Here is a 54,921-nt window from a genome sequence, read left to right on the forward strand (position 1 = left end):
TCCGCGGGTTCGACTTGCCACATCACGACACTAATGCGCCGTCGGAGACAATGGATGCGTGACGACCCTGGACGACACCGCCGCCGCTACCCGGCCGCAGCTGGTGATCTTCGACCTCGACGGCACCTTGACCGACTCGGCGCAGGGCATCGTGTCCAGCTTCCGCCATGCCCTCGACGAGGTCGGTGCCGAGATTCCGGACGGCGACCTGGCCGGCCGCCTCGTGGGGCCGCCTATGCATCAGACCCTGACGGCGATGGGCCTCAAAGACCCCGACGGCGCGATCGCCGCCTACCGCGCCGACTACTCGACCCGCGGCTGGGCGATGAATGCCCTGTTCGACGGCATTCCGCAACTGCTCACCGACCTGCGGGCGGCCGGGGTGCGGCTGGCGGTGGCCACATCGAAGGCCGAACCGACCGCACAGCGCATCCTCGAGCACTTCGGGCTGGACCAGCATTTCGAGGTCATCGCCGGTGCCAGCCTGGACGGTGTGCGAGCCACCAAGGCCGAGGTGGTGGCGCACGCACTCGCCGCGCTCGAACCGCTGCCTGATCGCGTCGTGATGGTCGGCGACCGCGCGCACGACGTGGAGGGTGCCGCTGCGCACGGCATCGCCACCGTCGTGGTCGACTGGGGCTACGGAGCGGCCGACTTCGCCGAGCCGACCGGCGTCGCCGCGGTTGCGCATGTGGCGACAGTCGACGACCTCCGCGAGGTGCTGGGTGTCTGAGCCCCTGCACATCACATTCATCTGTTCGGGCAACATCTGCCGCTCGCCGATGGCGGAGAAGATGTTCGCACATCAGATCAGCGAGCGCGGCCTGACCGACGAGGTGCGGGTCACCAGCGCGGGGACCGGCGACTGGCATGCGGGCGAGGGTGCCGACAATCGCGCGAACCGCGTGCTGCGCGAGCACGGCTATCCGACCGAACACCGGGCCCGGCGCATCAACGAGGACCACCTGTCCGCCGATCTTGTGGTGGCGCTCGGCCGGAACCACGAGCGGATACTGCGCGACATGGGTGTCTCGACCGACCGGCTGCGGATGCTGAGGTCTTTCGACCCGAAGTCGGGCGCCCACCCGCATGACGTGGAGGACCCGTACTACGGCACACATGACGACTTCGAAGACGTGTTCACCGTCATCGCAGCCTCGCTGCCCGGCCTGCACGAGTGGGTGGACGAGCAGCTCCGATGACCGAAGCCAAGAGCGAAGAATCCAAGTCGCGGTGGACGTTCCTGCTGCGCCCGGGTTGGCTCGCGCTGTTCGTCGTTGTGATCGCCTTCGCCTACCTGTGTTTCACCGTTCTCGCGCCGTGGCAACTCGGCAAGAACACCAAGACGTCGCGCGAGAACTCTCAGATCACGCGGTCACTGAAGGCAGAACCGGTCCCGCTGACAAGCGTTCTGCCACAGCAGGATTCCTCTGCACCCGATGAACAGTGGCAGCGGGTGACGGCCACCGGACACTATATGCCCGACCGGCAGGTGCTGGCGCGACTCCGGGTGATCGAAGGGGACCCAGCCTTCGAGGTCCTGGTGCCGTTCGCCGTCAACGGTGGCCCGACCGTGCTTGTCAACCGCGGTTATGTGAAACCCGAGCAGGGCTCCCGGGTGCCGCCCATCGCACCGGCGCCGAGTGGGACGGTGACGATCGTCGCGAGGCTGCGCGACTCCGAGCCCTCACCGCAGGGCAAGGCGCCGTTCCGGGCGGACGGAGCGCAGCAGGTGTACGCGATCAATACGCAGGAGATCTCCACGCTGCTGAACGTCCCGCTGACCGGCGCCTATCTGCAGCTTGTCGAGAATCAGCCGGGCGGCCTCGGTGCGATAGGGCTGCCGCACCTGGACGCGGGACCGTTCCTGTCCTACGGCATCCAGTGGATCGCGTTCGGCATCTTCGCGCCAATCGGGTTGGGTTACTTCATCACTTCGGAGATCCGGGCGCGCCGACGCGAGAGGGCCGCCGCGCAGAGTCGGCCTGCCAGTGCTGCGCTCACCACAGAGGAGAAACTCGCCGACCGCTACGGCAAGCGGCGCTGACCGCCAGCACCGCCGCAACGAGCTGAACCAGCCGCGACAGCCGTACCGCCCGAACGAGATCGGTGATCTGCGGGGCCGGCCCGTCGCCGAGGCTGGGCCGGATCTCCAGCTCGTGCGCGTATTGCGTCGGCCCGCCGAGTCGGACGCCGAGCGCACCGGCGAACGATGCTTCCACCACACCCGCATTCGGGCTCGGGTGTCGGGCAGCGTCGCGCCGCCACGCCCGCACCGCGCTGAGAGGCGACCCGCCCACAACTGGTGCGCAGATCGCCACCAGCGCCCCGGTGACGCGAGCGGCGACGAGGTTCAATGCGTCGTCGAGTCGCGCTGCGGCCCAGCCGAATCGGCGGTAACGCGGCGAGCGATGACCGATCATCGCGTCGAGGGTGTTGGCGCCGCGGTAGACCAGCAATGCGGGCACGCCACCGATGGCAGCCCACAGCAGCGGCGCCACCTGCGCGTCGGCCGTGTTCTCGGCGACCGATTCGACGGCTGCGCGCGTCAGGCCGTCGGCATCGAGCGCGGCGGGGTCCCGGCCGCACAGGGACGGCAGGAGGCGTCGGGCGGCATCGATGTCGCCCCGCGCCAAGAGGTCAGCCATCCGGGTGCCGGTGCGCGTCAACGACGTGCCCCCCAGCGCCACGAACGTCGTCGCGGCGGTCAGAGCGGCGATCCAGGCGGGTCCCCGCCGGTAGCCGAACCGCTCCCCCGTGACGCCCCCGAACCCGAGCACACCGAGCAGGGTGGCGGTGTGAACGACGCCCGCCCACCGGTCGTCGGCGTACGTGAGCCGCTCGAATCGGGCGGCGCCTCCGCCGAACAGCGCAACGGGGTGTCCGCGCCGGGGATCGCCGAACGCCAGATCCGCCAGGAAACCGGCCGCAATGCCGGTCGCCCGGCCGGGACACATCGGCGCAAACACGCTGCGAGCGTCTCACAAGGTGGTGTACTCGGCTCATGAGGCTGGGCCCACCGCGGCGGCCGACCAGGGTGGTCGATCTGATCAACCCTGCGGCGGTACTGGCGCCGGCGGCCAATGTCATCATGCAGTTGTCGCTGCCCGGCGTCGGCTACGGCGTGCTGGAAAGTCCCGTGGACAGCGGCAACGTGTACAAACACCCGTTCAAGCGGGCCAGGACAACCGGCACGTATCTCGCCGCCGCCACCCTCGGGACGGACGCCGATCGAGCGCTGATTCGCGACGAGGTCGACAGAGTCCATGCACTGGTGCGGTCGAAGAAGTCAAGCCCATTGTCATACAACGCATTCGATCCGAGGCTGCAACTGTGGGTGGCGGCATGCCTGTACCGGTACTTCATCGATCAGCACGAGTTCCTCTACGGGCCACTCGACGACGAGTCCGCCGATGCGATCTACCGCGACGCCAGCAAGCTGGGCACCACATTGCAGGTCCGAGAGGATATGTGGCCCGCTGACCGCGTCGCGTTCGACGAGTTCTGGAAACGGACCCTCGACGAGCTGAACATCGACCCGCCGGTGCGCAAGCACCTGCACGGTGTGGCCACGATGGCGTTCCTGCCCGCCCCTCTGCGGTTGCTGGCAGGCCGGTTCAACCTCTTCGCCACCAAAGGTTTTCTTCCCGAGGAGTTCAGGGCGCACATGTCGATGTCGTGGTCGGCGACCCAACAACGCCAATTCGACTGGCTGCTGGGAGCTCTACGGATTGCCGACCGCGTCATCCCGCGCGACGTGTGGATCTTGGGCTATCGAATGTACCTGTGGGACATGCGTGCTCGAGCACGGCGAGGAAAGCGTGTGGTCTAGCCGACACCGGTGAACCCGCCGCGAGTGCGGATCGTATAACTGGCAATCGATCGATTTCGAAAGTGAGTGTGGGACCAATGGCGGTACTCAATCACGTCGCAGTCACCGTGCGTGACGTCGACGCAAGCGCGCCCTTCTATCAAGCGCTGTTCGGCTCCGACCCGGTGCTCGACGAGCACACCGACGCCGGGTTCCGGCACGTGGTGTGGGCTTTCGAGGACGGCACCATCTTCGGTATCCACCAGCACGACAAACCACTGGAGGGTGGCCGGTTCACCGAATTCCAGGCGGGCCTCGACCACGTCGGTTTCGGCTGTGCGGACCGTTCGGAGCTGGAAACGTGGGTGAAGAAACTGGACGAGCTGGGCGTCGAGCACGGCGGCATCGTCGACGCCCACTACGGCTCGGGGCTGAGCTTCCGCGACCCCGACGGCATAGCACTGGAGTTTTTCGCCCCGCCCGCGGGATAGCGAGCCAGACTCGGGTGTTGGTGGGCGCGGACGGTATCGAACCGCCGACCGCTGGTGTGTAAAACCAGAGCTCTACCACTGAGCTACGCGCCCGTCGCTGGGAGGCTACCGGGTAAATCGCCGAACTTGGAAATCCAATAACCGGCCGCGAGCGTGCGCAGAATGCCGCTCAACACCGGCGTGTCGCGTGCAGACGCGCACGCTCGCGCTACGTGGTGAGCGCCGACAGCGCGTCGGCCCAGACCGCCTGATCGCGCGCCTCGCCGGGCTCTTTCATCTCGGCGAAGCGGATGATCCCGGACCGATCGACGACGAACGTGCCCCGGTTGGCGAAACCCGCGTCAGAGTTGAACACCCCGTAGGCCGCGGCAACCGCGCCGTGCGGCCAGAAGTCGGCCAGCACCGGAAACGTGAAACCGCTCTGAGTGGCCCAAACCTTATGTGTCGGTGGCGGTCCCACCGAGATAGCCAACGTGGCGGTGTCGTCGTTCTGGTAGGACGGAAGCTTATCGCGAATCTCGTCCAACTCGCCCTGGCAGATACCGGTGAACGCAAGGGGAAAGAACACCAGCAGCACGTCCTTGGCGCCGCGGAAGTCACTCAGGCTGACCGGCTGACCGTTCTGGTCCTTGAGGGTGAAGTCCGGGGCCTCGGTCCCGGGTTCCCGCATCAGTGCGGTCTGTTCTTTGCGCAAGCGCTCATCAGCGCCGCCCCGCCGCCTTGGATTTTGGTTGGACCAGCCGACTGGCGCTCCAGTCGCCGACGTTTGCCGACGACGTCTGCATCAGCCCCGCCGTAGGCGCCGACTCGGCGATCTCGGCGGGCATCACGTGCCCCGAATGACCCGTTTTAGGGGTAAGAACCCAGATCACGCCATCGTCGGCCAGCGGCGTGATCGCGTCCATCAGCCGGTCCACCAGGTCGCCGTCGTCATCGCGCCACCACAGCAGCACCACATCAACAACGTCGTCGGCGTCCTCGTCGAGCAGCTCGCCGCCGCAGGCATCTTCGATGTCGGCCCGGATGTCGTCGTCGACGTCGTCGTCCCAGCCCAGTTCCTGCACAACCTGATCTTTTTGGATGCCCAGCCGTTGGGCGTAGTTCGGGGCGTCTGCCGCCGCGACCACCGTCGGTCCTCCTTCAATCTTCAAATGCTCGTACGTTGGTCCTATCGTCGCACGACCCGCGCATTCGGCGACGCGCGGCGCTGAAAGCTTTACCGATACGCCGCATCGCAGAGGTCCAGCGCCGTCGTCTTGACGTCGTTCAACTTGGAGACCGAGGCGTTGAATTCGTCGGGTCCGTAATTGCCCGCGATGGCGTTCGCAACGCCCCGAGCAGCATCGACCCAGGCGTTGAGCGCGTCGCGCAGCTCGGGCGACAGCGGATCGGTCATGCTCTGGGCGACCAAATCGGCACTTTGGTTGAGCGAGTCGACGGCCGGTCCGGCCTTGGACGCCGCGTCCGGGGCACTCGAATTGAACGACGTCACGTAATTGTTGACCGCGGTGATCGAGTCCACACTGCTCGAGCTCAACGCCTCGCACGAGGCGTGCACGGCCTCTGTGGTCGCCGATTTCCGACGTTCCGACTCCTTGGAACTCGACGACAGTGACGACTCCTCCGCCGAAGCCGACACCGAGGCCTTGTAGACCGGTGCGTCGCCAGCGTTCACCGTCGGCGACCCTTGGATGACGGAGGAGCATCCGACGACGATCATGGCGAAACCGGCCACGACTCCGACCACCAGCGCGAGGATCCGCAGCCGCGGTGACCTGGTCAGTCCTCCCATCCGCACAGTCTGAAGAGGTTACCGGTTTGGAAGGTCGGTTGGCGGTTCATTCCACTAGCCACCACCGGCGGTGCAAGTGGGGCACGATGGGGGGATAGAGGTTGTCGCAGACCTAGACCTGAAGACCGAGGAGTGGAAGTTGACCACCGAGTTCGCGCGCCAGGATCTGGCGCAAAACTCCGGCACCGCAGCCGAACCCGACCGGGTACGCGTGATCCGCGAAGGCGTTGCGTCCTACCTGCCTGATATCGATCCCGATGAGACCACCGAGTGGCTGGAGTCGTTCGACCAGTTGCTGGAACGACAGGGCCCTGCGCGGGCCCGCTACCTGATGCTGCGGCTGCTCGAGCGTGCCGGCGAACAACGAGTGGCCATCCCGTCGCTGACGTCCACCGACTACGTCAACACCATCCCAACCGAGCTGGAGCCCTGGTTCCCCGGCGACGAGGAGATCGAGCGTCGCTACCGGGCCTGGATCCGATGGAATGCGGCCATCATGGTGCACCGCGCTCAGCGTCCGGGAGTTGGTGTGGGCGGCCATATTTCGACGTACGCCTCTTCGGCCGCGCTCTACGAGGTCGGTTTCAACCACTTCTTCCGCGGTAAGTCCCACGCCGGCGGCGGCGACCAGGTCTACATCCAGGGCCACGCATCTCCGGGCATTTACGCCCGGGCATTCCTGGAAGGTCGGCTGAGTGCGGACCAGCTCGACGGCTTCCGGCAGGAACACAGCCACCCCGGCGGCGGCATCCCGTCGTACCCCCATCCACGGCTGATGCCGGACTTCTGGGAATTCCCGACCGTGTCGATGGGCCTTGGCCCCATGAACGCGATCTTCCAGGCCCGGTTCAATCATTACCTGCACGACCGCGGCATCAAGGACACCTCTGACCAGCATGTCTGGGCTTTCCTCGGCGACGGCGAGATGGACGAACCGGAAAGCCGCGGTCTGATCCAGGTGGCCGCCAACGAGGCACTCGACAACCTCACCTTCGTGGTGAACTGCAACCTGCAGCGCCTCGACGGCCCGGTTCGCGGAAACGGCAAGATCATCCAGGAGCTGGAATCGTTCTTCCGCGGTGCGGGATGGAACGTCATCAAGGTGGTATGGGGCCGCGAATGGGATGCGCTGCTGCACGCCGACCGCGACGGCGCCTTGGTGAACCTGATGAACACCACGCCCGACGGGGACTATCAGACCTACAAAGCCAACGACGGCGCCTACGTCCGCGACCACTTCTTCGGTCGCGACCCGCGCACCAAAGCGCTTGTGGAGCCGATGAGCGACCAGGAGATCTGGAACCTCAAGCGGGGTGGGCACGACTACCGCAAGGTGTACGCCGCCTATCGTGCGGCGACCGAGCACAAGGGGCAGCCGACGGTCATTCTGGCCAAAACGATCAAGGGCTATTCGCTTGGCTCGCACTTCGAGGGCCGCAACGCCACCCACCAGATGAAAAAGCTTGCTGCAGAAGACCTCAAGCAGTTCCGGGACGCCATTCGCATTCCAGTCAGTGACGAGGAACTCGACAAGAATCCCTATCTGCCGCCGTACTACCACCCCGGCCCGGATGCACCCGAGATCCGGTACATGCTCGACCGACGACGGACGTTGGGCGGCTTCGTGCCTGAGCGGCGGACGAAGTCCAAGGCGATGACGCTGCCGGGTCGCGACACCTATAAGGCGCTCAAGAAGGGCTCGGGAAACCAAGAGGTTGCGACCACCATGGCGATGGTGCGCACGTTCAAGGAACTGCTGCGCGACAAGGAGATCGGCCCGCGAATCGTACCGATCATCCCGGACGAGGCGCGCACGTTCGGTATGGACTCGTGGTTCCCGAGCCTCAAGATCTACAACCGCAATGGGCAGCTGTACACGGCCGTCGACGCGGGATTGATGCTGGCGTACAAGGAAAGTGACATCGGCCAGATCCTGCACGAAGGCATCAACGAAGCAGGGTCGACTGCGTCGTTCACCGCGGCGGGCACGTCCTACGCCACCCACAACGAACCGATGATTCCGCTCTACATCTTCTATTCGATGTTCGGTTTTCAACGCACCGGCGACGGATTGTGGGCCGCCGCCGACCAGATGGCCCGCGGCTTCGTGTTGGGTGCGACGGCAGGCCGGACCACGCTCGTCGGCGAGGGACTCCAGCACGCCGACGGACACTCGCTGCTGTTGGCGGCCACCAATCCTGCTGTGGTGGCCTATGACCCTGCGTTCGCCTTCGAGATCGCCTACATCGTCGAAAGCGGGTTGGCTCGCATGTTCGGCGAGGATCCGGAGAACGTCTACTTCTACATCACCATCTACAACGAGCCCTACAAGCAGCCCGCCGAACCGGAAGGCCTCGACATCGAGGGCCTGCTGCGAGGCATCTACCGCTACCGGCCCGCGCCGGAGCAGAAGTCCAAGCAGGCGCACATCCTGGTGTCGGGGGTGGCGATGCCATCGGCGATCAAGGCGGCGGAGTTGCTGGCCGACGAATGGGACGTGGCGGCCGACGTCTGGTCGGTGACCAGTTGGGGTGAGCTCAACCGCGATGGCGTCGAGATCGAGAAGGAGAAGCTGCGCTACCCCGACCGCCCTGCACGCGTGCCGTACATCACCAAGGCCTTCGCCGATACCCGGGGGCCGGCCGTGGCCGTCTCGGACTGGATGCGCGCGGTTACCGAGCAGATCCGGCCCTGGATGCCGAACACCTACGTCACGTTGGGCACCGACGGTTTCGGGTTCTCCGATACCCGTCCCGCGGCGCGGCGTTACTACAACACCGACGCCGAATCGGTGGTGGTGGCGGTGCTGGAGGCGCTTGCCGTCGATGGGGAGATCGACCAGTCGCAGGCCATCGAGGCGGCCAACAAATACGAAATCGATGACGTGCTGGCAGCGCCGGAGCAGACCTCAGACCCCGGAGTGGCCTGACTCGCGGCAGTTGTTGGAGGAAACCGCCAGAAAACTGGCGTAGCTTTTAGGGATGACCGACAATCGGTTCGTCCCTCCCGCCTCCACGCTCGAGGTATTGGAGACCATCCCCGAGTCGGTGCTTCGCCGGTTGAGCCAATATTCGGGCCGGCTGGCCACCCAGGCGGTGCACGTCCTGGAGGAACGGCTGCCGTTCTTCGCCGACCTCGAAGCCTCGCAGCGCGCCAGCGTCCAGCTGGTGGTGCAGACCGCGGTGGTGAACTTCGCGGAGTGGATGCGCAACCCCAACGGCGACGTCAGCTACACGGCGCAGGCCTTCGAGGTAGTGCCGCAGGATCTTCGCAGGCGCATCGCGCTGCGGCAGTCCGTGGAGTTGGTGCGCGTCACCATGGAGTTCTTCGAGGAAGTGGTGCCGCTGCTGGCCCGATCCGAAAAGCAGCTGACCGCGTTAACGGCCGGCATCCTGCGGTACAGCCGCGACTTGGCGTTCGCTGCCGCCACCGCATACGCCGACCAGGCCGAGGCGCGGGGCGCCTGGGACACCAGGATGGAAGCCAACATCGTCGACGCGGTCGTACGCGGCGACACCGGGCCCGAACTTCAGTCCCAGGCCGCGGCGCTGAACTGGGACGCCACCGCACCCGCCACGGTCATCGTCGGTATCCCGCAGCCCGACCGCATCGACCTGGCCAGCGACGACGTTCACGATGTGGTCAAGAGACACGGGCGCGCGGCGCTGTCGGACGTGCATGGCACCTGGCTGGTGACCATCGTGTCGGGCCCGCTGAGCCTCACCGACCGATTCCTCAGCGACCTTCTCACCGTTTTCGCCGAAGCGCCCGTGGTCATCGGACCGACCGCACCGACGCTCTCTACAGCGCACTGGAGCGCCACCGAGGCGATCGCGGGGATGAACGCCGTCGCGGGCTGGACCGGTGCGCCGCGACCCGTCGTCGCGCGTGAGCTTTTGCCTGAACGGGCCCTGCTCGGCGACGCGTCGGCCATCGCGGCACTGGAAACCGAGGTGATGAGGCCGCTGGGCGACGCAGGTCCGGCATTAACTGAAACGCTGGACGCTTATCTGGACTCCGGCGGCGCGATCGAAGCGTGTGCCCGCAAGTTGTTCGTTCATCCAAACACCGTGCGATATCGCCTCAAACGCATCGCCGACTTCACTGGGCGAGATCCGACCACCCCGCGCGACGCGTACGTCCTGCGGGTGGCATCCACCGTCGGACGGCTGACGAGGCAAGCACAGCATTCCAGCACGTCGAACATGGCCAGCGCACAGATATCGACCCGCCCAAAGGCCGCACCCAGCGAGGACCGGGCAGGCTAACAGATTTCGGTCAGATATCGATGGTGTCCCATCACATGCTGTTTTGTGGGATCTCCACAAAAGAATAAGACGAGGTTCATAATCTCTTACACCGCGCAGATGGGTTCCCACAGTGTTCTCTTAGAGAGTGCTCGCATTGCTTGCTCCCGGACAGGGATCGCAGACGCCCGGCATGCTCGCCTCATGGCTGGAGCTGCCCGGTGCGGCTGACCGTATCTCCACCTGGTCGGAGTCCAGCGGTCTAGACCTGGCCACACTCGGCACCACCGCGACAGCGGAGGAAATCACCGACACCGCCGTAACGCAGCCGCTTGTCGTGGCCGCGACGCTGCTTGCCTGGGAAGAGTTGACCAAGCGCGGCCTGCTGGCCGGACGGGACTTCATCGCGGCCGGGCACTCAGTCGGCGAGATCGCCGCCTACGCGATCGCCGGCGTGATCTCCAGCGACGACGCAGTGGCGCTGGCCGCCACCCGCGGCGCGGAGATGGCCAAGGCGTGCGCGACCGAGCCCACCGGCATGTCCGCGGTGCTCGGCGGCGACGAGGCCGAGGTGCTGAGCCGCCTCGAAGCGCTGGACCTGGTGCCCGCGAACCGCAATGCAGCAGGCCAGATCGTCGCAGCGGGCAGCCTGACCGCCCTGAGCAAGCTGGCCGAGGATCCGCCGGAGAAGGCGCGCGTCCGCGCTCTTGCCACCGCCGGCGCTTTCCACACGCACTACATGGCGGCCGCCACCGACGGGTACGCCGCGGCGGCTGACGGCATCTCAACCGCCGAACCGACCGCCACCCTGCTGTCCAACGCCGACGGCCAGCCGGTCGCCTCGGCGGCCGACGCCATGAGCAAGCTGGTCGCACAGCTGACTCGGCCGGTGCGCTGGGATCTGTGCACGGAGACTCTCCGGCAATCGAACGTGACCGCGATCGTCGAGTTCCCGCCCGCCGGAACACTCGCCGGAATCGCCAAGCGAGAACTGAAAGGGGTTCCGACGAAGGCCGTCAAAACCCCCGCCGACCTGGACGGGCTATCCGAGCTCTAGAGGTCTGATTCCCGGCGCCGTCGGGGACAGCACAACTGCATATCAACGTAATTCGCAGTAACACAACAAATTAGAAGGAGCCATAGTGGCCGCCACTCAGGCAGAAATCATCTCCGGTCTCGCCGAGATCATCGAAGAAGTCACCGGCATCGAGCCGTCGGAGGTTACCCCCGAGAAGTCGTTCGTCGACGACCTGGACATCGACTCGCTGTCGATGGTCGAGATCGCCGTTCAGACCGAGGACAAGTACGGCGTGAAGATCCCCGATGAGGACCTCGCAGGCCTGCGCACCGTAGGTGACGTCGTCTCCTACATCCAGAAGCTCGAGGAAGAGAACCCCGAGGCTGCCGCAGCGCTGCGCGAGAAGATCGAAGCGGATCGCACGTGACCAGGCCTTCCACTGCTAACGGCGGTTTCCCCAACGTTGTGGTGACCGCCGTCACGGCGACGACATCGATCGCGGGCAACATCGAGAGCACGTGGAAGGGCTTGTTGGCGGGCGAAAGCGGCATCCGCGTCCTCGAGGACGAGTTCGTCACCAAATGGGACCTGCCCGTGCACATCGGTGGCCACCTGAAGGAGCCCGTCGACGACCATATGGGACGGCTGGACCTGCGACGTATGTCGTATGTCCAGCGGATGGCCAAACTGCTCGGTGGCCAGATCTGGGAGGCCGCGGGGTCACCCGAGGTCGATCCGGACCGCTTCGCCGTCGTCGTCGGCACCGGTCTGGGTGGCGGCGAGAAGATCGTCGAGACCTATGACCTGATGAACGAGGGCGGACCCCGCAAGGTGTCACCGCTCGCCGTTCAGATGATCATGCCGAACGGCGCCGCTGCCGTCATCGGCCTGCAGCTCGGCGCCCGCGCCGGCGTCATGACGCCGGTATCGGCGTGTTCGTCGGGCTCGGAGGCCATCGCGCACGCGTGGCGGCAGATCGTCATGGGCGACGCAGACATCGCGGTCTGCGGTGGCGTGGAGGGCGGCATCGAAGCGCTGCCGATCGCGGCGTTCTCGATGATGCGTGCCATGTCGACCCGCAACGACAACCCCGAGGGTGCTTCGCGTCCGTTCGACAAGGACCGCGACGGCTTCGTGTTCGGCGAGGCAGGTGCGCTCATGGTTATCGAGACCGAGGAGCACGCAAAGGCTCGCGGCGCTCAGCCGCTGGCTCGGATCATGGGCGCCGGCATCACCTCCGATGCCTTCCACATGGTCGCGCCTGCCGCCGACGGTTTGCGCGCCGGCCAGGCGATGAAGCGCTCGATGGAACTTGCCGGCCTGGAGCCCAAGGACATCCAGCACGTCAACGCCCATGCCACGGCCACCTCGATCGGTGACACCGCGGAGGCGAACGCGATCCGCGTCGCCGGTGTGCAACACGCCGCTGTGTACGCACCGAAGTCCGCGCTCGGCCACTCCATCGGTGCGGTCGGCGCGCTCGAGTCGGTACTGACGGTGCTGTCGCTCCGCGACGGTGTCATCCCGCCGACGCTCAACTACGAAACACCCGATCCGGAGATCGATCTGGACGTCGTCGCGGGCGAGCCCCGGTATGGCGACTACAAGTACGCGATCAACAACTCCTTCGGATTCGGTGGACACAACGTCGCGCTGGCTTTCGGCAAGTACTGACGCGCAGGGGGGGAAAGGAACCATCGCAGCGAAATGACTGGGTTGGCTACGGGGAACGGCTTCCCCAATGTTGTCGTCACGGGTGTTGCCATGACGACTGCCTTGGCAACCGATGCTGAGGGCACGTGGAAGAAGCTTCTGGAGGGACAGAGTGGCATCCGGCTTTTGGATGACTCGTTCGTCGAGGAATACGACCTTCCCGTTCGAATTGGCGGGCACTTGCTGGAGGATTTCGACGGTGAGCTGACGCGGGTCGAGCTGCGTCGGCTGTCGTATCTGCAGAAGATGTCGACGATCATGAGCCGGCGGGTCTGGAAGAACGCCGGTGAACCCGAGGTCGATCCCAAGCGACTGATGGTGTCGATCGGCACCGGAATGGGATCGAGCGAGGAGCTGCTCTTCGCCTACGAGGGCATGCGGGCCAAGGGCCTGCGTGGGGTTTCGCCGCTCGCGGTTCAGATGTACATGCCCAACGCGGCAGCCGCCGCGGTCGGGCTGGAACGCAAGGCCAGGGCCGGGGTCATCACCCCGATCTCGGCGTGCGCGTCCGGCTCCGAGGGCATCGCGCACGCATGGCGCAACATCGTGCTCGGCGAGGCTGACGTGGCCATCTGCGGTGGCGTCGAGACCAAGATCGAGGCGGTGCCGATCGCAGGATTCGCGCAGATGCGGATCGTGCTGTCGACCAGTAACGATGACCCGGCGGGCGCATGCCGTCCGTTCGATAAGGATCGCAACGGTTTCGTGTTCGGCGAAGCCGGAGCACTCATCGTCATCGAGACCGAGGAGCACGCAAAGGCGCGCGGAGCCAACATCATCGCGCGCTTGATGGGCGCAAGCGTCACGTCGGATGGATATCACATCGTCGCGCCCGACCCCAATGGTGAGCAGGCGGGCCACGCGATGACGCGTGCCATCCAGCTGGCCGGCCTTTCGCCGACCGACATCGATCACGTGAACGCGCACGCCACCGGCACCAGCGTCGGCGACATCGCCGAAGGCAAGGCGATCAACAACGCGATGGGCGGCCACAAGCCTGCGGTATTCGCACCCAAGGGTGCGCTGGGCCATTCGGTCGGCGCAGTCGGTGCCGTCGAATCCATTTTGACGATGCTCGCGCTGCGCGACGGTGTCATCCCGCCGACGCTCAACCTGAAGAATCTGGACCCGGAAATCGACCTCGACGTCGTGGCCGGTTCGCCGCGACCCGGCAACTACAACTACGCGATCAACAATTCGTTCGGATTCGGTGGGCACAATGTGGCGCTCGCCTTCGGGAAGTACTGAGCGCCCCGATATCCGGCCCTTACAGGAGGTTTCGATGACAATCACGGCCCCCGAGACAGTCGGCGAATCATTGGATCCTCGTGATCCGCTGCTGCGCCTCAAGACGTTCTTCGACGACGACTGCACCCTGGAACTGCTGCACGAGCGTGACCGCTCGGGCGTGCTCGCCGCCGGAGGAACCGTCAACGGTGTCCGGACCATCGCGTTTTGCACCGATGGGACCGTGATGGGCGGCGCCATGGGCGTGGAGGGCTGTGCCCACATCGTCAACGCCTACGACACCGCCATCGAGGAGCAGAGCCCGATCATCGGAATCTGGCACTCCGGCGGTGCCCGGCTGGCCGAGGGCGTCAAGGCGCTGCACGCGGTCGGCTTGGTCTTCGAGGCGATGATCCGTGCATCCGGTTACATCCCGCAGATCTCGGTGGTCGTCGGCTTCGCCGCGGGCGGCGCCGCATACGGCCCCGCCCTGACCGACGTCATCGTGATGGCGCCGGACAGCCGGGTTTTCGTCACCGGCCCCGACATCGTGCGCAGTGTCACCGGCGAGGACGTCGACATGGCGTCGCTGGGCGGACCAGATACCCACCACAAGAAGTCCGGCGTGTGCCACATCGTCGCCGACGATGAGCTCGACGCGTACGCGCGCGGTCGCCGCCTAGTCGGATTGTTCTGCCAGCAGGGCCATTTCGACCGCACCAAGGCAGAGGCCGGTGACTCCGACCTGCACGCGCTGCTGCCCGAGTCGCCGCGTCGTGCATACGATGTGCATCCTCTCCTGGAAGCACTCCTTGACGACGACGCGCCCTTCGAAGAGTTCCAGGCCAAGTGGGCGCCGTCGATGGTGATCGGCCTCGGCCGGCTGTCGGGCCGGACGGTCGGCGTGCTGGCCAACAACCCGCTCCGACTCGGCGGCTGCCTGAACTCCGAAAGCGCCGAGAAGGCAGCACGTTTCGTGCGCCTGTGCGACGCGTTCGGCATTCCGCTTGTCGTCGTGGTCGACGTGCCCGGCTATTTGCCCGGTGTCGACCAGGAGTGGGGTGGCGTGGTGCGCCGCGGCGCCAAGCTGTTGCACGCGTTCGGCGAGGCCACCGTTCCGCGGGTCACGCTGGTGACGCGAAAGATTTACGGCGGCGCCTACATCGCGATGAACTCGCGCTCGCTCAATGCGACGAAGGTGTTCGCGTGGCCGGATGCGGAGGTCGCCGTGATGGGCGCCAAGGCCGCAGTCGGCATCCTGCACAAGAGGAGGCTGGCCGCTGCGCCTGAAGACGAGCGCGAGGCCCTGCACGAGGAGCTTGCCGCCGAGCACGAACGGATCGCCGGCGGTGTGGATTCCGCCATCGAGATCGGCGTCGTCGACGAGAAGATCGACCCGTCGCACACCCGCAGCAAGCTGACCCAGGCACTCGCCGAGGCGCCCGCACGGCGCGGGCGGCACAAGAACATCCCGCTGTAGGCCGTTTCGCGAAGTTTCCGCGAAGTTTTCGCGGTGACCTCGTTAAATCCTCGCATCCGTACTGTGGGTAGAGACCCATTGCGTCGGGGGACCATGCAGGGTCCCGACATAGGAGTGAGGAATGCAGATGTCTGGTAACACCGTGCGTCGTGGAATCGCCGGCGTTCTTGCCGCAGGAGTGCTCGGAGGAATGGCTGCTACCACCGTCGCGCTGCCGACGGCGTCCGCCGACGCCGACTGCACCGTATCGGGATTGAGCAACGCCATCGGCACGGTGGGGGCACAAACCGGCCAGTGGTTCGCCGGCCATCCTGACGCGAACAAGGCCGTCACCGAGGCAGGCCAGAGCGGTGACGCCGAGGGCGCCATTCGAAACTACTTCGTCGGGCACCAGTCCCAATGGGCCGAGCTGCAGCGTATTGCGCAACCGTTGCGTTCATTGCGCCAGCAGTGCGGCTCGAACGTGGCTCCCGCGGATATCGCTCGGCTGTACGACGCAATGGCTTCGTAGCTCTCTACAAGCTGTAGCTCCAAGACGCCGCCCGTCCTCAACGCGGGCGGCGTTTTGGCCCGGCGGCGTTCGTTATCGAGTCAGGCCTGCGTTATCCCGGTCATCGTGGGAGCGATCAGATCGGCCAGCGCGGCCCAGGACACGGTCTTGGTCTCCGGCAGCGCGATGCCGAATTGATAAGGGGCGAAATGGATCTCCAACCCCTCGGCAGTCGGGATCCAGTTCACGAAGTTCTCGGCGCGCGGCTCCGCACCGGTGAGCTCGGACAACCGGCGCAGCCCCGCCTGCTGGTCGGTGAACAGGTCGCCGAGCATGACCGGATCAGCGCTTCGGCTGTCGATCACGACGGTGCTGATGTAGGAGGTCGGGTGGACGCCGTAGTAGTGCGTACCCAGAACGAGCTGAGCCACCACGATGCTGCGAAACGTCACTTGCCCGCTGGATTCGAAGTTCCACTGTTCGCCTGGGTTGGATTCGGACTTCGCCCTGTCGATCTGTTCAGTGGCCGCGATATGACTGGCGTGGTTGAACGCCTCGACCACCGCAGGGTCTCCGCCGGAGAGTTCGGTGAACATCGCGTTCCAGTGGCCCAACCGGTCGGTGGTGGTGCCCTCGATCGAGGTCGTCTTCTCGGAGTACGTCTTTCCGCTCGATATCCCGGGGTCGGCTGCGGCAGTTGCGGCGGCGGATACCGACAGCACCGCGAGCACCGCAGCGATTGCCGCGATCCGCATCATTCGATGGCCTGGCCGATGCCGAGCATGTTGCCTTCGCTGTCGCGAAACCACGCACCTCGCTCGCCGCGGTCTTTGCTCGGATAGTTACCCGGTACGTCGACGATGTTGTCTACCATTGCCAGCCCGGGGATGCCGTTATCCTCGAACACCACACCCCGGCGGCGCAATTCGGACACCTCGGCCTCGATGTCGTCGACGTTGAACGCCATCTGGGTGAACGATCCATTTGCAGGCAGTCGCACCTCGACCCGTTCGTGAGCCAGACTCATCAAACACCTCCAGCGAGCAATTCCTCCGCCACAGTCAACACCCTGTTCCTGTCGGAGTCGACCAGCCCGATTCGGGTGCGCCGGTCGACGATATCGCCCACGCTCAGCGCGCCCTCGTGGGTGACCGCGTACTCGAATTCCGCCCGAATCACGTCGATACCGTCGGCCACCGGATCGCCTGCCCGGTCGCAGGTGGCCTTGGCGACCACGTTCGGCGCCTCGGCTCCGAACCGGGCGACCAACGACGACGGCAGGTCGGTGGGAACAGGCAGCGCCGCAACCGGATTCGACGGCGCACCGACAAGCGGTACATTTTGGGTCCTGCAGCGTCCCGCGGAGAGCCCTCGCAGCGCAACGGTTTTGTCGAGTACATCCTCGGCCATGAAGCGGTACTCGGTCAGCTTGCCGCCGATCACGCTGATCAATCCCGACGGCGATTCGACGACCGCATGGTTGCGCGACACGTCAGCCGTGCGGCCCGCTCCTGTGTCGATCAACGGCCGCAGTCCCGCGTAGGCACCGATCACGTCGTCACGGCCGAGCTTGACATTCAGCGCGGTGTTGACGGTATCGAGCAGAAAGCCGATCTCCTCCGAAGTCGGTTCGGGGACATCGGGTATCGGTCCCGGCGCGTCCTCATCCGTCAGGCCCAGATACACCCGGCCCAGCTGCTCCGGCATCGCGAAGACGAAGCGGTTCAGCTCACCCGGTATGGGAATGGTCAACGCCGCCGCCGGATTTCCGAACGTTTCGGCATCGAACACAAGATGGGTGCCACGGCTGGGTCGCAATTTGATCGAGCTATCGACCTCTCCCGCCCAAACGCCACTGGCATTGATCACGGCGCGGGCGTTCACGTCGAACGACTCACCGGTCAGCTGGTCGGTCAGCCGCACCGTGGTGCCGGTGACATCGGATGCTGCCACCCGGGTCAGGATGACCGCGCCGTGCTGAGCGGCCGTCCTGGCGACGGCGGCGACCAGGCGCGCGTCGTCGATCAACTGCCCGTCATATGCAAGCAGGCCGCCGCTGAGGCCTTCGCGCCGGACCGCGGGGACCATGTCGGCGGCCCGGCTGGCAGAGATGCGCCGAGACCGGGGCAGTGTCGACGACCGGGTACCCGCCATAGCGCGCAACGCATCCCCGGCAAGGAAGCCGGTACGCACCAGCGCTCGTTCCGCGCTGCCCATCGCGGGCAGCAAGGGAACGAGTTGAGGCATGGCGCTGACGAGATGCGGCGCGTTGCGCGTCATCAGGATTCCGCGCTCGACGGCGCTGCGCCTGGCGATGCCGACGTTGCCGGTCGCCAGGTAGCGCAGGCCGCCGTGCACGAGCTTGGAGCTCCATCGGCTCGTCCCGAAAGCCAGGTCATGCTTTTCAACGAGGGCAACCGTGAGCCCGCGGGATGCGGCGTCCAGCGCGATCCCCGTTCCGGTGATGCCACCGCCGATGACCAAGACGTCCAGCCTCTGGGTGTCGGCCAGCGCCGTCATCTCGCGTGCGCGACGAGATGCGTTGAGGGCAGCCGAATTCGTCATGGCCTGAGGTATCCGTTCAGTGTGTGGGCGAGCTCGACGGCGAGGGCGTCGGCGTCGAGGATCGGTTCGACGATCTGTGCGGACTGGATGGTCGACTGGGTTATCAGCAGGCACATGGCGGCGAGTTGACGCGGGTCCGCGGCCCGCACGCTGCCGTCCCGCTGAGCCACCTTGAGCTCGGCGGCGACCGCGTTGATGAGGATCTGCTGGCTGGTGCCGAGGCGTTCTGCGATGTAGACCATGGCCAGCTCGGGTGCGGAGTGAAACACGGACATGACGACGTCGTCGTGCCGGAGCCGTTCTGCGACACCGACGATCCGCTCGACAAGAGCTTCGCGTCCAGCGCCTCGCGACGGCACATCGCGCAGCACTCCGACGATCCGCGCGGTCAGCAGCGCCGCCAGCAGCGCCTGCGTGTCGGGCCAGCGGCGGTAGATGGTCGGCCTGCTCACGCCGGCCCGGCGGGCAATTTCTGCCAGCGTCACCCGGTCGATGCCGTAGGCGACCACGCAACTCGCCGCGGCGTCGAGAATCCGGTCGCCGACGTCGGTCGAGAGCTCATTACTGATTGACAGCATATGTAATACTGTAACGCATGATGAAGTGGGATGCATGGGGCGACCCGGAGCAGGCGAAGCCGCTCTCCGAGGGAATTCGAAATCTGCTGACACAGGCACTCGGTGTCGGGGACGTCCCGCTTCCCGAACTCGACCCCGAACAGGTCAAGCTGCGACCGTCGGCAATTTCGCCCGCTGATCGCGATGCGCTGGTCGACATCGTCGGGGCGAAGAACTGCGATGTCGACGACGGCGCCAGGCTGCTTCGCGCAGGCGGAAAGTCCACACTCGATCTGCTGCGGCGCCGCGACCCGGGAGTCCAGGACGCACCCGATGCGGTGCTGCTGCCCGGTGACGAAGACGAGGTGGCAGACATCCTGCGGCTGTGCGGGCAGCGCAGCATCGCCGTGATCCCCTTCGGCGGAGGCACCAGCGTCGTCGGCGGCCTCGATCCGCTGCGCGGTCACTTCGAGGCGGTGATCTCGCTCGATCTGCGCAGGCTGAACGAACTGCACCACCTCGACGAGGTATCTGGGGAGGCCGAGCTCGGCGCCGGCGTCACAGGACCGGCTGCCGAACGTCTGCTGGGTGAGCGGGGATTCTCGCTAGGGCACTTCCCGCAGAGCTTCCAATTCGCGACGATCGGCGGATTCGCCGCCACCAGGTCATCCGGGCAGGACTCGGCGGGCTACGGACGATTCAACGACATGGTGCGCGGTCTCCGCGCGATCACCCCTGCAGGCATTCTGGATCTCGGTCGTGCACCGGAGTCCGCGGCGGGCCCGGATCTGCGGCAGTTGTTGATCGGCTCCGAAGGGGTGTTCGGCGTCATCACCCGCGTTCGCGTGAAGGTTCACCCAGCGCCTGCCGCGACCCGGTATGAAGCCTGGTCGTTTCCCGACTTCGACACCGGCGCGGACGGCCTGCGTGCCGTCGCCCAGACCGGTACAGGGCCGACCGTGCTGCGGCTCTCCGACGAGGCCGAGACCGGCGTGAACCTCGCCACCACCGAAAACATAGGCGAGAACAGCATCACCGGGGGGTGTTTGGCGATTACGGTGTTCGAAGGCTCGGAGGAACATGTCGAGAGCAGGCATGCCGAAACCCGGGCGCTATTGAAGGCCAAGGGCGGCACGTCGCTTGGCGAGGCGCCGGCGCGCGCATGGGAGCACGGCCGCTTCAACGCGCCGTACCTGCGCGACTCGCTACTGTCGGCGGGCGCGTTGTGCGAAACGTTGGAGACGGCCACCAACTGGTCCAACATCCCCGCGCTGAAATCCGCTGTGACCGAGGCGTTGACGACCGCGCTGGCCGAAACCGGCACGCCTGCGCTTGTGCTGTGCCACATTTCGCATGTGTATCCCACCGGGGCGTCGCTCTACTTCACCGTCGTCGCCGGACAACGCGGCAACCCGATCGAGCAGTGGCGCAAAGCGAAGACCGCGGCGTCGGACGCGATGGTGCGCACCGGCGCCACGATCACGCATCACCACGCGGTCGGTGCCGATCATCGGCCGTGGATGCGCGATGAGGTAGGCGACGTCGGTGTCAAGGTGCTGCAGGCGGTCAAGGCGACACTCGATCCGGCGGGAATCCTCAACCCGGGCAAGCTGATTCCGTGACCATAGGCCGTGTCACGATGCTGACCAACCCCGCGTCGGGGCACGGCAGCGCGCCGCATGCGGCCGAACGGGCGGTGGCTCAACTGCATCGCCGCGGCGTCGACGTCGTCGCGATCGCGGGAACCGATGCCGAGCATGCCCGACGACTCGTCGACGGCGCATTGGAGCGCGGGATGGACGCACTGGTGGTCGTAGGCGGGGACGGCATCATCTCGCTTGCGCTTCAGGTGCTGGCGCAAACCGACGTTCCGCTGGCCATCATCCCGGCGGGAACCGGAAACGACCATGCGCGCGAATTTCACATTCCGACAACAGATTCCGAGGCTGCCGCCGATGTCGTCGTCGATGGCGCGGTGCAGACGGTCGACCTTGGCCGGATCAAGGGCGCCGACGGCACCGATAAATGGTTCGGCACCGTGATGGCCGCCGGCTTCGACTCGCTCGTCACCGATCGCACCAATCGGATGCGGTGGCCGCACGGCCGGATGCGATACAACGTGGCCATGGTCGCCGAGTTGTCCAAGCTGCGGCTGCTGCCGTTCAGGTTGTCCTTCGACGGCGAAGAAGTCGTCACCGATCTCACACTTGCCGCATTCGGCAACACCAGGAGCTACGGCGGGGGCATGAGGATCTGTCCGAACGCGGACCCCACCGACGGATTGCTCGACGCCACCATGGTGGCGTCCGCGTCGCGGACCAAGCTGATTCGGTTGTTTCCCACCGTGTTCAAGGGCACCCACGTCGACCTCGACGAGGTGCGCACCGCCCGTGCGCAAACGATCACCGTCGACTCCCCCGGCATCAACGCCTACGCCGACGGCGAGTACGTCTGTCCGCTGCCCGTCGAGGTGTCGGCGGTGCCTGGCGCGCTGAAAATCCTTCGGCCCGCTACCCGACTCCGCGATTGAATGTCGTCGGCTACCCGACTCCGCGATTGATTGTCGTCGGCTACCCGACTCCGCGGTTGAGCCAGGGCACCTCGCCCGTGTCGCCTCCGCTGCGATAGGGCTCGAGGGCCTCGTCCCATGCGGTGCCGAGCACCGAGTCGAGTTCGGCGACGAGCATGTCCGCCCCCTCGGACATCAGCGAGCGCATCCGCATCTCGCCGACCATCACATCGCCGTTGGCGCTCATCGCGCCGCTCCACAAGCCCAGTTGCGGGGTGTGGCAGAACCGTTGCCCGTCCACGCCTGGGCTGGGGTCCTCGGTCACCTCGAATCGCAGCACCGACCACGACCGCAGCGCGTTCGCGAGCTGCGCGCCGGTGCCGACCGGACCAACCCAATTGGTGACCGCACGCAGCTGACCGGGCATCGCCGGCTGCGCACTCCAGGTCAGATTTGCTCTGGAATGAAGGGTCGACGACAACGCCCACTCGACATGCGGGCACACGGCCGCTGGCGAGGCGTGGATGAAAACCACGCCCGTCGTTGAGTCGGCGAACTGGTTCGACGCACGCATTGCTACTCCTTCGCTCCACGAGGGACGTCTTCCCCAACGACCTGGTGAATGCGATGAGTTGAAATTGTGTCGAACGTGTCTATTGTGCCTTGTGAGGCCCCTGTTGCGCTAGTCCCCGATTTGTTTGCCGTCGAATTCGGCGATCACGGCATCAGAGAGTGCCGGCCAGGGCACGTAGGCCCAGTCGCCGAAATTGCGATCGGTGAGCGCGACAAGCGCCAGGTCACGGTCCGGATCGACCCAGATGAACGTCCCTGACTGGCCGAAATGACCGTGGGTGCGCGCCGAGTTTGCCGACCCCGTCCAGTGCGGCGACTTGGCGTCTCGAAGCTCGAAACCCAGTGCCCAATCGTTGGGCCTCTGCACCCCGAAGCCCGGCAGCACTCCTGTTAGCCCGGGGAACTGTACAGCGGTCGCCTCGGCATGCATCTCGGCAGACACCAGCACCGGTCGTAGCAGGTCACGGACGAATAACGCCAGATCGGCGACCGTAGAGGTGGCGCCATAGCCCGCTGCCTCGGCGCCGCCCTCGAGATCGCTGGACGTCATGCCAAGCGGTTCGAAGACGGCCTCGGCGAGGTAGCGGTCGAAGTCGATGCCCGCTTCACTCGCCACCGCGGCCGCGACCACGCCGAACCCGTAGTTCGAGTAGATCCGCCGCTTTCCGGGTTCTGACATCACCTGATCGTTGTGCATCGCGTAACCGGAGGCGTGGGCCAGCAGATGACGCACTGTCGAACCCGGCGGCCCTGCGGGGGTGTCGAGTTCGAGCACGCCCTCCTCGATCGCGATCTGAATGGCGCGGGCAACCAACGGCTTGGTCACCGAAGCCAGCCCGAACCTGTGCGCCACATCGCCGTGCTCGGCCAGAACACCGGACGGTCCGACCACCGCCGCGGCGGCAGTTGGGACAGGCCAGTCGGCGATCGCGTCGAGGGCAGGCATCCCGCAGGAGCCTAATTCGTCCTCCACGCCGAGACGATCGCGGCCACGTGTCGGGCATCGGTGCCGCAGCACCCGCCGAGCACCCGAACCGCAGGAACCCGATCCCGCAGCTCGGCGTGCAAGGTGCCGAGCTCGCGCGGGTCACCCTCGTCGAGTTCGGTTGCCTCGTCGAGCTCGGCGTGACTTCTCCGAGACGAGTTCGCACGCAAGCCGACGATCCTCTGCCGCCACGCCCCCTCGTCTTCGAGGGCAGGCATGAAATGCGTCGGGTGTGCGCAGTTGATCATGAAGTAGGCCGCAGCGGAATCGGTCATCGCGTCCACCTGGTCGACGGCGTCGTGCAGCGACTGGCCCGTGGGAAGCTTCCCGTCGGTCTCCACGGTGAACGAGATGGCCGACGGAATACCTGCCGCGGCAGCCGCATTCACGATGCCGACCGCCTCTGCCGCATTGGTCATCGTGATCGCGGTGACTTGGTCGGCAGAAGTGTCAGCGAAGGTGCCGATCTGTACGCGGTGATAGTCCTCGGCCTCCTCGGCCGTCATCGCGCTGTCGGGGTCGTAGCCGTCCCCGCGCGGGCCGATGCATCCGCTGACGACGGTGGGGATGCCGTCGGCCGCCCCAGTCGCGCGGATCTCCTCAGCGAGGGCGATCGCGGCCCTGTTCGCATCCTCGAGCCGCGCGGCCGAGTAGCCGAGCTGCTCGGCCCAGTCGGGGTTGGCCCGCCACGTCGGCGTTTCCATCACGAACCCCGCGGAATGTCTGCGCGCGATGTCCAGATAGCCGTTGTAGTACCGCGCCAGTCTGGCGCGGGTGTCTGGATCGGTGACTAACGGGAACGCCGCAAAACAGGGCAGGTCGATGCCGTCGTGGAAGACCAGTTCGGTTTCCAGGCCGCCGTCCGTCACGAACAGCCGGTCGCCGGCCAACTGAGGCAGGCTCGTCACGGCGCGACGCCGGTGTCGACGACGACCCCGGTGTGCACCACCCAGCGCCGCATGGACACCGTCCACGCCCGCCGGTGACTTGCGTCCACCCGGTCACCCGAACGCAGCACGAGCCGATACAGGTCACCGGCCCATTCGAGCGCAATCCGATCATCGATAACCGGCACCAGCGCGTCATCGAGAAGCCGATACCCCTGCGCGACGCGGGATTCCATCAATGCGGTCACTCCGTCGACGACCCGCCCGAGCACCGCCAGGGTCGGGTCGCCCGTACCGCTGGCCGTATCGCGCAACACCGCCGCGGCTCGCGCCGCCGTGGCCGCATCGCCCGCATCGAGTGCGGCCGCGGCTTCGAGATAGGCGAGGTAACCGCGTGCACCGACCGCCGACGCGCCGGCGAGCAGGCCTCGTGCGCGGTCAACCCAATGTTGAGCCACCGCGTCGTGTTCACCGGCGTGCCACTGCAATGCGAGAACTATCGCCTTCATCGCCGCGGCGGTGGGATCGGTACGCGCCAACCTGTCAAAGGTGCGCTCGGCCAACCGGAGCGCCTCGCTTCGGTAACCGAGGCGCCACGCGGCGACGCTGTAGGCGTCGAGGTCGTCGGTCGACATCGGCCCGATTCCGTCAGCGCGCACGAACGCGGCGTAGCTCGCGCGCCAGTCGCCGCGCAGGTGGGCAGCGCGCGCCTCGGCGAGATAGTCGAGCAGTGCGTTCATAGCACCTTCATCACACCAGTTGGATGGACCGTTTCGCCAGGCCCATCCAATAGCCGTCGATGATCTGGCCGGGTTTCTGCTGTGGATCCCCCGACGCGCCGAGTGCCACGAACAGCGGCGCGAAGTGCTCGATCGTGGGGTGCGCATACGGCATTCCCGGCGCCTTGTTCCGGAAGTCGATGAGCCCGTCGAGATCTCCGGTGGAGAACCGATCGGCGGCCCAGCTGTCGAAGTCCACCGACCATCCCGGCGGGGTGGCCGCCGGCGACGGGTCGTCCAGAAACGGAAGGCCGTGCGTGGTGAACCCCGATCCGATCGCCAGCACGTCATCGTCGCGCAACGGTTGAAGGCGTTCGCCGAGGTGCAACAGCCGTTGCGGGTCCAGCGTCGGCATCGAGATCTGAAGCACCGGGATGTCCGCGTCGGGATACATCACCGTCAGCGGAACATACGCGCCGTGGTCGAGCCTTCGGTCTGGATCGTGGGCGACGGGTTCGCCGTCGGGCATCAGCGCCTCGACCGTGGCGGCCAGGGCAGGCGCGCCAGGCGCGTCATAGGTGACGTCGTAGTAGCGCTGCGGGAAGCCCCAGAAGTCGTAGGTCAGTGGTGTCTCGACCGTGGTCGAGCCGATCGTCAGCGGCGCGGCTTCCCAATGGGCGGAGACGACAAGGATGGCTTTCGGCACAGGAAGGTCGGCGGCCCACGCTGCGAGCTGCGACACCCACCGCTCGTCGTCGACGAGCGGTGGCGCGCCGTGGCTGAGATAGAGGACCGGCATCACGCCTACAGGGTTTCACCATCGGGCCGCGGCCGTGCACCACTATCGGCTCGCCGATGTCTCCCGCTAGGGTTTGACTCATGGGTCAAACAGTGCGCGGAGTCATCTCACGAAAGAAGGGTGAACCGGTCGAGGTGGTGGATGTGGTCATCCCCGACCCCGGACCGGGCGAAGTGGTCGTCGACATTCTCGCCTGCGGGGTGTGCCATACCGATCTCACCTACCGCGAGGGCGGCATCAACGACGAGTACCCGTTCCTGCTCGGCCACGAGGCGGCGGGCACCGTCGAATCGATCGGCCCCGGCGTGACGAACGTGGAACCGGGTGACTTCGTGATCCTGAACTGGCGCGCGGTCTGCGGTCAGTGCCGCGCCTGCAAGCGCGGGCGTCCGCACCTGTGCTTCGACACGTTCAACGCCGAGCAGAAGATGACGCTGACCGACGGCACCGAGCTGACCCCGGCGCTGGGCATCGGCGCATTCGTCGACAAGACGCTGGTTCACGAGGGACAGTGCACCAAGGTCGATCCCGCGGCCGATCCGGCCGTGGCCGGGCTGCTGGGCTGTGGGGTGATGGCAGGCATCGGCGCGGCGATCAACACCGGCGCGGTGAGTCGCGACGACACCGTCGCCGTGATCGGATGCGGCGGAGTGGGTGACGCCGCCATCGCCGGTGCCCGGCTGGTCGGCGCCAAGCGGATCATCGCGGTGGACACCGACGACAAGAAGTTGAACTGGGCGCGCGAATTCGGCGCCACTCACACCATCAACGCGCGGGAGCTCGATCCAGTGGCGACGATCCAGGATCTCACTGACGGTAACGGCGCCGACGTCGTGATCGACGCCGTCGGACGGCCGGAAACGTGGAAGCAGGCGTTCTACGCCCGTGATTTGGCGGGAACGGTTGTGCTCGTTGGTGTTCCGACTCCTGACATGAAGCTGGAGATGCCACTGGTCGACTTCTTCTCGCGCGGTGGTGCGCTGAAGTCCTCGTGGTACGGCGACTGCCTGCCCGAGCGCGACTTCCCCACCCTGATCAGCCTGTACCTGCAGGGCAGGCTGCCTCTGGAGAAATTCGTCTCCGAACGCATCGGTCTCGACGACATAGAGGACGCTTTCCACAAGATGCATGCAGGCGAGGTGCTGCGCTCAGTGGTGGTGATGAAATGAACGGCGGACCGATACAGCGGCTCGTCACCCACGGCACGTTCGAACTCGACGGCGGCAGTTGGGAAGTCGACAACAACATCTGGATTGTCGGCGATGAGAACGACGTGGTGGTGTTCGACGCCGCCCACGACGCAGGGCCGATCGTCAGCGCGGTGGGAGACCGCAACGTAGTCGCGGTCATCTGCACCCACGGCCACAACGACCACGTCACGGTGGCACCCGAGCTCGGTGATGCGCTGGACGCTCCTGTGCTGTTACATCCCGCCGACGACGTGCTGTGGCGGATGACCCACCCCGACAAAGACTTCCGAGCAATCGACGAAAACGAGACGATCAGCGTCGCCGGTACTGAGCTGCGTGCGCTGCACACACCGGGTCACTCACCCGGGTCAGTCTGCTGGTACGCACCAGAGCTGGGCGCGGTGTTCAGCGGCGACACGCTGTTCGAAGGCGGACCCGGCGCTACCGGCAGGTCGTACTCCGACTTCCCGACGATCCTGGAGTCGATCGCGGGCAAGCTGGGCAAGCTGCCCGGCGAAACCGTCGTCTACACCGGCCACGGCGACTCCACCACCGTCGGCGACGAGATCGTGCACTACGACGAGTGGGTGGCCCGCGGCAGCTAGCCTTTCGGGCCAGGCCCCGACGCGGTGGCCCATTGGTCCGACCAGCTTTGGAGACTGACGAGGGTCTTCATCAGGCTTTTACCGCTCTCACTGAGTCGATAGCCGCCGTCCTCGTGATCGACGGTTCCGAGCTCGCGTAGGTCTTTCAACCGTGCGTTGAGCGAGCCGGGGTTGGATTCGCACGCCTCCTGAAGGGCGCGAAAAGTCAATGGGCCGTCGCGAAGTTCCCACAACACACGGAGCGCTCCACGGCGACCCAGCACGTCGAGAACCACCATGATTGGTCGCCCCGTGGACGATCCACGTGCCGGTCGACCGACCCTTGGACTAGTCATGCTTTACATTTTGTAGCACGTATGGGTACGGTGCAACCATGACACGCTATAAGTTTCATAGCGCACGGGTTGACCCGGCGCCCTCTCCGCTTCCGGACGACATCCAAGACTCCATTGACGCCGTCATGCAGGGCAACGAGCCGCTGGTTCTCTTCACGACGTTGGCCCGTGATCGTCGGCTCTTCTACAAGCTGTTCAGTGCCGGGCTTCTCGATCGGGGTCACCTTGCCATCCGGCAGCGCGAAATCGTCATCGACCGCGTGACGGCACAATGCGGCGCTGAGTACGAGTGGGGTGTTCACGTAGCGGCGTACGCCGCCAAGGCCGGGTTGGACGAACGGCAGATCACATCACTCGTGAGAGGCGTTGCCAACGAGGATATTTGGGGTGAAGAAGACCGCGCCCTCATCTCACTCTGCGACAGCTTGCACGATTGCTGCACCGTCGACGATGACCTGTGGGACAACCTCACGAATCATTTCTCGATTGAGGCGATCATCGAATTGCTCATGCTCGCCGGCTTCTACCGGATGGTGAGCTATCTCGTCAACGGCCTTCAACTACCGCTCGAGCCGAATACGCCGCGCTTCGCAGACCTTCCCGGCGGTCGGTCAGCGAGATAGTCCCGGCCAGCAATTCCGCTGACCGGCAGGAGAATGAAACAGAAGGAGAAGGCGATGCCATTCGTCAACGTCAAGGTCATCGAGGGAGTGTTCTCGGCGGCTCAAAAGCAGGAAATCGTGCGTAGCGTGACCGACGCGATGGTCCAGATCGAGGGCGAGAACATGCGACCGGTCACCTGGGTTGTGGTCGAGGAGATCAGCAGTGGCGACTGGGGGGTCGGCGGTACTCCGCTGCATACTGCCGACGTTAAGGCACTCGCAGCAGGCCAATCCGTCGCCTAGTGATCGTCGCCGGCTAGGAGTTCAGGATCCGGTGCTTTTCGGCCTCGAACTCCTGGTCGGTGAGCGCGCCGGAGTCACGAAGCGCCGCCAGGTTTTTGAGCTGTTCGATCCGGACGCCGTCGGCGGTCGGCGTGTACCGATCAGCGACCCGGTATGAGTCGCCGATATCGAATGTGGGCCCGACAGGTGCCGCAGGTACCGGGCGCCTACCGCTTCTGACCGCATAGATGATCGCTGCCGTCAGCTCGAGCAGGCCGATGACGAACAGTGCGACGAACGCCCACACCAGCGTGGCGTTGGAGGAATCGTGCCCGAACGCCAGTTGCGGGTTGATGTAGCCGTTGACGTTGCCGTCGGCGGTGATTTGGTACGTGCCCTCGGCGGGGATCTGCACCACCCAGACCCGGACGCGGGCGTCGTTGTTGACGGTGGTTGTGGTGCCCCAGTTTTGGGTGACCTCGGGCTTCGGTGTGCCCGCGGGCGGAACGATGGTCAGCCCCAGGTTCGGGACGGGAAGACCGCCGCCGCTCGGACTGCCGATCGTTTGGGTGTGGAAGCTGATCGTCGCCTCGCCCGCGGGCAGATGCAGGCTGCTGGAACCCGGGATCGGCACTTCACCGTAGGCGTCGTACTCATCGAAGACGAACGCGTTCAGCACCATTGTCACGATGAAGCCGACGACGGCCACCACCAAGGTCACAACCGACGCGAGGATGCAGATACGCGGCACCGTCCGCCCGCCGGCCATCCGCGAAGTCTGCCACGCCTCGCTCGACGACGGCTACCGTTGTCACATGCCCGAGGAGCCGTCGGCGGTACCCGAGTCGAGCGTGGTGGTTCGGCCCGAGCCGATCGACAGCGACAAGTACTCGGTCAGCTCGCGGCTGCAGGCGGCTGGATTGCGACCGGCGATAGCGCTATTCGAACAGGCCGCGGCGGCGGTGCCGCTTCCTCGACAGCCGCAGCCGATCGTCATCGCCGACTACGGGGCGTCGACCGGACACAACTCGCTGCTGCCCATCTCTGCAGCCCTCCCGGTGCTGCGCAGCCGGACCCGTCCAGAACATTCGATCCTCGTGGTGCACACCGACGTCCCGGACAACAACTTCACGGTGATGTTCGAAACACTGGCCGAGGACCACGACACGTATCTGAGCAAGGATGCCGCCACGTTCGCTTCGGCTGTCGGCCGCTCGTTCTACAACCAGATCATCCCGTCCAACAGTGTGCATCTTGGGTGGTCGTCATGGGCGATCCAATGGGTGAGCCGAATCCCTGCGCCGATCCCCGATCACGTGCAGGTGGCCTACAGCGCTGACGAAGACGTGCGCGTTGCGTACGCGAAGCAGGCAGCGCGCGACTGGCACGAATTCGTCGCATTCCGCGGCCGCGAACTGTGTCCCGGCGGGCAACTCGTGGTGTTGACCATGGGCCTGGACGAGCAGGGCGAGTTCGGCTACCGCCCGCTGCTCGGCGCGCTGGTCGACACGCTGTCCGAGCTCGTTGCCGACGGTCTGTTGGCCGAGGACGAGGTACGGCGCATGTGCATTCCGACCGTTGGGCGCCAAGAGGCGGACTTTCTGGCTCCGTTCGCTCCTTCCGGCCGGTTCGAACGGCTGTCGGTCGAACATCTCGAGGTGTTCGACGCCGAGGACCGATTTTGGACGCAGTATCAAGTCGACCACGACGCAAGCGCTTTCGGCGCGCTGTGGGCCGCCTTCGTCAGGGCGTCGGTGTTCCCGACGTTGGCGACGGCACTGGCGGACGGCCGCGACGATCCTCGGTGCGCACAGTTCTTCGACCGGCTCGAGGTCGGGATCGCCGAACGGCTGACCGCCGAACCGGAGCAGATGCAGATCCCCTTGGCCAAGCTGGTGCTGACGAAACAACGGAGGACGAAATGAATCCCAGGCCTGCCGACGCGGCACGGCTGCACGAGTCGGCTATGGGCGCATCACGTAGGCGCCGTCGTAGGCCTTGACCCGCTCCCACACCCGACCGAAGCGCGCCGCGTCGGCCGCCGGCTTGCGGATCGCGCCGAGTGCCCATTCCTGCTGAGCCTGCGTCGAGCTCGACTTCCCATGCACGGCAACGGCATAGGAACTGAAATCGCGAACCTGGAAATCGAAGATCTGGTCGACGATGTCGTGGTCGACGCCGGTCAGCGCTGCCTGCTCGAGAATGAGCTGGCCGTAGACGATGAGCGAGAACAGATGGCCGACCTCGAGCAGGAAGTCCAGATCTTTGAGCTGATCCGCATCAGGGGCGGCGGTGAGCAGGAACTGCTTGAACGCCTGCGCCTGCTCGTAGAATTGGGCGACGTTCGGGATCTCCGAATGCCTTTCGTACACCGGCGCCCAGTCGGCGAACTGCACCTTGCCCGCGCCACGCGTCGGTCCCTGATTCCAGAAGAAGACGTCGTCGGCGGGATCGTTGCGGGTCGGGATCTCCGGATAGTCCTTGGGGTTGAGCATGTAGTTCGGCATGAACTTCAGCACAAGGCCGACGTTCACATGCACGGTGCCCTCCAGCCGGGGTAGCGCCCCGATCAGCTGTGCCACCTCGCGGAACATGGTGTTCTTCTCGTATCCCTTGGCGGCGACGACGTCATGCAGCGCCCGCACGATGTTCTCGGCCTCCATCGTGACCTTGGCCTTGGTCACCGGGTTGAACAACAGGTAGCGCCGGTCGTCGAGGCTCGCACTGCGCAGGTAGTCGACCGACCGTTGGCTGAACATTTTCATCGCAACGATGCGGGCATAGGAGTCGACGAAATTGGCCCGCACGTGCGCGAAATCGGTCACCGGATTGCCGTAAAGGATTCGGTTCTGCGCGTGCGTGATCGCCTCATAGAAGGCGTGTTCGACCATCCCGATGGAACACGTGCACAGGTTGAACTTGCCGATGTTGACGGTATTGAGTGCAGCCGCAAAGGCTTCCACGCCGGTGTGCAGAATGTCCTCCTCACGCACCGGATAGTTCTCCAGCCGGAACGTGCTCACATAGATCTGCATGTGCACGACGTTGTCGACCAGGTGATAGTTCTCGTGACGGCTGTCTGCGGCGAAGAACACATACGCGTCCTGGCCCTCGACGTCGCCTCGGCGGCCGAACACCGAAACCATGCTCGCGACATTGCCGTTGCCGATGTAGTACTTCTCCCCCGTCGCCCGGTACAGGATTCCGTTGGCGCGGTCCTCCTCGCTCGCCGGCGTCAGCACCATGTCGGTGTTGTAGACGTCGGCGCCGTGCTCGCGCTCGGACAGCCCGAACGCCATCACTTCGCCAGACTCGAGGTCGTCGGCCGCCTTGAGCTTTGCGTCCTTGTTCTCGCTCTGCCAGATCGGCCCGAGGCCGAGGATGGTGACCTGCTCGGTGTACCAGTAGGTCAGCCCATAGAACCCGAAGATCTCCGACAGTGCCGCGTTGCGTGCGGCATCCCAGCGCTTGTTCGGGTCACCGTCGGCGAACTCCGACGGCGTCAGAAAAGTCGCGAACAGCCTCTCGCGCTTCACGAAATCGACGAAGTCGGCCGGCCAGACCACCCTCAGGTCGTCGTCGAGCAGGCGCTTTTTGCCCTGCCCCTCGAAGAAGTCGATGGTCGCGCGCAGCAGGCGTCGGGTCTCGGGGTCGAACTGCTCCGGATCATAGGTGTCTGGGTTGAACAGCAGGCCGTCCGTCTGAGTCATAGCTCGAGAGCCTAGGGGGCGGCCGGTACCGGTGCCGGGACAAAGGGCAGACCCGGAATCGTCGGGTACGGCAGGGTCGGGATCAGCCGCGGTGGCGACGACGCCGACGACGGTGACTCCGGGGCAGGCGGCGGGGCCTCGGACGACGGCGGCGGGGGCGGGGGCGCTTCACTCGTCGGCGGCGGCTCCTGGGTCTGCGTGATCGTCTCCGGTTGCTGCGTGACCGTCTGCGTGGCGGGCGGCTCCTCCTGTGGCGCCGGCGCCTCCGATGCGGGCGGTGGCGGCGCTTCCGACGTCGGCGAAGCGGGGGGCGCGGTCGTGCTCACGGTCGTCGATGACGGCGACGGGGTGCTCTCGTTGCTCCGCAGCACGAACCACACTGCCAACGCGATGGCGAGCAGCACGAGGAGTAGGCCTGCGACCAGCAGACCGAACGGCATCGTCCGCTTGGCGGTACCACTGTCGTACGGGCCGGTGGCGGGTTCGAACTGCATCGGCGGACGCGGGCCGCCCATCGCGTCGGTGGCCGCAGCGCCGCCGTAGTCGTACGGGTCCGTGGGGGCGACGACGTCGGGCACGTCGTCGGCCTCAGACCAGGCCAACCCCGAAGACGCCCCGGAGCCCATGTCGTCGGCGTGGACTTCCGGCGCCATCTGCGTTGCGACTACCGCCGCAGCCGCGGCGGTGGGTGGGGCAACCGCTTGCGCGAGGGCGGTCGAGCCCTCTTCTGCGGTGCCACGGGCGGCGTGGAGGCCGCCTCCTATCGCCGATGTCAGTTCGGGCTGCGGGGTGGTGATGACCGGCACACCGAAGTGCTCGGACAGCGTCGTTGTGACGAGTGGGACGCGCGCGCTGCCGCCTGCGGATGCGACGGCAGCCAGCCCACGCGCCCCGTTGCGATCAAGCGTCTCCTGAAGAACGCCCGCGAAATCGGCGAGCGGCGCTCGGATCGCCTCGTCGAGCTCATTGCGGGTCAGCCGGACCTCGCCGCGATGTCCGGGAAGGTCGGCGGCAAGCGAGGTCGCCGCTGTGGTCGACAGCCTTTCCTTGGCCGCCCGGCATTGCGCGCGCAGCCGAGTCAGCGGGCCGATCGCAGACGTCCCCGTGAGGTCGACGTCCCCGGCATCGGAGGTGCCGGCCAGCACCTGCGTCAGCAGCGCCTGGTCGATCAGGTCACCGGAGAACTCGGCGTGCCGGACCGTCTGGCCGATAGGTTCGCCGCCGTTGGCGGCGTCGAACAACGTGATGCTCGTCCCGCTCCCGCCGAAGTCGCACACGGCGACGATTCCGCTGGTCGGCAGTCCGGGATTGTCCTGCAACGCCGCGACGGCCGCCTTCGCGTCGGAGACCAGCGACACCCCGGTGAACTCCCGCATCTGCGAAAGGGCGCCACGCAGCGCCTCCGCCGTCGCCGGACGCCAATGCGCCGGGTGCGTCACCACGACGGGGTCGGTGGTGCCCCGTCCGTTGGTCACCTCATAGAGCATCTCGAGCAGCGCTTCGGCGAGAAGGACCTCGCCGCGGTGGGTGCTGCCGTCGGACGCAACGATGCCCACCGGATCTCCGACGCGATCGACGAATCCGGTGATGACCAGCCCACGCTCGTCGCTGTTCAGCCGGGGATTCTCAGCCGGCAACCCGACCTCGAGGGGCCGGTTCGGAAAGAGGGTCACCACGGCGGACCGCGTCACCGCGGCCCGGTCGACCACTACCGCCGTCAGGTTGGTGGCACCAACCGACAGCCCTACCCCATCAGCCATCTCAATCCAATCTCGCGGCCAACCCTATCGTCCATCTCGGATGGAGTCGCAGGCGTTACTCAGCGAATGGTGCCAACCCCGCCGATCAGGGGTAGATCCAGGGCAGTCACCCAGCCGGGCGATAGGTCATTGACTGCGGGTACCGCGTTGAGTGCGCGCATGCCGGTTGCGAGACATCCCGCGGCCGCCGCATCGCGGCCCGAGCCGTCGGTGAACCGAAATGCCGTCTCCTGGAAGATGCTTGGCGTGCCCTCGATGTCGACGCGGTACACATCGTTCTGGTTGCCGGTCGGCCAATCGGGGGCCGCATCGTCTCCTATGCGGTTGACGTGTTCCAGCTGAATCCGGTTTTCGCCCTGGTAAACGCCATTGATGGTGAACCGCACTGCGGCGACGTTGCCGGCAGCGATGACCCCCTTGGCCGACTCGCGTTCGGTCGGGGTCACCCACTTGTCGTATGTGGTGGTGATCTCGTCGAGCATGATGCCTGCGGCGTGCGCAATCATGGGAACCGTTCCGCCCCAGGCGAACACGAGGATGTCGGGAGTCTCGAGCATCGCCTTCTTCTCCGGTGGCCGCCCGATCCCCATCTCGCGTTCGTAGTCGCCGGTGTAGTTGGTGTAGTCGAGCAGCTCCGACGCGCGCACGGTGCGGACCTCGGAGCACAGGCCCATCAGCGTCATCGGGAAAAGGTCGTTGGCGAAGCCGGGATCGATGCCTGTGGTGAAGCAGGACGCTTCGCCAAGTTCACACGCTTCGGTGATGGGCGCAATCCAGTTCGGTGGGTTCAGGTGCATCGTCGGCCACACCCACGGCGTCATGGCGGTCGAGCAGACGTCGATACCTGCCCGCAGGAAACGGATGATCAGCGCGATGTTGGCGTCGGCGTGGGCCGCGGTCGGGCCGTAGTGCACCAGCGCATCGGGTTTGAGATCGATGAGTGCGTCGACGTCGTCAGTCGCGGCGAGGCCCAGCGGCGCGGGCAGCCCGCAGATCTGACCCACATCGCGGCCGACCTTGTCGGGACTGCTCACTCCGACGCCGACTAGTTCGAACAACGGGTGCCTGACCACCTCGGCGATAACCATCTTGCCGACAAAGCCGGTGCCCCACACCACGATTCGTTTGGCCATCCGCTACCTTCCACTCGGCCCGCTGCTCGAAGCGCTCGAGCCGGGATTGCGGGCTCATCAACCGCTGACCCTAACGCAGGCGGGAATTTCTGCCCCGTGAGTCAGCTTGAACGCACTATGACAAACCTCCAAGGTCGCCGTGCGCTGGTCACCGGCGCGTCCCGCGGCATCGGTGCCGAAATCGTCCGACGCCTCGCCGCCGACGGCGCCTCCGTCGCCTTCACATACGGCAGGTCCTCCGCCGAGGCCGGGAAGTTGGTCGCCGAGGTGACCGCCGACGGCGGAAAAGTAGTGTCGATCCAAGCCGACAGCGCCGACGCCGAGCAGGTTGCGAAGTCGGTCGACGACGCGGTGGCCCAGCTCGGCGGTCTCGATGTGCTGGTCAACAACGCCGGGGTTGCCGTCCTGCGCGACGTCGAGTCGCTGAGTCTCGACGAGTTCGACCGACAGCTCGCGATCAACGTTCGAGCGGTGTTCGTCGCGGTTCAGCGAGCGGTACCACATCTGGGGAGCGACGGACGCATCATCAACATCGGCAGCATCAACGCCGACCGTGTCCCCGCACCCGGTCTTGCCGCTTATGCGATGACGAAGGCTGCCGTCGCGGGCCTGACGCGCGGGCTGGCCCGTGAGCTCGGCCCCCGCGGCATCACGGTCAACAACGTCCAGCCGGGTCCGATCGCCACCGACATGAACCCGGATGAAGGCGAATTCGCGGCTTCTGCAAAGGAACTCATGGCAATCGGCCGCTACGGTGACCCCCGTGACGTCGCCGGCGTCGTCGGTTATCTGGCCGGTCGCGACACGGGCTACATCACCGGCGCCAACTGGAATGTGGACGGCGGCTTCACCGTATAACGGTTGTCACCTGCAAAGACGATTGCCTGCCGGTTCGCACACCAACGGGTAGCGGTCGACGGGAATCGGCAGCGGCTTCTCAAAGGTGAGCGTGAACGGCGTCTTGGTCATGCCCGGCGCCGCGCCGCAAACCGCGGTGTGCAGTGATGTGTGCATGCCGGTGAGCGTCACGTCGTCGAACGTGTAGGTGTCGACGGTCGGTGCGGTGCTGCCGTCTGCACACTGAAACCCGTCGGTCTTGTTCGTGGTGAGCGCCCACATGCCCCCCGTCAGCCTGGCGTCACCGCCCCAGTTCAGGTTGTTCAACTCGAACGTGTACTTGCCGGGGGTCGCGCTGACGACCTTCAACTTGCAAGCCACCGGTAATTCCAGCGGTTCCCGCAGGTCACCGACGGTTGGTGTGCACAGCGGGTAGATCGTCCACTCCGCGGGCGTGGAACCCTCGGCGTTGAAGGTGTAGATGCCCTCCATCACCTGATCCGCCGACGAAGGGGTCGCGGTGCCCACCGCCGTGCCCGCCAGCACGACGACAACGCTCAGTAGACGAGCAATCGTCCCCATGTCCCTCCTCAGGCCATTGCAAGGAGTATCACAGTGCCGCCGATCGGCATCAAGGATCGGCCACGGTCTGGCAATCACCGCAGCGAAGTGCCTGCATGTCTTCTAGACTCCCGCCATGACAAGGCCGGTGTCGGCGTTCGCGCTCTGTGTGGCTGTCGCCTTCGGCGTACTGACGACGGGCTGCACCAGCACCGTGGCCGGCGAAGCCGTCAAATCGCGTTCCTCGGTGCCGACGGACGACGTGCCGGCGCTCGAGGAGTCGACGCTGGATGGCCTGATGCTCAGCAACAGCGATTTGAAGAAGATCACCGGCGTCGAGGTGGAAGAGCTCTACGCGGCCGAGGAGATGAACGACAACGCGGACACGGTCTCTGACCTCGACTGCCTTGGCGCGATCTATCCGGGCGAAGACGCCGTCTACGACGGCACGCGTTGGACCGCGATTCGTGACCAGTTGCTCCTCGAGGCCAGCGGTGCGGACGACGGGCGGCTCGTCGAGCAGACGCTCGTGCTTTTCGACAACGCCGATCAAGCCGTCGAATTCTTCGAGTCGTCCAAGGAGAAATGGCGTGAGTGCGCGAAGGTGAAGGACGTCGAGGTGGAGGATGGCCCGTGGGTGCCGGACACGGTGGTAGACGTCAACGAGCGGACGATTTCGCTGAAAGCCAAGGTGAGCGGGACCCTCAGCGGGATATGCGGACATGCGATGGGCGTCGTCTCCAACCTGATCGTCGAGGGCTTCTCCTGCGACGTCGACGACAACGACGATGCGCAGACGATCACCACGCAGCTTCTCGAGGATGCGGCCGACCAGTAGGGCGGCAACGCTGTGCGCGTCGCTGACCGCACTGGCGTTGCTACCGTCATGCGGCGCACACGGTTCCGGTGTGGCGTCGAGTTCCGAGCCCGCAACCAGGCCATCCACGCCAATCGTGCTCACGTCACCGGCGCCAACCACGCAGACGAAGAACTGGTTCGATTTGAAGGTCGGCGACTGCGTGACCGAGATCCCCGCGATCGACACCGGCGTTGTGAGCACCACTGTCGTCGGCTGTTCGGCACCGCATCAGGCGGAGGTCTTTCTGCTCGTGCCGTTAGCGGTTGACACGGCAATCGACCAAGTTGCAATGACCAAGTGCGCAAAAGGATTCGTGGACTACACGGGGCAGCCGGTCAACGGCACCTCGTTCGCGGTGACGTACCTGATCGACTCGAACCAGGATCGGACGGCGAACAATCCCACACCGAGCACCGTGATCTGCCTACTTCAGGCGGCGGATGGCAGCCCGCTGACGAAGTCGCCCCGCTTCTAGGTCGCCCGATGGCGATCGACATAGGCGGCGATCACGTCTGTCAGGGCATGCAGTTCACGGCTGACATCGACGGGTCCCGGCACCGCCATCTTGGCGACCATCGCACCCATCAAGGTGGTCCAGACCAGATTGCCGACCGCGTCGGCGCGATCGGGCTCGAGCCCGTCTGCGACGTATCTACCGAGCCGGGTGAGCGTGGAGAACAGCTCGAGCAGATGCTTCTGGTCGGGGTCGGCGCGTCCGGAACGGGTCGCGATCAGTATTTCGAGTGCGGCAATCGACGTCGGGCTCAGGAATGCGTCAGCGACCGCGTTGACTACGAGTTCGGCCCGTGCCTGCCCTGCCGTTGACGCCAACCCTGGTTCCATGGCGCCCAAGGTCTCCGCCAGTTGGCCAAACCCCTTGTCCACCACCGCCATCAGCAGGCCGTCCCGGTCGCCGAAGTGGTACTGGATCACGCCCCATGTGACGCCGGCGCGCTCGGTGATGTGCTTGGCGCTTGCAGCACCGAAGCCCTCCTCGTTGACACACCGCACCGTCTCGTCGATGACCGCCGTCCGTGTCCGGTCTGCGCGCAGTTGTTTACCGTTGACGGGCCGGCGCGGCGCGACGCTGGTCATGACGCAAACGCCGGCGAGATGAACCGCTCGACCATCTTCTGCTCGGTCGCCGTGTCCGCGACCGGCCAGTACAGCAGGGACAGCACCACGCGGACGATCCACTGCACCGCCTCGGTGTCGCCGTCGGCCAAGCCGTTGAGATCGGTTGCCAACCGGGCGACGATCGGTGATTCGGTCAGCCACGTTCGATCCTGCCCGCCCCGGATCGTGCTGAACATCAGCTGCCCGAGCGGATCCGAACGGATTTCCCGCAGCGCCACGCTGATCGCCGCGACGATGCGTTGCGAGCCGCTCAAGCCGTCGACGGCAGACCGCACTGCCTTGACTATCCGTGCCGCCGATCGTTCCATGACGGCGTCGCGGATCTGGCGCTTGCCACCGGCGCATCGGTAGATCGTCGCGCGCGAGCAGTGCACCTGCGACGCCAACGCGTCGATGTCGAGTGCGTCCATACCGTCGCGCGCTATGAGATCCGTCGCGGCGGCGTAGATGCGCTCGGCGGCCGCGGTTCGACGGTCGCCACCGACGAGCCAGTCGCTGCGAGTCATAGGTTCAACCTTCTCACGTTGAGACGAAAGTCGACGAAATTCTCACACCTTTCGCAGCTCGGGCGCTCGCCGTGAGAACACTCGGCCCTGGACCCGCGACCAGTGCGTTTCATGTTCCTCCCGGTCCATTGACGCCGACGGGCGGCCACGCTCAGCCTTGGGTAATGCGCCTGCGCGACGAAAGTCTTGGCCTCGACCTGTTCGATGCCCGCTATGTCCAGGATCCCTATCCGCTGTACGAACGCATGCTCGCCGAGGGCCCCGTGCATCGGATCGGCGACTCCGGGTTCAGCGCGGTGTGCAGTTGGGACGCGGTCACCGACGTCGTCGCCCGACCGCAAGACTTCTCGTCGAACCTCACCGCCACTATGACCTTTCAGGAGGGACGGGTGAGCGCGTTCCCGATGGGCGAACTCGGCGGCGAGATGCAGGCGCTCGCGACGGCCGACGATCCGGCGCACGCGGCGCACCGTAAGTTGCTGGTGCCGCAACTGACGGCCAGACGCATCAACGCGCTCGAGTCGTTCGTCGGTGTGGCCGAGGAACTGCTGTGGCGCGGCGGCGTGCACGACGGGGTCATCGAGTGGATGTCGGCGATGGCCAACCGGCTGCCGATGATGGTGGTCAGCCGGTTGATCGGCGTCCCCGACGAGGACGGCGATCAGCTCGGGCAGTGGGGATACGCTGCCACGAAAGTGGTGGAGGGACTTGTCAGCCAGGACGAACTCTCCGCCGCAGGCGTCGCGGTGATGCAGCTTGCCGGCTACATCATGAACCGCTTCCCGGCGGCGGCCGCCGATCCGAAGGACGACCTTTTCAGCGACATCGCGTTGGCATGCGCGGCAGGAGAATTGGCCGATCTGACGGCACTGAACATGATGGCGACCCTGTTCAGCGCCGGCGGCGAATCGACCGCATCGCTGATCGGATCCGCGGCGTACCTGCTCGCGACCCGACCGGACATTCAGCGGCGGATACGCGAAAGCCCGGATCTGCTGCCCGCATTCCTCGAAGAAGTGCTGAGATACGAGCCTCCGTTCCGTGGTCATTACCGGCATGTCGTCAACGACACGTCGCTCGCAGGGGTCGACATCGCTGCGGGATCGCGCCTTCTGCTGCTGTGGGGTGCGGCCAACCGGGACCCGTCGCATTTCGAGAACGCCAACGACTTTCGGCTTGACCGCGTCGGCGGCAAGGGGCACATTTCGTTCGGTAAGGGAGCGCACTTCTGCGTCGGTGCCGCGCTCGCGCGCATGGAGGCCAGGATCGTGATCGGCCGGTTGCTCGAGCGCACAACGTGGTTCGAAGCGCAGGCGACCGGTCGCTGGCTGCCCAGCCTGCTGGTGCGACGACTCGAGCATCTGGAGCTCACCGTGGCCTGAGCCGGTTCACAGTTCGAAGCGACCGGCGAAACCGCGCAGCGGCAGATCCGCGCTCGTCAGCAGCCCGGGTGGCGCCGCGACCACCGACCTGATCGCGGCGAGCGCAGGCATCCCGGTGACGGTCATTCCGATCGATGCGAAGTTCTCCGGGTTGGACAGGTCGACACCGGGTTTCGGGAAGATCATGTGCTTGTTGTAAATGCACGGGTCGCCCTTGATCTGTGTGATGTAACAGCCCTTGATGTCCCAGCTCGGGTTTGTGTGCGGAGTCATCTGCCATTCGAGGTGTGTTTCAACCCTCGGCACGCCGTCGACCATGCCCTGGTACTTGATGTAGTTGCCGCCGAGTGAACCTTTGGGCAACGTGTACCAGCCGAGGTCGACGTCCTTGGTGCAGGCACCCAGCTCGTAGCTGAACTTCACCTCGTCGAGTGACAAGTCGAAGCAGTCGGCCATCATGAGCACGCTGTCGGCGAAAACGCGCGTGTACTTCTCCAGCTTCCCCGGGATGCTCGGATCGTCAACCGGCAGGCCGTAACCGACCTCGATCCAGGTGTCCTTGCTGTGATGGCAGGAGACGTCGACCGATTCGATCGTCGTGACGTTCTCGATCTCGGCGACATCCGCCGAACACACGACACCGAGGATCTGATTCAGACCGGGGTTCATCCCGGTGCCGTAGAACGTGGCACCGCCCTTCTCGCAGGCCTCGGCCAACAGCTGCGACACGGGCTTACCGGACGGGTGCGGATGGTTGGTGTCGCGGTGCCATCCGGTGATCCAATCGGCTGTGGTGACGATGTCGATTCCCGCCTCGAGCACCTGCACATAAAGGTCCTCGTCTGGGAAGACGCCGTGGAACGTCAGCACATCGGGTTTCGCGGCGATGATCTCGTCGACGGTGCAGGTGGCGGTCACACCGTTTGGCGCGAGTCCCGCCAGTTCGCCTGAATCCCTGCCGACCTTGTCCGGCGAGTAGCAGTGCACGCCGATGAGCTCGAGATCCGGTTGATCGGCGATGCGCTTGATCATCTCGGAACCGACGTTGCCGGTCGCTACCTGAAATACCCGAATCGGCTTGTCAATGACGCTCATTCGGTTCGACCTTTCCGTGCATACACTTCGGCGGCGCTGCCACCGATTCCGTCGGGATAAAACTGCTTGGCCCAGTTTCGAATGGCGGTGAAGCCCTGCTGCTCGGCGCCGGCCAGCGCGGGCGGATCCGAATAGCGCTGGTGACACCAGATATGGATGTCTTGGGTGAACTGCCGAATGATCTCGTCTCCGAACTCGCGTGCCTTGGTCTCCGCCCTCGGCGAGTCGTCACCGGGGCGGCGGCCGATATAGACCATGAATCGAACATCGGACGTGCGATCGTCGACGGGTGTGATCGCCGAAATGGTCCGGTTGTCCACCATCCCCCAGCTCTTTGTCACCGCGATGCCCAGACCGCCGTTGATGGCTTCCACGCCGCTGCGGACATCGTCGATCGTCTGGTTCTCGTCACCCTCGAAAGTGATCGTAAAATCCACGTAGGACACCGGGGCGTCGAACTCGTGGCGGGTGAACACCGGAACGATCGGGGTCTGGTGGACAAACTTGAAATGCGCGAAGTCGACCCCGTTTTCGAGGACGTATTGCGGATGCATCTCCAAGGTTTCGCGGTACAGCCGTTGTTGGGGGTAGTAGTCGGCGGCACTGCTGCCGTCGGCGAAGCCCGCGAAGATGTCGGGCGCCTCAAAATACGGCGCCCGACCGTCGATGTCATGCCAGATGTAAACCGATTCGTTGCGTTCGGTGACCGGGAACGTTCGGATGCGGCGGCCGCGGTTCGGCCGATCCTGATACGGGATGCAGACGTTGCGGCCTTCGTTGTCCCACTGCCATCCATGGAACGGGCACTGCAGAACCTCCCCCACCACATGTCCGCCGTAGCCGAGATGGGCGCCGAGGTGCTCACAGTAGGCATCCATGGCGGTCAGCTGCCCCGACTGTGCACGCCATGCGACCAGGTCCCGGCCAAAGTACTTCATCCGGTGCACGTCGCCGACTTTGATCTCGTCCGACCAGGCGACTTGGAACCATCCGGTCGGCGTCATCGACAGGGGCGGCTTGGCCATGAGTCGAAATCATAGAGCATTCAATGTAAATCTTGAACCCCGAGGTTGGGCGTTTCGATCCCGGTGCAAGTCGGGTAGTTATGCAGGGGCCGACGATTCGGGGTGATGGTGATGACGAGAGCGGCGCGGTTGACCGCTGCCGTGCTCGTCGCCCTGCTGGTGTTCGCCGTTGGTGCCTGCTCGACCGGCGAGAAGGTCGACCTCGGCGACGACGCGTCAGGCCGTCTGGTGGCCGCGATCGCCGGCGAACCAGACCAACTCGACCCCAACAAGACCAGCGCCTACTTCTCGTTCGAGGTGCTGGAAAATGTGTACGACACCCTCGTGGAACCCGACGACAACCTCGAGATGCGGCCGGCGCTGGCGCAGTCGTGGGACATCACCCCCGATCAACTCACGTGGACGTTTCATCTGCGCCCGGGGGTCACATTCCACGACGGAAGCACGTTCACCGCCGACGATGTGGTCTACACCTACCGCCGGATCATCGACGAGGAGTTGACGAACGCCGACAAGCTCAGCGCCGTCACCGACGTACGTGCGACCAATCCGACCACTGTCGTCATGCGCCTCAAGCAACCCACCCCGAACCTGCTGACCAACCTCGGCGGCTTCAAGGGCATGGCGATCGTGCAGCGCAAGAACGTCGAAAGCGGCGACATCGCCACCCACCCGATCGGCACCGGCCCGTTTTCGTTCGCAGGCCAAAAGAGTGGCGACGCCATCACGCTCGATGCCAATCCCGACTACTGGGGCGGCGCCCCGAAGGTTTCTGGCGTGATCTTCCGGTTCATACCCGAGAAGTCCACCGCACTCTCTGCCCTGCAGGCCGGTGAAATCGACTGGACCGATTCGATTCCCACCCAGCGAGTCAATCAGCTCAAGGATGACGATTCCGTCGAACTCGCCGTCACGCCGAGCAACGACTACTGGTATCTCGCGCTCAACGAAGCACGCAAGCCGTGGGACGACGTCCGGGTCCGTCAGGCGATCGCGTACGCGATTGACCGCGACGCCATCGTGGCGGCCACCAGCTATGGCACCGCAGCCGAGAACCAACTCGCGATTCCCAAGGGCGGCTTCTGGTACACCGGCTACGGCAAGTACAGCTACGACATCGAGCAGGCGAAACGCCTGCTGAGTGAGGCCAAGGCGGCGCCGGAGAACCTCGATATGCTGGTGACCAACGAATATCCCGAGACGGTGACCGCCGCCCAGATCATCGCCGATAACCTTGCCCCGCTTGGTATCACAGTCAACATCCGCACCGTCGATTTCGCCGCCTGGCTCGACGAGCAGAACAGCGGGCACTTCGACATGCTGATGATGGGCTGGCTGGGCAATATCGATCCCGACGACTACTACTACGCCCAGCATCACACCGGCGGCACCAGCAACGCGCAGAAATACTCGAATCCCGATGTCGACCGCCTGCTCGATGCCGGCCGTGTGGAGACGAACAAAGACGCCCGCGCCGCGATCTATCGCAAAGCGGCGACGATCATCGCCGACCAGTGCAGCTACATCTACCTCTACAACCCATCGGTCATTCAGGCGTGGAACAAAGACATGACCGGCTATGACGCGCGCCGCGACAAGGCCGTTCGGTTCCGGACCGTGAGCATCAGCGAGGGCGGTGCGCAATGACGTCTTCCGCTCAGCGCGGCGGCACTGCCCGTTTCGTGTCGAACCCGGTCGCGAGGTTTGTTGCGCGCCGCCTGCTGTATTCGATCGTCGTGATGCTCGGGGTGCTGATTGTGGTGTTCATGCTCGTGCACCTCGTGCCGGGTGACCCCGTTCGCATCGCGCTCGGCACCCGGTACACGCCACAGGCTTATGACGCCCTGCGTTCGGCAAGCGGACTGGACCGCCCGATCGTCGAGCAGTTCTTCGGCTACATCGGGTCGGCGCTGACCGGCAACCTCGGAGTCAGCTTCCGCAATGGCGACCCGGTCACGGTCACGCTTCTGGAGCGACTGCCTGCGACAGTGTCTCTGGCGATCGTGGGGATCATCATCGCGTTGCTGATCGCACTGCCCGCCGGAATCTGGTCTGCACTTCGCGAGGGACGCGTCAGCGACGCGATCGTCCGAGTGACAAGCCAATTCGGGGTTTCGATCCCCGACTTCTGGATGGGCATTCTGCTCATCGCCGTTTTCGCCAGCACCCTGCACTGGCTTCCGACATCGGGGTACCGGCCGCTGTTCGACGACCCCAGCGGCTGGTTGCAGCACATCATCCTGCCTGGTCTCACCGTCGGGCTGGTCGCCGCGGCGATCATGACCCGTTACATTCGGTCAGCCGTACTCGAAGTCGCCGCAACGGGTTACGTGCGCACGGCCCGATCAAAAGGACTGTCTCCGCGGGTTGTCACCATGCGGCACACCGTCCGAAACGCCGCCATCCCGATCCTGACCATCACCGGCATCCAGCTTGCCACCATCCTCGGCGGTGTCATCGTGGTCGAGGTGGTGTTCGCCTGGCCGGGGCTCGGCAGGCTGGTGTACAACGCCGTCGCGGCGCGCGACTATCCGATCATTCAGGGTGCGGTGCTGCTGATCGCCGCGCTCTTCCTCCTCATAAACCTCATTGTGGACATGCTGTATGCGTTGGTGGACCCAAGGATTCGGCTGTCGTGACGACTAGAGAATCGACCGGCGCGGGCGAGGAACAGAGCCGGATCTCGGCCGTACGACTGCTTGCCGGAAATCCCGTCACCGTGGTGAGCGGGGTCGTCCTCGCGATGGTGGCGGTCGTCGCGGTGACAGCGCAGTGGATCGTTCCGTTCGGCATCAACGACATCGACGTTCCGAACGCGTTACGCCCACCCAGCGGAGAACACTGGCTCGGCACCGACGAACTCGGCCGCGACGTCCTGTCGCGAGTCTTGGTTGGTGTGCAGGCGTCGATGCGGGTGGCTGTGGTGAGCGTGGCATTCGCCGTTGCGGTCGGTGTGACGATCGGCGTGGTGGCCGGCTATCGGGGCGGCTGGCTGGATGCCGTCGTGATGCGGATCGTCGACGTCATGTTCGCGTTCCCGGTTCTGCTCCTCGCCCTGGCAGTGGTCGCGATCCTCGGGCCGGGCATCACCACGACTATCCTGGCGATCGGCATCGTCTACACACCGATTTTCGCGCGCGTCGCCCGAGCGGCCACGCTCAGCGTGCGGGTGGAGCCCTTTGTTCAGGTGTCCCGCACCATGGGCACCGGGCACCTCTACATGCTGGTGCGACACATCCTGCCGAACATCACGGGCCCACTGATAGTGCAAACGTCGCTGTCGCTCGCGTTCGCGATCCTGTCCGAGGCAGCCCTGTCGTTTCTGGGGCTCGGCATCCAGCCGCCGCAACCGTCGTTGGGCCGGATGATCTTCGACTCTCAGGGATTCGTCACGCTCGCGTGGTGGATGGCAGTGTTCCCCGGGGCCGCCATCGTCGTCGCGGTGCTGGCTTTCAACCTTTTCGGAGACGGCCTGCGTGATGTATTGGATCCCAAGCAGCGCACGATGATCGAGGCTCGGAGGCGCGCTGGCGCCGACATCGAGGCTCGGAGGCGCGCTGGCGCCGACATCGAGGCTCGGAGGCGCGCTGGCGCCGACATCGAGGCCCGGAGGCGCGCTGGCGCCGACATCGGACATCGGAGGCGCAGTGGCTGAGGCTGTTCTGAGCGTGCGTGACCTGCGCGTGCGCATCGGCAGACGTGAGATCGTCCGGGGCGTCTCCTTCGATGTCGAACGCGAGAAGACGCTGGGCATCGTCGGCGAATCGGGTTCGGGTAAGTCGATGACTGTGTTGGCTGCAACCGGTCTGCTCGATGCGCCGGGCGCCGTCGTTACCGGTACGAGCACGCTGGCGGGCAAAACGGCACCGACCCAGCTCGTCGGCGCGTCGGCGCGGACCCTTCGCGAAGTACACGGCGGTCGCATCGGATTCGTGTTCCAGGATCCCGGAACGTCACTGAACCCGTTGCTGACGATCGAGCGGCAGATCACGGAATCTCTGGAAACGCACCGCAAGATGACAAGGCGGCAGGCGACCGCAAGGGCGCTCGAGTTGATCGAGGCGGTCGGCTTGCCCGATCCTGCGACGCGACTGAACTCCTACCCTCATCAATTGTCGGGCGGGCAACGACAGCGCGTGATGATCGCGATCGCATTGGCATGCGACCCCGAGCTGCTGATCGCCGATGAGCCGACGACGTCCCTGGATGTCACAACGCAATCGCAGATCATCGAGCTGGTGCGCGATCTGCAGCGGGACTTCGGCGCCGCGGTGGTGTGGATCAGCCATGACCTCGGGGTGATCGGCCAAGTTGCCGACGACGTGACCGTCCTGCAAGACGGGGAAGCCGTGGAGCAGGCGCCGATCCTCGACGTCTTCGACAAACCTCAGCAGGCATACACCAAGGAGCTGTTGAAGTCCCGGCCGCTCATCGGCGCGACCGGTCCCCCGCCCGCCGCCGCCGACGCAGCGGTGTTGCTGCGCGTCGAGGGACTGGATGTTCGCTTTCCGGTGACCACGGCGGTCGGCAGGTCGACCGTTCATGCGGTGAAGGACTTGACTTTTCAGATTCGGCGCGGGTCGACGCTGGGGCTGGTCGGCGAATCAGGTTCGGGCAAGTCGACAGTGGCTGCAGCACTGACCGGTCTGGTCAAACCGGATTCCGGTAGCGCATCGCTGGACGGCGTCGACGTGTTGGATGTGCGCGGACGCGCAGAGAAGGCGCTGCGCAGACGAATCAGCCTCGTGTTCCAGGACCCGTTCTCCTCACTCAACCCTCGCACTCGGGCAGGCACGGCGATCGCTGAGCCATTGCAGGTGCACCGGCTGGCGCACGGCAAGCAGGCGCGCCAGAAGCGGGTGGGCGAACTTCTCGAGCTCGTCGGCCTCTCGGCATCGTTCGCGTCGCGCTACCCGCACGAGCTGTCCGGCGGCCAACGTCAACGCGTCAGCATCGCCCGCGCCCTCGCCACCGAACCAGACCTCCTAATCCTCGACGAGTCGACGGCGTCGTTGGATGTCTCGGTCCAGTCGCGCGTCCTCGAGCTGCTCGCACAGCTGCAACGAGAGCTGGGTCTGACCTACCTGTTCATCGGGCATGACCTGGCGGTCATCCAACGGATGAGCCACGACGTGCTCGTGATGCGGGATGGTCAGGCGGTCGAGTACCGGCCGGCCCACGAGCTGTTCGACAATCCCGAGAGTGACTACACCCGCACGCTGCTGGCGGCGGTTCCGCCTGCCAGACCCCGCGCGGCGATATCCGGCTGAGCCGCGGGCGAGGCCCCATGCCCCGATCCCCCAGTCGGTGCGTGATCTCTGGCAGTGGCCGTCGGCCAAGTGCTATCCGCCGCACAACTGACATCTCACGCGACGTTCGCCCGGTCCCACCATTCGAGCACCCGTATCCCGCAGAGGGTCAGCCACTTCGACGACTCACCTTCTGCGACGTCGATTTCAAACCACACCCGGCCCGGCGGCCGTCCGGCCTGAATCCACGTGCCGTCGGGCTGTCGCGCGGCACGGATGAACTCAATCGCCTCGGCCATCCGCGGGTCCGGCGCTGTGCCGTCGAACTGCGACGCCGCGCGAAAGTAGTCGGCGGCGTTGAGCACGTTGTACTTCCAACGGAACGGATGGCCGAGATGGTGCACCCACGGCCCCACTGGTTGCCCTGTCGACAAGCGGCGGAACAGCTGCCGCTCCAGGAGATACTCCTGCCCGCCCAATCGGGCGGCGCGCGTCGCCGCGGATCCGCCGGTGGCGGCGTCATAGGTGAGTAAACCCTTGAGCGAGTTGAGCGTTGAGTGAAACGACGACTTCGTGGAGCCGTCGACCCACTCGCAGTTCCAACCGCCGTCGGGCAGCCGGTGGTCGACGAACCAGTCCACGATGCCCGTGATGTCGGCTCCCAGCCAGACGCCGTTGGCGACTGTCCAGGCGTTGATGCAGCAGTCCACTTCTCCACCCCAGTAGGGCAGGTCGTCGTATTCCCAGCGCGCGTTGTCCGCAAGCAACTCCGCGGTACGGCGCTTCCGCAATATCGCGGGGTCGAGTCCCCACTCCCGCAAGTCGTTGAGCACCCACGTCGTCGCCGTCCAGGGTTGGCCTTCTTCGTCCACGTCTGCGAAGTCGAAACCTGCGGGAAAGAAGGCGCCACCTGCCCACCGACCGTCGGGATCCTGCAGGGCGAGCAGCTGCGCGCCGAACCCTTCTTTCGCGATCCTCGCGCGGGTCGCCTCCCAGACCGAAGGGGCATCGCCGGAGACGTCACGTTCGACTTGCCAGCGAAGCGCCGGGTCGGAGTCCAGTAGCCACGACTCCACGTCCGCAACCACTACCAACCCATCGACCCCGGAATGCCCTTGAACGGCCCCGTGACCCAGCTCGTCACCCATCCGCCGTAGAAGCCGCCCGGCTGTGGGAGAACCACTTCACCGTTGACGGTGCAGCGGTCGACTGCGGCCGCCATCACCGCGACTGCGCCTGCGATGGGTTCGAAACCGGCTGTCGGGCGGGGGTACGTCCACGCCGCCTTCTGTGCACGTTTGGTGTCGGTCACCAGGTCGAAATAGCTCGCCTGGCCTTTCCATTCGCACCAGGATGAACCCGACGCGGGTCGCAGTGCCCCTTCGGCGAAGCATTCCTGCGGCAGGTAGTAGGTCGGCGGATGGCTGGTTTCCAGGACCCGCCATCCTCGGGTCGTCGACGCGATCGTTTCACCGCCGAGCTCGACGGTGATGGCCCCCGCGAATTGCTCCAGCCGCGGTGGCCGTGGGTAATCCCACACCGATTCCTGCCCCGGCCCAGGCTTCTCGGGCTCAGGCCACCGACTCATCGTCTACCTGCGCCGGCGTCATCGCCCACCGAATCCCGCCGACGATGGCTGTGCCTGCCATCTTGATCACGGTGGCTTCCACCGGAGGAACATACGGCAGCCACAGCGGCGCACGAGCCCATGACGGCAGCATCGACACCGACGTCGCAGCCAGCACGCCGTACGGTGCCCGGGCCACCAACGGCAGGGGCGGCGTCAACAAGAGAAACCTGGCGGCGTCCCTTGCTGAGGCGGTTCCGCGCAACTCACGGCGATAGGACGAAATCCTCTGCCGCAGTTGCTCTTCGGTACGTGGCGGGTTGGCCACGCCCAGCGCCTCAGCGACGCGGGCGGCGTCCGCCACGTAATCGTCGCGGCCGGCTTGGTCCAGCGGTGCCGCACCGTAGCGCTGGTAAGCCAGCAAGAAGCTGTCCACCTCGGCGATGTGCACCCACTCCAACAAGTGAGGATCCGACGCGGAATAAGGCGTGCCGTCCGGCGCTACGCCATGGACCCGTCGATGAATTCCACGGACTTTGTCCACAGCACGTTGCGCATCGCCTGCGGTGCCGAACGTGGTGACCGCGAGGAAGGTACTCGTGCGTTGCAGCCGGCCCCACGGGTCGCCGCGGTAGTCGGAATGTTCGGCGACTCCCGCCATGGCGAGCGGGTGCAGCGACTGGAAGAGCAGCGCCCGTAGGCCGCCGACGAACATCGACGCGTCGGCGTGCACCCGCCTGATCGGGCGGTCGTCGGCGAACCAGCGCGGCCCGGGCGTGCCATGGATCCGTGCCCTGTTGTCGGCGCCGTCTGGCCCTGCCACCAGTCCGAAGAGCGCGCGGCCCACTGCGTCGCGGACTCCGCCCAGGTCAGTCAACAAGCTCATACCTCGACGGTACAGCGAGGAGTTGCTGTGCTCGGATGACCTCAGACCACCTTCAGCACGGCGCCGACCGCAAGGCCGAGCACCAGCAGCGCCCCGGCCTGCCGTACATGCAGCCACGCCAACGCCGCGTACCACAGCGGCCAGATCGGGTAATCGGGCGGCGGCTCGTCGGGCGGTAGTCGACGGAACCGCGGCCAGACCTTCCAAAGCCGCGGCAGCGCAAGGAAAACGAGCAGCGCGGGCCACGGCATCACGCCGAGCACCACAGCCAGCACGACGAGCAGGTAGAAGCCCACCATCATCGCCAGCGTCGCAACGCGCGCTCGCCGCTCGCCGAGAATGACCGGCAGCGTGTGGATTCCGAGCGGCTCGTCGAACGGGATCTTGTCGATGTGCTTGCCCATCAACACCGTCGTGCACAGCAATCCGTACGGAAGTGACGCCAGCACAATGTCCCAGCCGACGGTGCCGACGGCCGAGTAGTAGGTGCCGCACACCATCAGCGGACCCCAGACGACAAAGACGTCGGGTTCGCCGAGACCGCGCTTCTTCAGCCGCAGCGGCGGCGCTGTGTAGGCGACACTCAGGACGAAGCCCGCGAGCGCGAAGGCCAGCACCGGCCACCCGCGGGCCATTGTGAGCACAACGAGGATCCCAAGATCGGCGATGTTGACCAGAAGGATCGACAGCAACAGCGTGCGGCGGGTCACCAGTTCCGACAACACGGGGTGTGGAGCGTAGAGCGCGCGCGGGTAGGTGGCGCTGTCCGTGCCGACCTGAGTGTCGAACAGGTCGTTCATCAGATTGTTCGCGATATGGGCGAGGGTGATTCCGATCAGCGCCAGCACCAGCCAGCGCCAGTCCAGGCCCGGCTCCCCGACTGCCAGCAGCGCGGCCACCAGTCCGGCTACCAGCGTCATCGGCAGAACCGCCGCCCTGGTCACCACCAGCCAACGCGTGACTGCGTCGATGGGGGCATCCGGTGGCGGATTCGTCGTGCGAAGCGCATACGCCCAGGACGACACCTTGGAGCGGGACTTGACCTCGGTCATTTTCGAATCGTATGCCTGACGGCCGCAGCCTGGTGAGGAGCGTCAGAATTGCGTCACCGCGACGCGCGGCGGGCGGCGAAGTGTTCCGACCATGACTTCACCTCGGGGTGTTGCCTGATGAGCTTGCGGCGCTGACGTTCAGTCATGCCTCCCCACACCCCGAACTCAATGCCGTTGTCGAGCGCGTCGGCAAGGCACTCGGTGACGACGGCGCACTGGCGACATATCAGGGCCGCCCGGTGCTGCGCCGCGCCACGGACGAAGAGTTCGTCAGGATCTGTGGATCGACACAGGGCTTTGGAGACCCAAGCGAAGCGGCGTTCCGATGGCGACATGGCTAACTGCGTCATGAGGACATCTTGGGAGTCGTGCGCAGTACCAGCGTAAGTAGTCGGCTACTTCAATTCAGATGCGCTGCGGCTCAGGCCTGATCCATGGCGATGTGCACGGGCTCGCCCGTGATCGGAGTCGGGCTGCCGCAAGCCGGCCCGTCAGAAGTGCTGATGACCGTGCCCCGCAGCGTTCTCGCATCGAGCGAGAGATCGGATGTGCGTGCGGCCGCAGTCCCGTTCTTGCAGTCCACGGCGTCCGGCCTCTTCACAGATCCGGTCCAGCGGCACCCAACAGCGCGACCGCGGCAACTGTCCGATCGATTCTCATGCGCTCCCCTTGTCGGACCCGACGCTCCGCTGTCTACGGACGCTCCGCACACTCTGCGATCAAGTCGTTCCCGCAAGTCGCGAGATCGACGAGATCGGGCATCCGCACCGGCAGAAATCCAAACATCAGCCCCCAGGGACTACAGAAGGGCCGGCTGGTAGATCTCACTGGCGGAAACCGGCGCAACATCGAGTTCGGCGGCGACCGCATCGATCGCCCGCTGCGCGATGTTGAGGTCCACCCGGCCATCCGACGTGTAGTACGGGGCGATGTAGCGCTCGTAGTGTTGTCTCGCTTCATCGGGAGTGAGTCGGTTGAGGAACGAGCCAAGGTAGTCGACCGCCCGGGCTGGCTGATCGGCGATTATTTGCAGCGCCCGCCGGTTGGCCCGCACCACAGCCTGCAGTGCGGGGCTGTCCAGCGGGATATGCACGGGGTCGACGGCGATGCCGACGGTAGGGATCTGAAAATGGTCGCCGGCCCACGCAAGCAGATGGAACCCTTCCTCCTCGGCAACCTGTTCAGGTGAAAGGGTGCTGCCGACGTAGGCGGCGTCGATGGAGCCTTCGCGAAGACGTCGCAGGTCCATCTGGTAGTCCCCAGGAAACCGCGCCAGGCATTCAACATCTCGGTCGGGGTCCAGCCCGTGCTTGCGCAAGACGATCCGGGCGAAGCACCCGGGAGCGGTGTGCCCGGCGTGTACTGCCAGGCGGCGCCCGCGAAGGTCCGCCATCGATGTCACGTCGGCGTTGCCGAGAAACCAGAACAACGGGCGATGGGTGTTGACGCTGAGCATCTGCCAGCCGATGCCATCGGTCAGCCGCGACAACAGAGATCTGCCAAGCCCGATGGTCGCACAACGGCGTACGCGCTCCATCTTCCAGCCGACGCCGTCGCGGATGGCGACATGGACACCTTCGTCCTCGTAGTAGCCCTCCTGATCGGCGATGTAGGCGATCAGTTCTTCGTGGTACCCATTTCCGACATACGCCAGGTCGATGGTGTGCATCTCTACCTCCTATAAGAGCCCTCGACGGGCGCCGCCGTCCAAAGCGAGCGTTGCGCCGTGCAGGGCGTCGGCCTCCACCAGCAGTTGAGCCACCGCCCAGCTGACTTGGTCGACGATTGTCATCAGCCCTAGCGGTCGCGGTCGCGGGCTACGGCAACAACCGGCACCCCGGCCTTGCGCAGGCGGCAGACGATTGAGGCGCCGAGCTCGCCGGTCGCGCCAACGACGACGGCTTGCTGCCGCTCGATCGTGCCTATGATGACGTCTCCTTTCTTCTTCCCCCATTCCCAACGGGCGTTGCCCGGTCAGTCCATGGAAAGGCCGCCGTTGACCGGCAGGTAATGGCCTGTGGTGAATCCGGCCTCCTCGCTTGCCAGGAAGGCCACTGTCTTGGCCACCTCGTGGGGGCGCACAAGGCGACCCATCGGGTTCGTCGCGCCGAGGTGACGTACCTGTTCGGTGCTCAGCTGCCCGGTCACCTTTGTCTCTCCGACCGTGGCGGGCGCCACGAGGTTCGCGGTGATTCCGTGTGGTGCTAGTTCGAGGGCGACGTAGCGGACAAACTGGTCCAGTGCCGCCTTGGCGGTGCCGAGCGTGATCATGCCTTCGCGCGGACGTCGCGAAAGTCCCGTGCTGAGGTACACCAGCCGGCCGTAGTTGCGAGAGATCATTTCAGGCACAACGGCTTTCGTGATCAGAAATGCGGCACGCAATTCACGGTCCAGCTTGCCGCCGAGCTGCTCCCAACTCAGATCGGCGAACGAAGTGACGTCAAAAGGAATCAAAGCGTTGTGTACGAGCACATCGACTCGGCCCCACCGCTCTTCGACCTCGCCGATCATCGCGGCCACATCGTCCGCCTCTGTGACGTCCGCTCGAATTGCCAGCGCCTCGCCGTCTGCCGCGGTCGCGGCCCGGACCACCTCATCTGCCTGCTCGGCACTCGAACGGTAGTTGACGACTACTCGAAACCCCTGCTCTGCGAGCACCAGGGCGGTGGCTGCGCCAATACCCCGACTGCCCCCGGTGATCAAGGCAACACGATTCATCTTCATCCCTCTCACAAGGTCACGGTCCCTGCCGGACGTTGACCTTCGCGCTCCGATTCCCAATGTTCTCCCAGCACGTAACCGAGTCAAATAGTTCTTTTGATGGATATTCCTCACTTAAAGTTGGGTGTATGCGCATGACGCTGCGTCAGATGGAGTACTTCCTCGCCGTTGCGGAGAAGGGCTCGATCGCGGCAGCCGCAGCTCAGCTGCCGATCTCTGAGTCGGCGGTGTCAGTCGCCATCACCGAGCTCGAGAGCATCGTAGGAGTCCGCTTGCTGCATCGAATGAGAGCCAAAGGTGTCATTCTCACCGCCGCGGGAACCGCATTGCTTCCGGAATTGCGGTCGCTGGTGGTGCGGGCAAGAGAGCTGGAGCGCAACGCCGCGGACATCGGCGCAGCGGTGGCGGGTGAACTCAAAGTCGCGCTGGACCCTGTGCTCACTCCAGTTCTCCTTCCCGGTCTGATGTCGGGATTTTTACGCCGTTATCCCGCAGTAATTTTCAGCTTCATCGAGGGCACGGCCGGCGAAGCGCAAGACTGGCTCGTCCAAGGCCGATGCGATG

At 65.4% G+C, this 54,921-nt stretch carries 59 protein-coding genes and 1 tRNA gene (1 of these 60 only partly in view); 29 read left to right on the forward strand and 31 right to left on the reverse strand.

Features of this window, described 5'->3' with window-relative positions:
• Nucleotides 1–58: 58 nt before the first annotated feature.
• The 3 genes from QOJ24_RS00475 to QOJ24_RS00485 are packed head-to-tail and all read left to right on the forward strand — an operon-like array spanning nt 59 to nt 2,047.
• Nucleotides 59–733 (forward strand): HAD-IA family hydrolase, encoded by a 675-nt coding sequence (locus QOJ24_RS00475; RefSeq protein ID WP_526258036.1) that lies wholly within the window; start codon nt 59–61, stop codon nt 731–733.
• Entirely contained in the window at nt 726–1,202 is a 477-nt protein-coding gene (locus tag QOJ24_RS00480) for a low molecular weight protein-tyrosine-phosphatase (protein ID WP_526258038.1), read from the forward strand. Before QOJ24_RS00475 ends, QOJ24_RS00480 begins: the two co-directional genes overlap by 8 nt.
• A complete protein-coding gene (locus QOJ24_RS00485; protein WP_526258040.1) occupies nt 1,199–2,047 on the forward strand; it encodes an SURF1 family cytochrome oxidase biogenesis protein in 849 nt (282 codons plus the stop codon). The genes QOJ24_RS00480 and QOJ24_RS00485 overlap by 4 nt, the downstream gene beginning before the upstream one ends.
• Here the strand turns inward: QOJ24_RS00485 and QOJ24_RS00490 are convergent.
• On the reverse strand, nt 2,001–2,957 hold the full coding sequence (locus QOJ24_RS00490; protein WP_526258144.1) for a cobalamin biosynthesis protein: 957 nt from the start codon (nt 2,955–2,957) through the stop codon (nt 2,001–2,003). The two genes, QOJ24_RS00485 and QOJ24_RS00490, sit on opposite strands and share 47 nt — an antisense overlap.
• A 47-nt stretch (nt 2,958–3,004) precedes the next feature.
• Here QOJ24_RS00490 and QOJ24_RS00495 point away from each other — a divergent pair, with 47 nt between their 5' ends.
• Together QOJ24_RS00495 and QOJ24_RS00500 are read left to right on the forward strand one after the other, a co-directional pair.
• Nucleotides 3,005–3,832: an oxygenase MpaB family protein gene (locus tag QOJ24_RS00495; protein WP_526258042.1), complete on the forward strand. Its 828-nt coding sequence runs from the start codon at nt 3,005–3,007 to the stop codon at nt 3,830–3,832.
• A 77-nt stretch (nt 3,833–3,909) separates the two neighbouring features.
• Nucleotides 3,910–4,302, forward strand: a complete 393-nt coding sequence (locus QOJ24_RS00500) for a VOC family protein (protein ID WP_526258044.1) — start codon at nt 3,910–3,912, stop codon at nt 4,300–4,302.
• An 18-nt stretch (nt 4,303–4,320) separates the two neighbouring features.
• Here the strand turns inward: QOJ24_RS00500 and QOJ24_RS00505 are convergent.
• The 4 genes from QOJ24_RS00505 to QOJ24_RS00520 all read right to left on the reverse strand — a co-directional run bounded on the left by QOJ24_RS00505 (nt 4,321) and on the right by QOJ24_RS00520 (nt 6,094).
• Nucleotides 4,321–4,395: transfer RNA gene (locus QOJ24_RS00505), tRNA-Val, on the reverse strand.
• Nucleotides 4,396–4,510: 115 nt separating this feature from the next.
• Entirely contained in the window at nt 4,511–4,972 is a 462-nt protein-coding gene (locus tag QOJ24_RS00510) for a peroxiredoxin (RefSeq protein WP_526258046.1), read from the reverse strand.
• A gap of 31 nt (nt 4,973–5,003) precedes the next feature.
• On the reverse strand, nt 5,004–5,429 hold the full coding sequence (locus QOJ24_RS00515; protein WP_526258048.1) for a DUF3052 family protein: 426 nt from the start codon (nt 5,427–5,429) through the stop codon (nt 5,004–5,006).
• Between the two features lie 89 nt (nt 5,430–5,518).
• Nucleotides 5,519–6,094: an Rv2240c family protein gene (locus QOJ24_RS00520; RefSeq protein ID WP_526258050.1), complete on the reverse strand. Its 576-nt coding sequence runs from the start codon at nt 6,092–6,094 to the stop codon at nt 5,519–5,521.
• 139 nt (nt 6,095–6,233) lie between these two features.
• Here QOJ24_RS00520 and aceE point away from each other — a divergent pair, with 139 nt between their 5' ends.
• The 8 genes from aceE (at nt 6,234) to QOJ24_RS00560 (ending at nt 16,290) form a co-directional block, all read left to right on the forward strand.
• The gene (gene aceE / locus QOJ24_RS00525; protein WP_526258052.1) at nt 6,234–9,023 is read left to right on the forward strand and encodes a pyruvate dehydrogenase (acetyl-transferring), homodimeric type; all 2,790 of its coding nucleotides are present in this window, start codon (nt 6,234–6,236) and stop codon (nt 9,021–9,023) included.
• A gap of 52 nt (nt 9,024–9,075) precedes the next feature.
• Nucleotides 9,076–10,362, forward strand: coding sequence for a PucR family transcriptional regulator (locus QOJ24_RS00530; RefSeq protein ID WP_526258054.1), 1,287 nt, complete (start codon nt 9,076–9,078; stop codon nt 10,360–10,362).
• Nucleotides 10,363–10,489: 127 nt separating this feature from the next.
• On the forward strand, nt 10,490–11,398 hold the full coding sequence (locus QOJ24_RS00535; protein ID WP_526258056.1) for an ACP S-malonyltransferase: 909 nt from the start codon (nt 10,490–10,492) through the stop codon (nt 11,396–11,398).
• A gap of 85 nt (nt 11,399–11,483) precedes the next feature.
• A complete protein-coding gene (gene acpM, locus QOJ24_RS00540) occupies nt 11,484–11,786 on the forward strand; it encodes a meromycolate extension acyl carrier protein AcpM (RefSeq protein ID WP_526258058.1) in 303 nt (100 codons plus the stop codon).
• Nucleotides 11,783–13,033, forward strand: coding sequence for a 3-oxoacyl-ACP synthase KasA (gene kasA, locus QOJ24_RS00545; protein ID WP_526258060.1), 1,251 nt, complete (start codon nt 11,783–11,785; stop codon nt 13,031–13,033). Before acpM ends, kasA begins: the two co-directional genes overlap by 4 nt.
• 33 nt (nt 13,034–13,066) lie before the next feature.
• Nucleotides 13,067–14,320 (forward strand): 3-oxoacyl-ACP synthase KasB, encoded by a 1,254-nt coding sequence (gene kasB / locus QOJ24_RS00550; protein ID WP_526258062.1) that lies wholly within the window; start codon nt 13,067–13,069, stop codon nt 14,318–14,320.
• A 34-nt stretch (nt 14,321–14,354) separates the two neighbouring features.
• Nucleotides 14,355–15,779, forward strand: a complete 1,425-nt coding sequence (locus QOJ24_RS00555; protein WP_526258063.1) for an acyl-CoA carboxylase subunit beta — start codon at nt 14,355–14,357, stop codon at nt 15,777–15,779.
• Between the two features lie 121 nt (nt 15,780–15,900).
• Entirely contained in the window at nt 15,901–16,290 is a 390-nt protein-coding gene (locus QOJ24_RS00560; protein ID WP_526258065.1) for a hemophore-related protein, read from the forward strand.
• Nucleotides 16,291–16,370: 80 nt separating this feature from the next.
• Here QOJ24_RS00560 and QOJ24_RS00565 read toward each other — a convergent pair whose 3' ends face one another.
• The 4 genes from QOJ24_RS00565 to QOJ24_RS00580 are packed head-to-tail and all read right to left on the reverse strand — an operon-like array spanning nt 16,371 to nt 19,412.
• Entirely contained in the window at nt 16,371–17,024 is a 654-nt protein-coding gene (locus tag QOJ24_RS00565) for a DUF3298 domain-containing protein (protein WP_526258066.1), read from the reverse strand.
• Nucleotides 17,024–17,296 carry a VOC family protein gene (locus QOJ24_RS00570; RefSeq protein WP_526258068.1) on the reverse strand — a complete coding sequence of 91 codons (273 nt, stop codon included), beginning with the start codon at nt 17,294–17,296 and terminating at the stop codon, nt 17,024–17,026. Before QOJ24_RS00570 ends, QOJ24_RS00565 begins: the two co-directional genes overlap by 1 nt.
• Nucleotides 17,296–18,834: a glycerol-3-phosphate dehydrogenase/oxidase gene (locus tag QOJ24_RS00575; protein WP_526258070.1), complete on the reverse strand. Its 1,539-nt coding sequence runs from the start codon at nt 18,832–18,834 to the stop codon at nt 17,296–17,298. Before QOJ24_RS00575 ends, QOJ24_RS00570 begins: the two co-directional genes overlap by 1 nt.
• A complete protein-coding gene (locus tag QOJ24_RS00580) occupies nt 18,831–19,412 on the reverse strand; it encodes a TetR/AcrR family transcriptional regulator (protein ID WP_526258072.1) in 582 nt (193 codons plus the stop codon). Before QOJ24_RS00580 ends, QOJ24_RS00575 begins: the two co-directional genes overlap by 4 nt.
• A 20-nt stretch (nt 19,413–19,432) precedes the next feature.
• Between QOJ24_RS00580 and QOJ24_RS00585 the strand changes: the two genes are divergently transcribed.
• On the forward strand, nt 19,433–21,013 hold the full coding sequence (locus QOJ24_RS00585; protein ID WP_526258146.1) for an FAD-binding oxidoreductase: 1,581 nt from the start codon (nt 19,433–19,435) through the stop codon (nt 21,011–21,013).
• 17 nt (nt 21,014–21,030) lie between these two features.
• Nucleotides 21,031–21,921 (forward strand): diacylglycerol kinase, encoded by an 891-nt coding sequence (locus QOJ24_RS00590; RefSeq protein WP_526258148.1) that lies wholly within the window; start codon nt 21,031–21,033, stop codon nt 21,919–21,921.
• A 40-nt stretch (nt 21,922–21,961) separates the two neighbouring features.
• On the opposite strand, the gene QOJ24_RS00595 is transcribed toward QOJ24_RS00590, so the two are convergent.
• From QOJ24_RS00595 to QOJ24_RS00615, 5 genes are all read right to left on the reverse strand, one after another.
• Nucleotides 21,962–22,474, reverse strand: a complete 513-nt coding sequence (locus tag QOJ24_RS00595; RefSeq protein WP_526258074.1) for a DUF3145 family protein — start codon at nt 22,472–22,474, stop codon at nt 21,962–21,964.
• Nucleotides 22,475–22,582: 108 nt separating this feature from the next.
• Nucleotides 22,583–23,419, reverse strand: coding sequence for a serine hydrolase domain-containing protein (locus tag QOJ24_RS00600; RefSeq protein ID WP_526258076.1), 837 nt, complete (start codon nt 23,417–23,419; stop codon nt 22,583–22,585).
• A gap of 11 nt (nt 23,420–23,430) precedes the next feature.
• Nucleotides 23,431–24,366: a homocysteine S-methyltransferase family protein gene (locus QOJ24_RS00605; protein ID WP_526258078.1), complete on the reverse strand. Its 936-nt coding sequence runs from the start codon at nt 24,364–24,366 to the stop codon at nt 23,431–23,433.
• The gene (locus QOJ24_RS00610) at nt 24,363–25,085 is read right to left on the reverse strand and encodes a chemotaxis protein CheY (protein WP_526258080.1); all 723 of its coding nucleotides are present in this window, start codon (nt 25,083–25,085) and stop codon (nt 24,363–24,365) included. The genes QOJ24_RS00605 and QOJ24_RS00610 overlap by 4 nt, the downstream gene beginning before the upstream one ends.
• Nucleotides 25,086–25,095: 10 nt before the next feature.
• Entirely contained in the window at nt 25,096–25,863 is a 768-nt protein-coding gene (locus QOJ24_RS00615) for a dioxygenase family protein (protein ID WP_526258150.1), read from the reverse strand.
• An 80-nt stretch (nt 25,864–25,943) separates the two neighbouring features.
• Between QOJ24_RS00615 and QOJ24_RS00620 the strand changes: the two genes are divergently transcribed.
• Together QOJ24_RS00620 and QOJ24_RS00625 are read left to right on the forward strand one after the other, a co-directional pair.
• The gene (locus QOJ24_RS00620) at nt 25,944–27,032 is read left to right on the forward strand and encodes an S-(hydroxymethyl)mycothiol dehydrogenase (protein ID WP_526258082.1); all 1,089 of its coding nucleotides are present in this window, start codon (nt 25,944–25,946) and stop codon (nt 27,030–27,032) included.
• Nucleotides 27,029–27,658: an MBL fold metallo-hydrolase gene (locus QOJ24_RS00625; protein WP_526258083.1), complete on the forward strand. Its 630-nt coding sequence runs from the start codon at nt 27,029–27,031 to the stop codon at nt 27,656–27,658. Before QOJ24_RS00620 ends, QOJ24_RS00625 begins: the two co-directional genes overlap by 4 nt.
• On the opposite strand, the gene QOJ24_RS00630 is transcribed toward QOJ24_RS00625, so the two are convergent.
• Complete coding sequence (locus QOJ24_RS00630; protein ID WP_526258085.1) at nt 27,655–27,936, reverse strand: winged helix-turn-helix transcriptional regulator; 282 nt, start codon at nt 27,934–27,936, stop codon at nt 27,655–27,657. The two genes, QOJ24_RS00625 and QOJ24_RS00630, sit on opposite strands and share 4 nt — an antisense overlap.
• A 95-nt stretch (nt 27,937–28,031) precedes the next feature.
• Between QOJ24_RS00630 and QOJ24_RS00635 the strand changes: the two genes are divergently transcribed.
• Both QOJ24_RS00635 and QOJ24_RS00640 read left to right on the forward strand, forming a co-directional pair.
• Nucleotides 28,032–28,616 (forward strand): carboxymuconolactone decarboxylase family protein, encoded by a 585-nt coding sequence (locus QOJ24_RS00635; protein WP_526258087.1) that lies wholly within the window; start codon nt 28,032–28,034, stop codon nt 28,614–28,616.
• A 54-nt stretch (nt 28,617–28,670) separates the two neighbouring features.
• Complete coding sequence (locus QOJ24_RS00640) at nt 28,671–28,898, forward strand: tautomerase family protein (protein WP_526258089.1); 228 nt, start codon at nt 28,671–28,673, stop codon at nt 28,896–28,898.
• Between the two features lie 13 nt (nt 28,899–28,911).
• On the opposite strand, the gene QOJ24_RS00645 is transcribed toward QOJ24_RS00640, so the two are convergent.
• On the reverse strand, nt 28,912–29,646 hold the full coding sequence (locus tag QOJ24_RS00645) for an SHOCT domain-containing protein (RefSeq protein WP_526258090.1): 735 nt from the start codon (nt 29,644–29,646) through the stop codon (nt 28,912–28,914).
• Nucleotides 29,647–29,692: 46 nt separating this feature from the next.
• Between QOJ24_RS00645 and QOJ24_RS00650 the strand changes: the two genes are divergently transcribed.
• Entirely contained in the window at nt 29,693–30,802 is a 1,110-nt protein-coding gene (locus QOJ24_RS00650) for a class I SAM-dependent methyltransferase (protein ID WP_526258092.1), read from the forward strand.
• Nucleotides 30,803–30,841: 39 nt separating this feature from the next.
• Here the strand turns inward: QOJ24_RS00650 and QOJ24_RS00655 are convergent, their stop codons facing one another.
• From QOJ24_RS00655 to QOJ24_RS00665, 3 genes are read right to left on the reverse strand one after another with little or no spacing between them, the layout of a single operon-like run.
• Nucleotides 30,842–32,587 (reverse strand): acyl-CoA dehydrogenase family protein, encoded by a 1,746-nt coding sequence (locus QOJ24_RS00655; protein WP_526258094.1) that lies wholly within the window; start codon nt 32,585–32,587, stop codon nt 30,842–30,844.
• 11 nt (nt 32,588–32,598) lie between these two features.
• The gene (locus QOJ24_RS00660) at nt 32,599–34,347 is read right to left on the reverse strand and encodes an Hsp70 family protein (RefSeq protein ID WP_526258096.1); all 1,749 of its coding nucleotides are present in this window, start codon (nt 34,345–34,347) and stop codon (nt 32,599–32,601) included.
• Between the two features lie 59 nt (nt 34,348–34,406).
• A complete protein-coding gene (locus QOJ24_RS00665; protein ID WP_526258098.1) occupies nt 34,407–35,480 on the reverse strand; it encodes an NAD(P)H-dependent amine dehydrogenase family protein in 1,074 nt (357 codons plus the stop codon).
• A gap of 117 nt (nt 35,481–35,597) precedes the next feature.
• On the opposite strand from QOJ24_RS00665, the gene QOJ24_RS00670 reads away from it, so the two are divergent.
• Nucleotides 35,598–36,338, forward strand: coding sequence for an SDR family NAD(P)-dependent oxidoreductase (locus QOJ24_RS00670; protein ID WP_526258100.1), 741 nt, complete (start codon nt 35,598–35,600; stop codon nt 36,336–36,338).
• A gap of 6 nt (nt 36,339–36,344) precedes the next feature.
• Here QOJ24_RS00670 and QOJ24_RS00675 read toward each other — a convergent pair whose 3' ends face one another.
• A complete protein-coding gene (locus QOJ24_RS00675) occupies nt 36,345–36,899 on the reverse strand; it encodes a hypothetical protein (RefSeq protein ID WP_526258102.1) in 555 nt (184 codons plus the stop codon).
• Nucleotides 36,900–37,014: 115 nt separating this feature from the next.
• On the opposite strand from QOJ24_RS00675, the gene QOJ24_RS00680 reads away from it, so the two are divergent.
• Nucleotides 37,015–37,716 (forward strand): sensor domain-containing protein, encoded by a 702-nt coding sequence (locus QOJ24_RS00680; protein ID WP_526258104.1) that lies wholly within the window; start codon nt 37,015–37,017, stop codon nt 37,714–37,716.
• Nucleotides 37,700–38,212, forward strand: a complete 513-nt coding sequence (locus QOJ24_RS00685; protein WP_526258106.1) for a hypothetical protein — start codon at nt 37,700–37,702, stop codon at nt 38,210–38,212. Before QOJ24_RS00680 ends, QOJ24_RS00685 begins: the two co-directional genes overlap by 17 nt.
• Here QOJ24_RS00685 and QOJ24_RS00690 read toward each other — a convergent pair.
• Nucleotides 38,209–38,832: a TetR/AcrR family transcriptional regulator gene (locus QOJ24_RS00690; RefSeq protein WP_526258108.1), complete on the reverse strand. Its 624-nt coding sequence runs from the start codon at nt 38,830–38,832 to the stop codon at nt 38,209–38,211. The genes QOJ24_RS00685 and QOJ24_RS00690 overlap by 4 nt on opposite strands.
• Nucleotides 38,829–39,380 (reverse strand): TetR/AcrR family transcriptional regulator, encoded by a 552-nt coding sequence (locus QOJ24_RS00695; protein ID WP_526258109.1) that lies wholly within the window; start codon nt 39,378–39,380, stop codon nt 38,829–38,831. The genes QOJ24_RS00690 and QOJ24_RS00695 overlap by 4 nt, the downstream gene beginning before the upstream one ends.
• Nucleotides 39,381–39,544: 164 nt before the next feature.
• Here QOJ24_RS00695 and QOJ24_RS00700 point away from each other — a divergent pair, with 164 nt between their 5' ends.
• Nucleotides 39,545–40,762 (forward strand): cytochrome P450, encoded by a 1,218-nt coding sequence (locus tag QOJ24_RS00700; RefSeq protein ID WP_526258111.1) that lies wholly within the window; start codon nt 39,545–39,547, stop codon nt 40,760–40,762.
• A gap of 6 nt (nt 40,763–40,768) precedes the next feature.
• Here the strand turns inward: QOJ24_RS00700 and QOJ24_RS00705 are convergent, their stop codons facing one another.
• On the reverse strand, nt 40,769–41,857 hold the full coding sequence (locus tag QOJ24_RS00705; RefSeq protein ID WP_526258113.1) for an NAD(P)H-dependent amine dehydrogenase family protein: 1,089 nt from the start codon (nt 41,855–41,857) through the stop codon (nt 40,769–40,771).
• A complete protein-coding gene (locus tag QOJ24_RS00710; RefSeq protein ID WP_526258115.1) occupies nt 41,854–42,882 on the reverse strand; it encodes a Rieske 2Fe-2S domain-containing protein in 1,029 nt (342 codons plus the stop codon). Before QOJ24_RS00710 ends, QOJ24_RS00705 begins: the two co-directional genes overlap by 4 nt.
• Before the next feature lie 111 nt (nt 42,883–42,993).
• Here QOJ24_RS00710 and QOJ24_RS00715 point away from each other — a divergent pair, with 111 nt between their 5' ends.
• Genes QOJ24_RS00715 through QOJ24_RS00730 form a run of 4 tightly spaced genes read left to right on the forward strand, consistent with a single transcriptional unit; the run spans nt 42,994 to nt 48,152 of the window.
• Nucleotides 42,994–44,529 carry an ABC transporter substrate-binding protein gene (locus QOJ24_RS00715; protein ID WP_526258152.1) on the forward strand — a complete coding sequence of 512 codons (1,536 nt, stop codon included), beginning with the start codon at nt 42,994–42,996 and terminating at the stop codon, nt 44,527–44,529.
• Nucleotides 44,526–45,521, forward strand: a complete 996-nt coding sequence (locus tag QOJ24_RS00720) for an ABC transporter permease (protein WP_526258117.1) — start codon at nt 44,526–44,528, stop codon at nt 45,519–45,521. The genes QOJ24_RS00715 and QOJ24_RS00720 overlap by 4 nt, the downstream gene beginning before the upstream one ends.
• Nucleotides 45,518–46,537: an ABC transporter permease gene (locus QOJ24_RS00725; protein WP_526258119.1), complete on the forward strand. Its 1,020-nt coding sequence runs from the start codon at nt 45,518–45,520 to the stop codon at nt 46,535–46,537. Before QOJ24_RS00720 ends, QOJ24_RS00725 begins: the two co-directional genes overlap by 4 nt.
• A complete protein-coding gene (locus tag QOJ24_RS00730) occupies nt 46,530–48,152 on the forward strand; it encodes a dipeptide ABC transporter ATP-binding protein (RefSeq protein WP_526258121.1) in 1,623 nt (540 codons plus the stop codon). The genes QOJ24_RS00725 and QOJ24_RS00730 overlap by 8 nt, the downstream gene beginning before the upstream one ends.
• A gap of 95 nt (nt 48,153–48,247) precedes the next feature.
• Here the strand turns inward: QOJ24_RS00730 and QOJ24_RS00735 are convergent, their stop codons facing one another.
• From QOJ24_RS00735 to QOJ24_RS00765, 7 genes are all read right to left on the reverse strand, one after another.
• Nucleotides 48,248–49,219 carry a prenyltransferase/squalene oxidase repeat-containing protein gene (locus tag QOJ24_RS00735; RefSeq protein ID WP_526258123.1) on the reverse strand — a complete coding sequence of 324 codons (972 nt, stop codon included), beginning with the start codon at nt 49,217–49,219 and terminating at the stop codon, nt 48,248–48,250.
• A complete protein-coding gene (locus tag QOJ24_RS00740) occupies nt 49,219–49,719 on the reverse strand; it encodes a DUF427 domain-containing protein (RefSeq protein WP_526258125.1) in 501 nt (166 codons plus the stop codon). Before QOJ24_RS00740 ends, QOJ24_RS00735 begins: the two co-directional genes overlap by 1 nt.
• Nucleotides 49,703–50,584, reverse strand: coding sequence for an oxygenase MpaB family protein (locus QOJ24_RS00745; protein WP_526258126.1), 882 nt, complete (start codon nt 50,582–50,584; stop codon nt 49,703–49,705). The genes QOJ24_RS00740 and QOJ24_RS00745 overlap by 17 nt, the downstream gene beginning before the upstream one ends.
• Before the next feature lie 41 nt (nt 50,585–50,625).
• A complete protein-coding gene (locus QOJ24_RS00750; protein WP_526258128.1) occupies nt 50,626–51,636 on the reverse strand; it encodes a prenyltransferase in 1,011 nt (336 codons plus the stop codon).
• Nucleotides 51,637–51,689: 53 nt separating this feature from the next.
• Nucleotides 51,690–51,986: a WhiB family transcriptional regulator gene (locus QOJ24_RS00755; RefSeq protein ID WP_526258130.1), complete on the reverse strand. Its 297-nt coding sequence runs from the start codon at nt 51,984–51,986 to the stop codon at nt 51,690–51,692.
• Between the two features lie 449 nt (nt 51,987–52,435).
• On the reverse strand, nt 52,436–53,305 hold the full coding sequence (locus QOJ24_RS00760; RefSeq protein ID WP_526258132.1) for an ABC transporter substrate-binding protein: 870 nt from the start codon (nt 53,303–53,305) through the stop codon (nt 52,436–52,438).
• Nucleotides 53,306–53,610: 305 nt separating this feature from the next.
• Nucleotides 53,611–54,354: an SDR family NAD(P)-dependent oxidoreductase gene (locus tag QOJ24_RS00765; protein ID WP_526258134.1), complete on the reverse strand. Its 744-nt coding sequence runs from the start codon at nt 54,352–54,354 to the stop codon at nt 53,611–53,613.
• Nucleotides 54,355–54,485: 131 nt separating this feature from the next.
• On the opposite strand from QOJ24_RS00765, the gene QOJ24_RS00770 reads away from it, so the two are divergent.
• A protein-coding gene (locus QOJ24_RS00770) for a LysR family transcriptional regulator (protein WP_526258136.1) crosses the window boundary here: on the forward strand, nt 54,486–54,921 show its 5' end (the start). It continues 464 nt past the right edge of the window; the window shows 436 of its 900 coding nt (coding positions 1–436); it begins with the start codon at nt 54,486–54,488; its stop codon lies beyond the right edge, outside the window.

Source organism: Mycobacterium sp. (assembly GCF_032159775.1).
Taxonomy (GTDB): domain Bacteria; phylum Actinomycetota; class Actinomycetes; order Mycobacteriales; family Mycobacteriaceae; genus Mycobacterium.

Bases quoted from the DNA above. Each gene is read 5' to 3' on its own strand.
- QOJ24_RS00590 (WP_526258148.1), top strand. From the start codon at position 21,031: ATGCTGACCAACCCCGCGTCGGGGCACGGCAGCGCGCCGCATGCGGCC.
- QOJ24_RS00490 (WP_526258144.1), bottom strand. From the start codon at position 2,957: ATGTGTCCCGGCCGGGCGACCGGCATTGCGGCCGGTTTCCTGGCGGAT.
- QOJ24_RS00635 (WP_526258087.1), top strand. From the start codon at position 28,032: ATGACACGCTATAAGTTTCATAGCGCACGGGTTGACCCGGCGCCCTCT.
- QOJ24_RS00520 (WP_526258050.1), bottom strand. From the start codon at position 6,094: ATGGGAGGACTGACCAGGTCACCGCGGCTGCGGATCCTCGCGCTGGTG.
- QOJ24_RS00765 (WP_526258134.1), bottom strand. From the start codon at position 54,354: ATGAATCGTGTTGCCTTGATCACCGGGGGCAGTCGGGGTATTGGCGCA.
- QOJ24_RS00680 (WP_526258104.1), top strand. From the start codon at position 37,015: ATGACAAGGCCGGTGTCGGCGTTCGCGCTCTGTGTGGCTGTCGCCTTC.
- QOJ24_RS00585 (WP_526258146.1), top strand. From the start codon at position 19,433: ATGAAGTGGGATGCATGGGGCGACCCGGAGCAGGCGAAGCCGCTCTCC.
- QOJ24_RS00510 (WP_526258046.1), bottom strand. From the start codon at position 4,972: ATGCGGGAACCCGGGACCGAGGCCCCGGACTTCACCCTCAAGGACCAG.
- QOJ24_RS00740 (WP_526258125.1), bottom strand. From the start codon at position 49,719: ATGAGTCGGTGGCCTGAGCCCGAGAAGCCTGGGCCGGGGCAGGAATCG.
- QOJ24_RS00570 (WP_526258068.1), bottom strand. From the start codon at position 17,296: ATGAGTCTGGCTCACGAACGGGTCGAGGTGCGACTGCCTGCAAATGGA.
- QOJ24_RS00650 (WP_526258092.1), top strand. From the start codon at position 29,693: ATGCCCGAGGAGCCGTCGGCGGTACCCGAGTCGAGCGTGGTGGTTCGG.
- QOJ24_RS00580 (WP_526258072.1), bottom strand. From the start codon at position 19,412: ATGCTGTCAATCAGTAATGAGCTCTCGACCGACGTCGGCGACCGGATT.
- QOJ24_RS00710 (WP_526258115.1), bottom strand. From the start codon at position 42,882: ATGGCCAAGCCGCCCCTGTCGATGACGCCGACCGGATGGTTCCAAGTC.
- QOJ24_RS00685 (WP_526258106.1), top strand. From the start codon at position 37,700: ATGCGGCCGACCAGTAGGGCGGCAACGCTGTGCGCGTCGCTGACCGCA.
- QOJ24_RS00485 (WP_526258040.1), top strand. From the start codon at position 1,199: ATGACCGAAGCCAAGAGCGAAGAATCCAAGTCGCGGTGGACGTTCCTG.
- QOJ24_RS00630 (WP_526258085.1), bottom strand. From the start codon at position 27,936: ATGGTGGTTCTCGACGTGCTGGGTCGCCGTGGAGCGCTCCGTGTGTTG.
- QOJ24_RS00655 (WP_526258094.1), bottom strand. From the start codon at position 32,587: ATGACTCAGACGGACGGCCTGCTGTTCAACCCAGACACCTATGATCCG.
- QOJ24_RS00645 (WP_526258090.1), bottom strand. From the start codon at position 29,646: ATGGCCGGCGGGCGGACGGTGCCGCGTATCTGCATCCTCGCGTCGGTT.
- QOJ24_RS00700 (WP_526258111.1), top strand. From the start codon at position 39,545: ATGCGCCTGCGCGACGAAAGTCTTGGCCTCGACCTGTTCGATGCCCGC.
- QOJ24_RS00705 (WP_526258113.1), bottom strand. From the start codon at position 41,857: ATGAGCGTCATTGACAAGCCGATTCGGGTATTTCAGGTAGCGACCGGC.
- QOJ24_RS00715 (WP_526258152.1), top strand. From the start codon at position 42,994: ATGACGAGAGCGGCGCGGTTGACCGCTGCCGTGCTCGTCGCCCTGCTG.
- QOJ24_RS00665 (WP_526258098.1), bottom strand. From the start codon at position 35,480: ATGGCCAAACGAATCGTGGTGTGGGGCACCGGCTTTGTCGGCAAGATG.
- QOJ24_RS00625 (WP_526258083.1), top strand. From the start codon at position 27,029: ATGAACGGCGGACCGATACAGCGGCTCGTCACCCACGGCACGTTCGAA.
- QOJ24_RS00670 (WP_526258100.1), top strand. From the start codon at position 35,598: ATGACAAACCTCCAAGGTCGCCGTGCGCTGGTCACCGGCGCGTCCCGC.
- QOJ24_RS00690 (WP_526258108.1), bottom strand. From the start codon at position 38,832: ATGACCAGCGTCGCGCCGCGCCGGCCCGTCAACGGTAAACAACTGCGC.
- QOJ24_RS00595 (WP_526258074.1), bottom strand. From the start codon at position 22,474: ATGCGTGCGTCGAACCAGTTCGCCGACTCAACGACGGGCGTGGTTTTC.
- QOJ24_RS00760 (WP_526258132.1), bottom strand. From the start codon at position 53,305: ATGCACACCATCGACCTGGCGTATGTCGGAAATGGGTACCACGAAGAA.
- QOJ24_RS00620 (WP_526258082.1), top strand. From the start codon at position 25,944: ATGGGTCAAACAGTGCGCGGAGTCATCTCACGAAAGAAGGGTGAACCG.
- QOJ24_RS00600 (WP_526258076.1), bottom strand. From the start codon at position 23,419: ATGCCTGCCCTCGACGCGATCGCCGACTGGCCTGTCCCAACTGCCGCC.
- QOJ24_RS00695 (WP_526258109.1), bottom strand. From the start codon at position 39,380: ATGACTCGCAGCGACTGGCTCGTCGGTGGCGACCGTCGAACCGCGGCC.
- QOJ24_RS00575 (WP_526258070.1), bottom strand. From the start codon at position 18,834: ATGACGAATTCGGCTGCCCTCAACGCATCTCGTCGCGCACGCGAGATG.
- QOJ24_RS00530 (WP_526258054.1), top strand. From the start codon at position 9,076: ATGACCGACAATCGGTTCGTCCCTCCCGCCTCCACGCTCGAGGTATTG.
- QOJ24_RS00720 (WP_526258117.1), top strand. From the start codon at position 44,526: ATGACGTCTTCCGCTCAGCGCGGCGGCACTGCCCGTTTCGTGTCGAAC.
- QOJ24_RS00660 (WP_526258096.1), bottom strand. From the start codon at position 34,347: ATGGCTGATGGGGTAGGGCTGTCGGTTGGTGCCACCAACCTGACGGCG.
- QOJ24_RS00610 (WP_526258080.1), bottom strand. From the start codon at position 25,085: ATGAACGCACTGCTCGACTATCTCGCCGAGGCGCGCGCTGCCCACCTG.
- kasB (WP_526258062.1), top strand. From the start codon at position 13,067: ATGACTGGGTTGGCTACGGGGAACGGCTTCCCCAATGTTGTCGTCACG.
- QOJ24_RS00675 (WP_526258102.1), bottom strand. From the start codon at position 36,899: ATGGGGACGATTGCTCGTCTACTGAGCGTTGTCGTCGTGCTGGCGGGC.
- QOJ24_RS00750 (WP_526258128.1), bottom strand. From the start codon at position 51,636: ATGACCGAGGTCAAGTCCCGCTCCAAGGTGTCGTCCTGGGCGTATGCG.
- QOJ24_RS00560 (WP_526258065.1), top strand. From the start codon at position 15,901: ATGCAGATGTCTGGTAACACCGTGCGTCGTGGAATCGCCGGCGTTCTT.
- QOJ24_RS00565 (WP_526258066.1), bottom strand. From the start codon at position 17,024: ATGCGGATCGCGGCAATCGCTGCGGTGCTCGCGGTGCTGTCGGTATCC.
- QOJ24_RS00640 (WP_526258089.1), top strand. From the start codon at position 28,671: ATGCCATTCGTCAACGTCAAGGTCATCGAGGGAGTGTTCTCGGCGGCT.
- QOJ24_RS00755 (WP_526258130.1), bottom strand. From the start codon at position 51,986: ATGACGCAGTTAGCCATGTCGCCATCGGAACGCCGCTTCGCTTGGGTC.
- QOJ24_RS00615 (WP_526258150.1), bottom strand. From the start codon at position 25,863: ATGCCGGTCCTCTATCTCAGCCACGGCGCGCCACCGCTCGTCGACGAC.
- QOJ24_RS00500 (WP_526258044.1), top strand. From the start codon at position 3,910: ATGGCGGTACTCAATCACGTCGCAGTCACCGTGCGTGACGTCGACGCA.
- QOJ24_RS00495 (WP_526258042.1), top strand. From the start codon at position 3,005: ATGAGGCTGGGCCCACCGCGGCGGCCGACCAGGGTGGTCGATCTGATC.
- QOJ24_RS00745 (WP_526258126.1), bottom strand. From the start codon at position 50,584: ATGAGCTTGTTGACTGACCTGGGCGGAGTCCGCGACGCAGTGGGCCGC.
- QOJ24_RS00555 (WP_526258063.1), top strand. From the start codon at position 14,355: ATGACAATCACGGCCCCCGAGACAGTCGGCGAATCATTGGATCCTCGT.